A 51,731-nucleotide genomic window follows, 5' to 3' on the forward strand; every position below is an offset into this window, starting at 1 on the left:
GCCTCGCACGAAAAAGGCACAGCGCACGAGTTCACCCCGGAAGAGGCCCGTGAGGCTGGTGCCAAAGGCGGCCGTGTAGCCCATGAACGCGGTACGGCGCACGAGTTCAACTCTGAAGAAGCTCGCGAAGCCGGTGCCAAGGGCGGTCACGCCGCCCATGAAAAGGGCACAGCTCACGAGTTCACGTCCGAAGAAGCCCGTGAAGCCGGTGCCAAGGGTGGCCGGGCGGCCCATGAAAAGGGCACGGCCCATGAGTTCGACTCCGAGGAGGCCCGCAAGGCCGGCGCCAAAGGTGGCAAGGCCACCCAGGACCAGCGACGCTAAGCCTTAGCCAAGCCCCAGTTGGACGCGGCGCACCCACCAGGGCCGCCGCGCCCTGTCCCATCCCTTGTCTATTTCAGGAGCCGTCATGACAACGCGTCAAACAGTGAAAGAGCAACGTCACCTGCAAGAACAGCAGGACCAGAAGGACAAGAACGGGGTCGGCCAGAACGAGCCCGTCACCCATGATAAAAGCCACCCAGGCAGCGATTACCCCACTCCCCCCCTGCCCCAACAACACCTGGAAAAGCCTGGGTGTGAAAGTGATCTGGACCCGGCCCCCCGCTACGAAGCCTCCAGCTACAAGGGCAGCGGCAAGCTGGAAGGAAAAGTAGCCGTGATTACCGGTGGGGACTCGGGCATAGGCCGGGCCGTTGCCGTGCTCTATGCACGAGAAGGTGCCGATGTGGCGATTGTGTATTTGCACGAGGATGAAGATGCCGGACGCACTCGTCTGGCCGTCGAGGCCGAAGGCCGCCAATGCCTGACACTGCGCGGCGATGTGAAAGACCCTGAATTTTGCCAACAAGCGATTGAGCAAGTACTGGACCGCTTCGGTCACCTGAATATTCTGGTCAACAATGCCGGCTTTCAGGAACATGCCCAATCCTTGCTGGACCTGACCCCGGAGCGACTCAATGAAACCTTCCACACCAATATCTATGGCTATATCTACATGGCCCAGGCCTGCCTGCCGCACCTTCACGCAGGCGATGCCATCGTCAATACCAGCTCGGTCACAGCCTTGCGCGGGGCCGCTCATCTGCTGGACTACGCCAGCACCAAGGGCGCCATTATTGCCTTCACGTACTCCCTGGCGGCCAACCTGGCGCCCAAAGGTATACGTGTAAACGCGATCGCTCCCGGACCCGTCTGGACCCCCTTGAACCCCGCCGATTCCCCGGCCGAAAAAATCCCCGAGTTTGGTGCCGATACGGTCTTTGGCCGCCCGGCCCAGCCCGAAGAGCTGGCCCCAGCCTATGTCTATCTGGCCAGCCCGATCACCGCCAGCTACATCACCGGCACCGTGCTCCCCATCACGGGTTACCCAGGAAGCTGATATGAATAATGCTCTGCATTTGGACCAGACTGCCTTGTTTCTGGACCTGGACGGCACGCTGGTCCCCTTGGCTGCGCGGCCTGACCAGGTAGTTCTTCCCCCGTCCACCGCCGGCCTGCTGCTGAATCTGCACGCTGCCTGCGACGGCGCGGTGGCACTGGTTTCAGGCCGCGACTATGACAGCCTGCATATCGCCTGCACCAAGCTTCCGCTTGCCATGATCAGCAGCCACGGCGCAGCCATGTATGACGCCGAGGGTCAGGAATGCTGGAACATCCCGATCAACCCCGCTGAGCACCATAGCCTGTCGCGCTCTGTCGCTGCGCTGATCCACCCCTACTCACTGGTTTGGATGGAGCGCAAATCGCACGGTGTGGCTGTGCACTTTCGGCAACGCCCTGAAGTTGGCGAGGCCTTGGCCACAGAACTGCACGTGCTGTGCTCGGAATATCCCGGCTTTGATCTGATCCGCGGACATTGTGTCATCGAACTGCGCATGAGCGGCTTTGACAAAGGCCAAGCCCTGGCCCGAGCCCAACGCCTGCCCGCCTTCGCCGACCGCAAGCCCGTCATGATTGGCGACGACTTGACCGATGAGGCCGCCTTTGAGTTTGTGAACCAGAAAGGCGGGCTGAGCATACGCATCGGTCCGCAGGAGCCGGCCAGTGCGGCCCAGCTTTCCTTGCCACACCCCTCTGACCTGCTGACACTTTTGCAAACCAGTCTGCTGGAGACGCGCTTTTTCTCCGAGCTGGCACAGCGAACGCCCTCAGGCGCCAAAATGGTTGCGCCATGACTCGCTGACACTGGCCGCACTCTCTTTATTTAAAAGGATGGCCCCATGAGCAAGATACTTACCTCTACGCCCAAGACCTCCTTGCAAATCAGCCTGCCCAGCAAGGGCTGCAACAAGGGCGCGCTCCAAAGTCTGGAGTTCATGGCCAGGGAACTGGCGCAATTCCTGGATCTGCCTCGCATCCGTATTGACTATGAAGACCAGCTAAAGCCCAGTATGGGGGATGCCTACTACCTGCCCCTGCATACGTTGAAACTGGAGCAGGCGCGACAACTGGGTATCGAACAGGCCTCCCAACTGTATGGGGGTGTAGTGCCATATGACTTTCTGGCCCATAAAACCGTCGCCCATCCCCTTCCCCAAGATGATATGGATCGCCCGGAAGGCTGGAACAATGATCTGGGCCTGGCGTTACGGCACACGGTCTTGCCAGGCTACAGCGTCTTTTCAGGAAACGACGCACTACGCACAATGAGCCTTCTGGATGAAGCAGGTCAGACCGGCATACGTGCCAAACTGGCCAGTGCTAATGCAGGCAAAGGGCAAAAGGTGATCTACAGCCGTCAGGAGCTGGAAGAGCTCTTGAACCTGCCTCAGTGGCAAAGTGAGCTGGAACACGGCCTGGTACTGGAAGAGAACCTTCTCGATGGTGAAACCTTCAGTATTGGCCAGACCCAGGTGGGCGAACACCTTTTTTCCTATATCGGCCAGCAGCGGCAGACGAGCAACTGTCAGCAAGAATCCGTATACGGCGGTACCAGTCTGCTAATGGTTCGAGGCGGATTCCTGCAATTGCTGAAACTCTCTGGCATGAAGCGCATTGCGCACCTGGTTGAGATGACCATGAGCTACGAAAAAAACATCAGCCAGGCTTTTCCGCAACTGTATGCCTCACGTCGCAACTATGACCTCATCGTGGGCAAGAATGCGCGTGGCCATTACAAGGCAGGCGTGCTGGAACACTCCTGGCGTTTCGGCGGGGCTTCCATTGCCGAGATTCTGGCCATACGCAAGCTGCAATTGCACCCTGAACTCCAGCACACCCACGCGTGGACACGCGAGCGTTATCTGGACGACGCCAGCTCCATAGAGAACTCCCCTCATCTCTACAGCCTCGACCAAGAAGGCGAGGCTTATCTAGCCCGCTTTGGAGGTCCCCTGCCATCATGAGTACAGAAATCTTCCATACCACGATCAAAGTGCCCCACCAGCAACTGGATGCCCGCCTGCTGGTTCCTCAATCTCCTGTCCCTGGCATTCTATTTGTACATGGCTGGGGCGGCAGCCAGCATTTTGACCTGAAGCGCGCGCATACCATTGCCGGTATGGGCTGCATTTGCCTGACCTTTGATCTGGCCGGGCACAATGCCAATCAGCACGAGCGGGAAAAAGTCACCCGTGAACAGAATTTTCAGGACATTTGTGCGGCCTTCGACACCTTGAGCAGCCACCCTATGGTGGACTCCCAGTCCATCGCTATCGTGGGGCATAGCTATGGTGCCTACCTGGCCTGTCTGTTAAGTGAGTTTCGTTCGGTACGCTGGCTCAGTTTACTGGCCCCTGCCCTGTACCCGGACGACAACTGGCTGGCCCCAAAGGATCAACTCAATCGAGAGTTATTGCAGGACTATCGTCTGCATACTCATACTCCGCAAGAGAACCGGGCCTTGCAAGCCTGTTCCAAATTCACCGGGGACGTTTTGCTGTTCGAGGCGGAATACGACGAGCTGATTCCCCGCCAGACATTGCTGACATATCGACAAGCCTTCAGCCAGGCCCACTCTCTGACACATCGGGTACTGGAAGGCAGCAACCACGCACTGGACGAGAAAGTCGCCCAGCGTGATTACTCCGTGCTGCTCTACCGCTGGATTCAGGAAATGATTATTGGTGCCCGTATCGGACACCTGCCCAGCAACGCCTCTTGATTCACGCGACAGCCGGCCGGTTGGCATAGCCGGAGACGAACTCCTTGGCCTGCCCGGTCTGCGGGTCAAAGACATGACGGCGTACCTTGCCGATATCCGCACCATAAACGTGAATGCTGATGGATACCTGGTCGTCATACACATTGGAGACCTCGTGTATATCACCCACCGTAGGTGACACCACTTCCACCACGCCTGGTTCCAAAGTCTGCGTGTCTTCTTCTGTCATATGTCCGGTATCAGGATCACGGTCAAAAGGCCGGGAGCGTTCGGCACCACGCAACATGCCAATCAAGCCCCACACCGTATGGTCGTGAATGGGCGTTTTCTGGCCGGGGCCCCACACAAAGCTGACCACGGAAAAGCGTTCCTGCGGGCAGCAATACAGCAAGTACTGCTGATAAAACTGGGGATGGGGCTGGGTGTATTCCGGGGCCAGCCAATCGTCCTGGGCCACCAGTTCGCCCAGCAGGACGCGGCCTTCACGCAAGATATCCTCCTCGCCTACAGCGGGGCGGGCGGTCAAATCATTCATCCCTTGGATAAATTGCTCAAAACGGGGGTGCATAAGGGGATGTCTCCATAGTTGACTGGGCCTTGCGGCCCAATTCGTGAATCAGTTCTTATTTGTTCAGATACACCGGGGCACGTTTTTCTTTGAACGCGGTCATCCCTTCCTTGGCATCATAACTATCCTCGATCGCTTTCAGTTGCCGCATGGTGCGCGCCATCTGCTCGGACGGGCCTCGCGTCAGCACTTCATTATTGATAAAGCGCTTCAAGGTTTGCAAAACACGCGGCGACATCTTGGCCAAGTCCTGCGCCATACGCACAGCAGCCTGGACTTGCTCGCCTACCGGCACCACTTCATTGGCAAAACCCAGATCGTAAGCACGGCGGGCTTCCAGCGTGCGGCACAACAAGATCACTTCCATGGCGGCATGATGCGGAATGCGCGAGGCCAGGCCGGAGATAATGCCGCCAGTAAAGCCCAGCTTGGCTTCCGGGTAGGAGAACTTGGCGCTCTCGGACGCTACCAGCAAATCCGTCATCATGGCCATCACCAGGGCTCCACCCACACACCAACCACTAACGGCCGCAATAATGGGCTTGTCGGTTTCAAAGCCTACCGTGGGAATGGCGCGCCACAACTCGGGCCACTCATTAATATCGGCACCCGCGGAAAAAGCGTCATTGCCTGCCCCGGTCAGCACGGCTACGCGGCGTGTGGGGTCTTCGTCAAAGGCCAGAAATGCCTGCTGCAATTCCTTGACCACGGTAGCGCTCAAGGCATTGCGGCGATCCGGACGATTGATCGTGAAGATGGAAACACCGTCATCATGGTTTTCTACAAGAATGCACTGATAATCTGACATGGTTTACTCCTCCTGGGTATTTTTCAAAGAATAGGTTTTGGTTTTATTCGCCTATGGACAGGCGGGCATCGACGGCGTGACAGCGGGTAGCCGCCACGATCAAGGGGTTGATATCCAATTCAAAGTTGGTGTCGCGCAGGTCGTGGGCCAGAAAGCTGACTCGCACAATCGCATCGAGCACACCGTCCCGATCCAGCATGCGTCCCCGGTATCCCTTCAGCAGCTTGTCGATCATCAAGGTAGACAAAAGTCGATCTGCATCAGCCAGGGTTAAAGGGGCCGCGGCAATCACCCGGTCCGACAGCATTTCCACCAGAATGCCACCAGCACCAAACACCACGACCGGGCCAAACTGCGCATCCTGACGGGCGCCGATCAGCAGTTCCACGTCTCCCTTGGCCATGGCCTGTACCAGCACCCCTTCCAGACGGGCATCTGCTTTATAGGCTTTGGCATTGGCGTAAAGCCGGGCAAAATCGCGTCGCAAGCTGGCTTCGTCGGCCACATCCAGCGCCACCCCACCCGCTTCGGTTTTATGGACGATATCGGGGGAAACAATCTTCATCACAACCGGATAGCCAATCTGCTCGGCCTGCACCACAGCCTGTTCCACGTCCTCGCACACCTGGCCCAGATTCACGGGTAGGCCGTAATGCGCCAGCAAGCGTTTGGACTGATCTTCATTCAGAACACCGCGCGGCATGACCGTGGGTGCTTGGCAGGCGCTGGGGCGCAAGGCTGGCTGGCGCGGCACGAACTGACCGTGACGTTTCCAGGCGGACAAGGCCAGCGCTGCTTCCAGACTGGAGCTGGCATACGCATGGCCATGCTGGGCCAGTTTCTGCCGCAAAGGCTCGGATGTTGCGCCCGCATCAAACGCCACCATCACGGGTTTGGCCCAGTGCGGTTCGGGATGGATGATTTTTTCAATCAGGGCCGCCATCCATTCTTGCGGGCACATGGAAGCCGTGATCAATACCGCATCACTTTGCTGATCCTGCATCAAGGCATCCAAAGTAGCGCGAGCCACTTCGGTGGAGTCCTGCGTCAGACGCGCTCCCAGATCGACCGGGTTCTCCGCCTGCCCAGCCGGGTAATGGGCAGCCAGAGCCTGCTTGGTAGTAGCGGAAAAACCGGACAGTTCCACGCCATGCTCTGCCAAGGCATCTGCAGCCAAGGCCCCACCGCCACCCGAAGGCGTGACAATCGCGACTTTGGAAATCCTGTTGCAGGTAAAGCGCACCATGCTGTTTGCCAGCAAGAGCATGGCCCCCATATCGTCCATCAGACTGATGCCTTCATCGCGACAGACACTGGCAAACACATCATGGTCGCCCGCTACGCTGGCGGTATGCGAAAAGGCGGCCGCCTTGCCCGCACTGGAGCGCCCTGCCTTGACGGCCAGCCAGGGCTTGCCCGCAGCCTGAGCCCGACGAGCCGTGCGACGCAAAGCATGAGTATCTTTAATGCCCTCTATATAAGTACAGATCACTTGCGTCTTGGGATCATCAATCAGGAAATCCACAAAATCGCACAGGTCCAGATCCGCCTGATTACCGACCGAAAACCCATAGGTAAAGCCACCGCCCATGGCCCAGGCTCGATCAAAGTAGGTAGTCATCAAGGCACCACTTTGACTGACAAAACCAATAGGCCGCTCCGGCAGACTGTCTCTGTCCAGCACCGGCGAAGAGCACAGCACCAGACTGCGGCTGGGGCTAATCATGCCCAGGCAATTGGGGCCGATCAGTCGCATGCCCGAGTCACGGCAGATACGCAGCAAGGCTTGTTCACGCTCCAGCCCACGCTCGCCTGCATCAGCAAAACCTGCCGAGATCACCAGCAGACCGCGCACCCCCATTTGAGCCGCAATCTGCGCCTGCTCCAGGACGGTATCGGCCCCCACTGTAAACACGGCCAGATCCGGAGCACTGTCCAGTGCAGCCAGACCAGGCACAGCGGGCAAACCAAACAAACTGCTACGGCCGGGATTGATGGGCAGAACCTTGCCGCCATAACCGTGCTTGAGCAGCATACGGAACAGTCGTCCGCCAAACTTGGACTGATCTTCCGAGGCGCCGACCAAAGCTATGGATGCCGGGTCCAGCAAAGCGTCCAGCGTGCTGGCGCAAGTGACGGTTTCCATCACGTTTGTCTCCTGTTGGTGGTTCTGTGAGCGTTTAGTCATCACTCATCTTGATGGTCTTGAGCAGCTCGCTGTAATAAGCCCGGCTCTTTTCCAGATCTTTGGCATACGCATCGCCATCTTTCCAGCTGGCACTGACGCTGATGCGGTGGAAACGCTCCTGGGTCTGCGGCTCGGCCAGGATTTCTTCGGTAGCCTTGGCCAGCTTCTTCATGACATCGTCAGGCGTGCCTGCCGGTACCGCCAGCCCCCAGAACCCTTCAAAGGGCAAGGCCAGATCAAAACCGGCTTCTTTCGGTGTGGGCACATCCGGCAGTTCGGGATGGCGCACGCTGGCATACGTCACCAAGGCTTTGGCCTTGCCGCTTTTCACCAGTTCCAGCCCGACACCATCAATAAAGAAATCGATGTGATTGCCCATCAAGGCCGTCATGGTGTCTGCCGAGCCTTTGAACGGCACGTGCAACAGGTCCAGCTTCTCGGAGTTTTCCAGAATCTCGCCCGCCAAATGGCCGCCAGACGCAATACCTGCAGATCCATAGGTCAGGGTGCCGGGCTCCTTGCGGGCCAGCTCGACAAACTCTTTCAGATTGGAGACGGGCAAATCATTGCGCACCGTCATGATGGGCAGGTAACCGGCCAGACTGCCTACAAAATCAAAGCCCTTGATCGGGTCATAAGGCACGTCGCGTATATAGGGCAGCACGGTAAAGGCGGTGCTGGTGGCCAGCAACAAGGTATAGCCATCGGGTTTGGCACGCCCCACGATAGACGTGCCCAGCGAGGTGGTGCCGCCAGGCCGGTTTTCAATCACGATGGGAACGCCAAGCTTGACGCGCAGACGGTCGGCAAACAGACGCGCCAGATTGTCGCTGTTACCGCCTGGGGGATAGGGAACCACAAAGGTCACTTCACGGCTGGGATAGGTATCGGCCGCGATGGCCGCCGGGGCAGAAAAGCTGCTGACTGCCGCCAGTCCCGAGACCAGCACTGTGCGTAGAAACCCGGTGCGCGAAAAAAAAGAACTGAACATGATCCTTGCCTCCTGTGTGAGAGTTTTCCTCTCTTCGTGTTCCAATATATAGAACGCTGTTCTTGTTTTTGATATTAAAAATGCCGTGAGAACGGCTTGAATACAACAGACAGCAACAACACAAGCAACTTAGGACAACGGTTCAAATAGTGGGATATTTGATTTCAGGTGTCAACTATTAAACCCCTTCGGGATTTCCCCAGTTCGATCATCTGGTCGCATTGGGCTTGACCGCAACGAGCTTCTGGATAAAATGAAAACACTGCTTTTCCATGTCAATTTGAAGAACGCTGTTCCAAATATCAGAACACCAACCCTTAACTGATCGAAGGAATTCACTCATGTTCTCTGCCATCGTCATCGACAAAACCGACGGCCAATACAAAGCCAGCCTGCAATCCCTGGACGAGTCCGCCCTACCCGAAGGCCAGGTTACCGTCCGCATCGACTACTCCACCCTGAATTTCAAAGACGGTCTGGCCATGACGGGCAAATCCCCCGTAGTGCGCCAGTTCCCCATGGTGCCCGGCATCGACTTTGCTGGCACGGTAACCGACAGCAGCGACCCGAATTTCAAGTCCGGCCAGAAAGTGGTGCTTAACGGTTGGGGCTTGGGTGAGGTCCATTGGGGCGGTCTGGCACAGCAAGCACGCGTGAAAGGCGATTGGCTGATTCCCCTGCCCGACGCTTTCTCCACCCAGCAAGCCATGATGATAGGCACCGCCGGCTATACCGCTGCACTGTGCGTGCGTGCCTTGCAGCGCCAAGGCGTCACGCCGGACAAGGGCCCGATTCTGGTGACGGGTGCTGCGGGTGGCGTGGGCAGTGTCAGCGTGGCCCTGCTGCATGCCCTGGGCTATACCGTGATGGCCAGCACGGGCCGGCCTAAGGAAGAAAGCTACCTGAAGGCGCTGGGCGCCAGCGAGATTGTGGATCGCAACACCTTGAGCGAACCGGGCAAGCCGCTGGGCAAGGAGCGCTGGGCCGGAGCCATCGACAGTGTAGGCAGCCATACCCTGGCCAATGTCTGCGCAGGCACGCAATACCTGGGTGCAGTCGCCGCTTGCGGTCTGGCCCAGGGCATGGATTTCCCTGCCTCGGTGGCCCCCTTCATTCTGCGTGGTGTGCAACTGATTGGCATAGATAGCGTGCATTGCCCCAAACCTGAGCGTCTGGCGGCCTGGGATTTGCTGGCCCAGCATTTGTCTATCGAAGCCCTGGAGCGCATCGGCGCCAGTACCATCACGCTTTCCCAAGCCATTGATCAAGCCGGCCAGTTACTGGAAGGCAAGGTACGCGGCCGCATCGTAGTTGATGTGAACGCCTAAGGCCCTGTCGGCCCCCATCTACCTATCACGCTCTGGAGCTGATTCATGGATACGACATTGCCCCTGAACGGGGTTCGGATACTGGAATTTTGCAATGTGGCCGCAGGCCCGTACTGCGGTATGTTGTTGGCCGATATGGGGGCCGACGTCATCAAGATCGAACACCCCAAGGGGGGTGACACCTTGCGTAGCTGGCCGCCCATCAACCAAGGGTATAGCGAGAACTTCGCTTCGCTGAACCGCAACAAACGCTCGGTCACGCTGGACTTGAAGAACACTGAAGATGTGGCCAAGGCACGCCAACTGGTGCTGGATGCCGACGTCTTGCTGGAGAACAACCGGCCCGGCGTCATGCAGCGTTTAGGACTGGACTACGAAAGTCTGAAAGCTATTAACCCCAGACTGCTGTATTGCTCAATTTCCGCCTATGGACAAAGCGGCCCTCGTTCGCAGGAAGGCGGTTTTGACCTGACGATTCAGGCCATGAGCGGCGTGATGAGCGTGACGGGCGAAGCAGGTGGAGCCCCCGTCAAATGCGGTGTTCCACTGGCGGACTTTGCGGCCGGTTTGTATGCCGCTTTTGCCATCAGTGCCGCTTTGCCACAGGCCCGCGCCACCGGCCAGGGTGCACATATCGACGTGCCCATGCTGGGAACCACACTGGCCATCGCTGCGCTGCAAACCTCCGAGTATTTCGGCAGTGGTCGCGACCCGGACAAGCTGGGCTCCGCCCACCCCCGTAATGCCCCCTACCAGGCGTTCCAATGCAAAGGGGGTTACTTCGCCATGGCAGCGGGCAACGACGCACTGTGGCGCTCCGTCTGTCAGGTTGTCGAACGCCCTGATCTGACCGAGGACGAGCGTTTCACCAGCACCACCTTGCGCGCCAAACATCAAGACGCCTTGCGTGAACTGCTGGAAGGCATTTTTGTGCAACACGACTCCGAACACTGGCTGGCGCAATTCCGTGCCCAAGGCGTGCCGTGCAGCCCTATCAACCGCTATTCCGACGTCTTGCGCGACCCGCAAGTCGAGCACATGGAATGGGTGCAAAACATTCGCCTGCCGGGCACAGACACCGAAACCCGCACCTTTGTCTCGCCCCTGCGTATCAATGGGGTGGGCTTGCCCGTCCGTCTGGCACCACCCGCGCTAGGCGAACATAACGACAGCATCTTGCACGGAGTCACCCCATGACAGCGCCGTATTGCAGCAGCAGTCCCAGTCTGAATGTGGACTGCGCGGGCAAAGTCTGGACCCTGACACTGAACCGGCCCGACAAGCGCAATGCCTTGTCGGCCGATCTGGTCGAAGCCTTGATCGCGGCCGTGCAGGCCGCGGAAAAGGCCCAGGCGGATCTGCTGATATTGCGCGGTGAAGGCCGCAATTTCAGTGCTGGTTTTGACTTCAGCGACTACGAGCAAGAAAGCGAGGGGGACCTGGTACTGCGCTTTATCCGCATTGAAACCCTCTTGCAGATGCTGGCCCGTACGCCCTGCGCCACCCTGGCCCTGGCACATGGGCAGAACTTCGGCGCAGGCGTCGACTTGATTGCCGTGTGCCATCAGCGCATCGCCAGTGCCGATGCCAGCTTTCGCATGCCTGGACTGCAATTTGGTCTGGCATTGGGAACGGGCAGACTGGCTGCCCTGATCGGCGGGCAGCAGGCTCATCAACTTCTGGCAGGAAGCCAGATTTTTGATGCTGCCAAAGCGGAGCAACTGGGTTTTATTAACGGCATACAAAAGCCCGATGCATGGCCTGCTGTCATCGAGCAGGCTCAACAGACTGCGGGCTTGCTGGACGCAACCAGTCGCGCCTATCTGCATCAGTTAACGGGCTGCACACAACAAGCTGACCGGGATATGGCAGCCTTGGTACGCTCTGCTTCCGCACCCGGCATCAAGCAAAGAATTGCGGCCTTCCGGCAAGCCGCAAAATCTTGAACTTTCTTTCCTGAATGGAATTGCCCCCAAAAACTGAAGATACATCCAGATCTTGGGGGCAATTTGCATCCGGGCGGCTTCTTGCAGCCCGGACAAGCTGACTGGGGCTGTAGCAGCTTAACGGCCGCTATAGCCCAAACGGCGCGAGATCTGTGCCGCTGCCGTCATCAAGGTTTTACCGGCCTGAACCAGCCGGGCTTCTTCCAGACGTTCCGCAGGCCCGGAAATACCCAAAGCCGCCACCACCATTCCACGACTATCGTAAATAGGCGCAGCCGCCCCCACGACCTGCTCACGCCATTCACCACGGTTAATGGCATAGCCCTGTTCACGCACCTGCTCCAGCTCTCGGCGCAAATCACCAAACTTGACCAGACTGCGAGGCGTATAAGGCTTGAGGCGGTTCTTGACCAGATTCAAGGTATCTTCACTGGCCCAGGCCAGCATGGCCTTGCCGGTAGCCACACATTGCGCAGGCGAGCGACCACCGACCGTGGTGTAGGCGCGCACGGGCTGCGGGCTGTCTATCTTCTCGATATACAGCACCTCGACCCCGTCCAGCAGCGACAAATGCACCGTTTCCTGGGTTTGCTCGGCCAGCTCTTTCATGAAAGACAAGGCTTCCACCCGCACATCCAGACGGTTGGCCAGGCCCGAGCCCAGCTCCCAGAGCTTCATGGTCAGCTCGTAGCGACCCGTATCTTCATTCTTGCGTGCGAAGCCCTGGTGAACCAGGGCCTGCAACAGGCGATGCACATTGCTCTTATTGAGCATCAATTGATTGGCCAGTTCGGTAACACCCGAACCGCGTTCGTGCTTGGCCAGGGCTTCCAGGAGCACCAGGCCCTTAACAAAAGTCTTGTCCAATCGAATATCCCATCAGTCACTAAAAGTGCATGAATTGTCTCATGGAACAGAACCACGCCATAGCCAGACAAGTCCGTATAGCAAAGCAGCAAGCGGCTTTCGCAACAGTTCCATCCGCTTTTCGAGCAGACAGGCTTCAAGACTTGAACCTTAAACAACAAGCCTGCTACCCGCCAAGGTCAAACACCGGCCAGCAGCACAGAGGTTTTTCCGCTTTCCAGCCCAGGCCAAATGCGTGTACAAAGAGCCTTGCCTTCCCTTTCTACTGCCCGGAGCCACACCCCGATGGACACCACTTCCCCGCCTCTTGCCCTTGCGGCCATCGTGCACGCAGGCAAAGGCAGTGCCGACGCCTTGCTACTGGAATTCGTGCAGGAATTGCGCGCGAAGAACTATCGCGTCTGTGGTCTGGTGCAAGGTCCGGAAATTCAGAAGGAAGACCATAGCCTGCGCACGGTGCAGGATCTGGACAAGGGCACGCTGTATCCCATTACCCAGAACCTGGGGGCGGAATCCACCGCCTGTTGCCTGGACATTGGTGCCTTGCTGGAAGCCAGCGAAGTGCTGCGTCGGGCGCTGGAAAGCCCGGCTGATCTGGTGATTGTGAATCGCTTTGGAATTATGGAAGCGGACGGCCAGGGCTTTAACAACGAGATCATGGCCTTGATCGACCAGGGCTACCCGGTGCTGACTGTTGTGGCCCACACCTACCTGCCTGCATGGCGTGAGTTTACGGGTGGCCTGGCTGTGGAACTGGAGCCGGAGCGTCAGGCACTGTGGGACTGGTTCGAGAACAGCCGTCAGTCCGCCTGAAGGCCTCCAACGGGGCTAGCGTGATCCAATTTACGGAGCTGCCAGAATCAATCGGCAGCTCCTTATCAAACTGTCATGGCTGACAGATAGCCCTTCAAAACCCCGGCGAACCAAGCCTAGAACGCCCAGTTCAGCGACACATTCCCCGAGATATCCGCCCGGCTATTGCCCAGCAAACGGGTCCCTGCGGAAATACCCAAACGCAAACGCTCGGAGCTTTGTAGAGTCAAACCAGCCCGCAATGCCAGCGCATGGCTATCGACACGCGCATAGCGGCCATCAAAACCTGTCTGTGGCGAAGCCTCAAACTGTGCGTACTGTGTCTGTTTGCGGCCCAGCAAGGCCTGTTCCCAGGAAGCGGACACCTCGGCCTGCAAACGGCGGCCCTGCTTCAATTCCCAAGCCTGATTGACAGCCAGACCCAGCGACGCTTGCAAGGAATGGGCACGGGTCGAATCCAACTGCAAACGACTCCCCGCATCACCCTCTTCACTTAAACCGGGGCGGCTGTAACGCAGATAATCCAAGGCCAGAACCGGACCTATACTGCCTGCTTCGCCCAAAGGCCAGTTATAGGCAGTCTGAACACCCGCTGCAAAGGTATGGCCAGTCCAGTCAGATTTGGGATTGGCCTGATAGTCAGAAAACGCGATGCGTCGGTTCAGCTTGCCCTGCTCCAAGCCCATACGGACTTGTGCCAGACCTTTCCAGCCCTCACGAGCGTCAGCACGGTACAAGGCATGCACACCGGCACCCAATCCCGTCAACGTGCTTTTCGCCTGATAAGGGGCATCTATATTCAAACTTTGCTCATTAGCAGTCGCATGGGCACCCAAGCTCCAATCACTACCGGCAGCGCGATGTTCAGCACCGAACACGACACCATAAGTCTGACTGCGGTGGTCTACATCATTGCTGCTTAACTGCCAGTGATAACGGCCACCAAAAGGCTGGATAAAAGTCTGCCAGCCGTCCTTGCCCAGGCCAGGGCGTTGACGCAGTTGCTCTGACACCAGTTGCTCTCGACGCACGCTGGCAGCCAATTGAGCACCGTAAGCACCGGCACTTAATTGATTGAGAGCATCACCAATCTCGCTGCCATCCGCGCTGGAGAAGTCCAAAGCCTGGTAGATAGAGGCCAAGGGACGCTGATTGTCAGTGGAGGCCTGCTCCAGACTGCGACCTACTGCACCCGCATTCGGATTAGCGGCATAGGGCGAGTAAGCCGCTGCCTGACGGCTGACCGACCAGCCGCCGTTATTCACATGCACGCTCAGGCTGGGCGAATTCAGGCTGGCTGTCAGCAGATCAAAACCACCCTGGGTCTGTGTGGCCTGAAAGACCGTGCTCTGGCTCAAGGACCAGCCATCGGCATACCAGTCAGGCTGCAATTGCAGCTTCAATTCACCGGCCAACTGGGCCAGTCCTTGAACCTCAATACGATCATGCTGGCGAGTATCCGCCTCGATCAGAATGCGGCCTTCGGGGGCCTGAACAAAATCCCCCTGAATCGTCATCTGACCAAAGGAGTTTCCCGGACTCAAGGTGCCGTGGTTACTGAAATTGCCTTCCGGGTTGATGGCGTAACTGCTATTGCCACTTAAGGTAGCGCCCGTATCCACACGCAGGCCGAGCAGCTGATGCTGGCCATTCAGCGAACTTTCGCCCCCTGCAATCACCACGGCCAAATTGTCCGCGCCCTGAATATTGCCGTCGTAACGCAGACGGAAATCAGAGTCGGCCTGTAGCGTGGCGCGCCCTTGTTCATCTGCTTTTTGCCCGAAATTCACATGGGTGACAAACAGCTCGCCATTGTTTTGACGAGTGGAATAGTCAGACAGGATATCGCCCTGAATCCGGGCTCCCTGCATGATGTTGATATTCTCAACCTGGGCATTCCTGGAGATCTGGATAGCGGCTTTCTTGCCCGACAAAAGACCGGCTAAATGGTAGTCCTTGATCAGTGCGCCCTGCAAAATCTCGGGCACATAGCCAACAGGCTTGTTCTCCAGAGGCGAGAACCATTGCCATGAACCATGGTAGCCATCCTGATTGCCCCTGGCGTTATTGCCAAAATCAAACAAGGCCGCTACCCCGTCCTCGCCCTCCGCACGCACTTCACCCTGTTGCACAATCGTGTGATTACGGCCATAACTGAACTGCAGACCACGCCCAACCCAGCCCTGGGCATGGATACGCGTGGAAGCCGGAATAATCAGTGTGTTTTCACTACCGTCCACCCGCACACCTATACCGCCAGGGCCAGCGCCAAGCAAATCCGCCGCTTGGGTAATCGTATTGCGCTGACCATAAATGTGCAGGCCCAGACCTTGAGTCGCTGTGTTGTACTGCCCCGGCAGATACGCCGTACCCTCGGCATTACGCGCAAAAAAACCATTCTGATTCACCAGGGTGACGTCATCCCCGTAAACCGAATAGCCATAGAAATTGCGCCGGTCGATCTGCAAACCCAGATCCTGCATCACCGCAATTTCAGCTTCCATGAAATTGGTGTAATTGCGGTAGCGTTGATGGCTCATCAAGCTGTTGCGCAACTCGCTGTGGCTCATGTAATCCGTGTCTATGCCAGCAGCAGGATCGTCATGAAAAGTCAGAATGCTGACCGGGACGCCGGGCATGGCATCACCCAGCACCTCCTGCACATGCTGGCCAGTGAAGTAACCCTGATCCTTACGCAGATCGAAGGCCTGCGCATCATAGGGATTACTGCAAGGCGTACACAGAACGATCTGGTCAGGGCGGGCCGGGTTGCCATTATCATCCCGCAAGCCTGCCCCCCACCGACTCAGGAAAGGAAGAAACTGCGGCGTGCCCGTGTTTGGCCCATTCCTGTCGTAAACCAGATTCGCCAAGCCCAGGGCATGCGCCAACTCATGAAAAATGACCCCGTTATAGTCCGTCTGACCCGTCAAGGGTAATTGGCTGGGATTGACCGGGGCCGTATCAAAGGGCATCAGCCCGATATTGATAATCCCATGGGGGCTGTCGTAGTCCTCTGGCGACAAGGGATTGAACAGAGCAGCCTGCAGTATGGAAACCGCCACCGTATCATCCTCCATCAACCAGCGGGCGGCGCTGGCAGAGGCACCGGGTGCCGCGAAAGTGCCCAGATGGACAACGCCGGGACGATAATTCGGCGGCAGAATCAGGATTTCAGCCCAGCGCTCCAGCGCCGCACGAATCTTGCGGCGACCGTTTTCGTCCACATCAAAGGCAGACGGCCCATTGTTGCCATAGGGACCATCCTGAGGGCCAAAGACCCGCAGTTCAAAAGCCGCTTCCCCTTTCTTGTTGTAGATAATTTCAGACTGATAGGCGTGGGCGCTGGCCGAAGCCGCCAGCAAGACACCGGCACTGAACAGGGTTTTCAAGATCGCGGACATGAGCTTGGGCTCCAGGCTTGGGGAATACACAAGACGGTCCGTGTAGTAAACACCCCAGGGACAGCCTCCGAACAAGCACCTTAATGCAAATAGCGCGCAGAAAACGTTTAATTCATGCCGTATGCCGTCCAAGATCCTTGTGGCTACCTGCTCAAGGCGTCACGATGTTGAACCACAAGCCGGGTTCCTCAAACAGGCCTGCAAATTCCTGGAACTTGCGACCCGCCCCTTGCAGCTTGGCACGATCCGTTTTCATGGCCGTTTTCCAGTCCAGCATCTTGCCTTGAATCAGCTTGAAATCCGCCAGGCTAACTGACATGGTGGCCTGAGCCGGCAAACCGGGGCGCGTACTGTAATTGAGTACCGAATTGCCAATGCTGATGGTGTAGGTCGTATCTATATCCACAAAGTGGAACGCAACCGTCAGCTCCTTGTCTTTGACCTTATCATCGTCCAGACGCACGGCCATCAAATCAAACATCATCTCTGGCGTCAGTGCGGCCAGCATATCGGCATTGTTATTCGGGGGCACAGGCAGATCCGGCGCACCATTGCGCAGTTCCAAAGCCCCTTGCAGGTAGATGGAACGCCACGGCCCGGACTCGGCCTGATAACCCAGTTGCTCGTAGCTATTGGCCAGCAATTGGCGCGCTTCCGTATCTTTGGCATTGGCAAAGACCAGATGCTTCACCACCATGGCCACCCAACGGTATTCACCACGATCAAAGTCTTCCCGGGCTTTTTGCAGCAGCCGATCACGCCCTATGTATTCCACATACTTCGCCCCCGCTGCCGTGGGTGGCAAGACATCCAGACTGGACGGATTGCCGTCATACCAGCCCATGTAGTACTGATACACCGCCCGCGCATTGTGCTTGAGCGTGCCGTAATAACCGCGCGTCGCCCAGTCATTCTGCAAGGACTCCGGCAGCTCGATAAGCTCGGCAATTTCTTCGCCGGTATAGCCCTTGTTCATCAGGTTCACACTGCGATCGTGAATGTACTTGTACAGATCGCGCTGCTTGATCAGGTAGTCATGAACCTGCTCCTTGCCCCACACAGGCCAGTGGTGCGCCTGAAACTTTACTTCCGTACTGTCGCCAAACAGATCGATCGTTTCATTGATGTAGTTGGCCCACTCCCTGGCATCTCGCACCTGTGTGCCGCGCAAGGACAGAATATTGTGCATGGTATTGGTGGTGTTCTCGGCCATCCACATGGCTTTGAACTGTGGCAGATAAGTATTCATTTCCACCGGGGCCTCGGTGCCCGGCGTCAGTTGCATGACCATTTCAACACCATCAACCACCAGCTTCTCACCGGACTTGGCCACCGAACGCGTAGGCGCAATCAGGGAGACGGAACCCAGCGGATTGGTCATGCCCAGCCCCGAGCCCACGCTGTGCTCCGGACCACGCGGCAAAAAGGCGCCGTACATATAGGTCGCACGGCGCTTCATGGCATTGCCTGCAATCACCCCTTCGCTAATGGCATGCTCCACAAAACCTTCTGGCGCGATGATCTGCACCTGCCCTGAATCCACCGCAGCCTGATCCACCAGCCCCTTGGCTCCCGCGTAATGGTCTATATGGGAATGGCTGTAAATAATCGCCTTGATGGGCGCTGCCTGCACATGCTTTTGCAGCAAGGCATACGCGGCGGCAGCCGTTTCGGTAGAGGTGCCCACATCGAACACAATCCAGCCCGTTGTGCCGCGCACAAAGGTGATGTTGGACAGGTCATAGCCCCGCACTTGATAAATATTGTCCGTGACCTTGTATACGCCATCGAGCAGGTTCAGCTGCGACATGCGCCACAAGCCTGGATGCACCGTGCTGGGTGCAGCGCTATCGGGCTTGATGAAAGCCTTGTAGGAATCCAGATCCCACACCACGTTGCCGCTCGCACCTTTGATCTGCAAGCTGGGCTCGCGGTAAATCAAACCGCGCTGGGCATTCTTGAAATCCTGGGTGTCATCAAACGGGAGCGTTTTCATCCACTGAGCGTGGCGCTCCTGCGTTGCCTGCGTGGCAGGTGCGGCCTGTGCCTGACCCAAACCCGCGCTGACTACTGCCGCCAGCATGACTGTTCTTATCGCTGCATGTGCCATGACACGCTCCTCCTGATGGGCTTTTTCAACAAGCGTCTCATTCTGGGAGCAAAGCGGGTCCGATAGCCCAATCTGCGGATTTGCCACAGTGGCCCGCTTTAAATGCTTTTTCAACGCCGCTTTTCTACCTTCGGTTTTTCGAGGAGGTATGCATATGCAAAAGACAATATCTGGCCTGTTGGCCACCAGCCTGATCAGCACGGGTGCCCTGGCCCAATCCCAGAACGACGCCAATAACCCGTTAAGCCCCCGGCCCATGGTCAGCCTGCACGACTACTACGTGCCCGAGCTGTACAAGCTCGACAATGCCTGGGCAAACCAGACGGTGCTGCGTGCTGTCCTGCCCAACAAGACCTTTGGTCTGCCGCAGCTGTGGCGTTTGAATGTACCGATTGTGGCCTTGCACCACGATCGTCTGGGCAGCAAATCCGGCCTGGGCGACATCACCTTCATGGATGTGTTCATGAAAAACGCAGGCAGTTTTTCCTATGGCATCGGCCCCTTGCTGGTGATGCCTACGGCATCGAACGATTTGCTGGGACAGGGCAAATGGCAGATTGGCAGTGCAGCGGCCTTGGTTGCCAGCCGGGATTGGGGTCTGGCAGGCGGGCTGCTGACCTTTCAACAATCCTTTGCCGGGGACTCGGACCGCGAGAAGGTCAAGATGGCCACCTTCCAGCCCGCCCTGTTCTATAACCTGCCCAACGGCTTTTACCTGCGCTCCAGCGGGGTGTGGACCTTTGACCTGAAAAACCACACCCATCACATTCCTGTAGGTCTGGGCCTGGGCAAGGTGTTCAAGCCCGGCAAGAGCGTGATCAACGCCTTTATCGAACCACAGTACTCCGTGGACAAGAAAGGCGCAGGAGCACCGGTATGGCAAATTTTTGCGGGTATCAACTTCCAGTTCTAACCGGGCTGGCGCTGGATCCACACACTGCGCGCCGCCAGATCGGGCAGGCGCTCGCGCCGATGCCGGATCCAGCCCTCATAGGCGTACAAGCCGCTGCGCAAGACTTCTTGCTGGGCCTGCGCCCAGCAAACCTGCGCCTGCTGTCTATCCGCACGGATCCAGGCCAGATCCCCCCGCAAGCAGTCAAGCTCCGGCAGATACAGGGTAGAAGCCCGCTCCTGCGCGATCTGGCCAACTTGATCCAGAGCTTGGCTGGCACGTTCAATTTCACCTTGGGCCAGATGGCAACGAGCCACAATGCACAGAAAAGCATCCGTCGCCAAAGGCATGCTGCGAGCAAACTCGGGTAACAGTCCCAGCAAGCGCTCCAACTCCGAGCCAGTTTCTTCACCTCGCAGCAAACGGCAATACAGCACATAGGTTTCAGCCACAGCACACCACACACTGCCGGGCAAGACCGGTTGCAACATACCCAGCAAGGCCTGACTACGGCCTGCCAGCATGTCCAGATTGCCTTGCAGATACAGGATGCGCAGCATCTGGATTTCCGCAATCACCGCCGAAATCCGAGACTGACTTTGACTGGCCAGAAACTGGGCATGGCGAGCATTGGCAATGCCCTGCTCAAAGCGCCCTTGCAGGGCCTGAGCCAAACCCAGCAAGCTGTAGACCAAAGCCGGACAATGGTGCCCCAACGCCGTATCCATGGCCGGAATTGGTTGTTCGTACGCCAGGGCACGCAAGGCCTCATCCAGGGCCAGTTCTGCTTGCTGGACCCGCCCTTTCCAGAACAGATATTGGGCCTCGGCATACAAGCCCCAGCCATACCAGGCGCTTTGTCCCTGACGCCGGGACTGCTCCTGCAACTGCTTGGCGTGAGCCAGGCTCTCGGGCAGCTTGCCTGCGCCGTGCAACATGACCCATTGCCCCCACAGCACTGGCAGCTCCTGCTCACCTCCAGCACTACGGCCGGCCGCCTGCTCATAGGCTTGCGTCACCGGCATGGCTGCCGGTCCTTCCCGGCTGATTTCCAATGCCCCCAAAGTGACATAACTATCGCGCTCATACTCGCGACGCAACTGCACATCACTCATGTACTGCAAACTGCTGAGCACCTGCGACAACTGCTCAGCCGCCTCTACGGTTTCGCCCCTGCGCAGGGACGCATCAATAGCCCTCCGCCACCATACTGCTGCCTGTGAACTATGAGCCTGGGTCAGGCAAGCCGCGATCTCCTTGTCGGCCTGCTGCATCTGAATCAGGCTATGTGCCAGACGGGCATACAAAGTCCTGCTTTCCTCTCTGGCAATCAGGCGACGCAAGGCGCTGCGCATCGGAGACAAACAAAAAACATCTCCCTGGCTATCCTGCTGCAACAAACCTTTATCCAGCAATCTGCGCCAGCACTGGAGCACCACTTCCAAAGACAAATGGCAAGCCTGAGCCAGACCCTGGGCCGTAGCACGCTCCCAAAGCACCGTCATCAGCAGGACACAGCGGCTGTCTGCATCCAGCTGCTCCAGTTCCAGCAGCAAGCGATCTGCCAGACGAGGAAGATAATCCAGCGGCATGCCAAAACGCTGCAAATGCAATATGTCTTTGATCAACATGGGATTGCTGACTTGCTGGGCACGTATCTGCCCACTCAGCTCCGGTGCAAGGCGCTTGCCGCGCGCATAAAACCCCATGGCCTTGCTGACATCCGGGTCGGACAAAGCGCGCAGCGACAAAGGCTGAGCGAAGTCCAGATCAGGCATGGCCTGCCGCGACAAAATCAACAGCAGAACCCCGGCAGGCTGTTTGTGCACGGCCGCCCACATTGCTGCCAGACTGCGCTGATCAGCCGCGTCCAGAGCATCGAGATGGTCCAGCACAAGCAGCACGGGGCGGCTCTGACTGGTAAAAACCTGTACCGCAGCCAGCAAGAGTCGACAGAACTCGGGCACCTCGGAATCTGCAGGGCTTTGCACCCGCTCCAGCACCGCGTCCCACTGTAAAGAAGACAACCCAAACCAGCTATCCAGACACTGAGTCAGGGCCAGCGGCATATCCACAGCTCCGACCCCACCGGCATCCAGCCCCGTCTGCATCAACTCGCTCAGCCCTTCCAGTACATCCTGACGGGAGAAATCCAGCAGCAAGGCTTGACCGCCATCGCGCACGATATAGCTGCGCAAGGCCTGGGCCAGACGAGACTTGCCCGAGCCCAGCTCACCATTAATTCTGAAAGCTGCCTTGCGGGAGTCGCTACGGCATTGCCGCCATTGCTTGACCACTTGCTCGAACTCGGGCTGACACCCATAAAGCGGGTCGTTCATCCACCTGCCATCACCCAAGCTGAAATAGACCCCGTCCTGCCCGCGGTGCTGATTGATTTGCCAATCCGCCATGCGAGCCACCGCCTGAGCACTGAGCAAGATCTCGCCATGCCTGGCTTTCCAGACCAAAGGCATGACCACTTGTCCAAACAGGCTGTGCGCATTGACTTGCTGCTCGTCCACCAAGGCCAGACTGACATGCACCACCTGTCCAATGCTGATACCCGGTGGCGTACGCAAATTGCGGATTACACAGGCCAGATCCACTGCCCGATTGACCGGCTCAGACTGTGCATGTGGCCAACCAAAATGCGCCAGCAAAGTGGACCCACTGGACTGGCTCAGCCAGGCACCATGCTGACGCAAAATATCCACTAACTGCTCGTGCCAGGACTCCAGATAGGCTAGCGCCTGATCCGGCACCAAGTCCCCATCCAGATGTGCCGCCGACCCATCCACAGGTAACCAGGACAGCGCCAGTGCTAAAGTCGCCACCGTGCGATGGACCTGAGCAAACTTGGGGGCAACTCTGGTTTGAACAAGCGGCCATTGCGCATCAGCCAAACGACGGGTTTCAGGATCCGGCCTTACACCCAGGTGCTGGCGCAAAGCCTGCTCGCAATGTGCATAAGCCTGCAAGGCAGCCTGCCGATCTCCTCGCTGCATCAAGGCACTGATTAGCAGCCGGTGGTAAACCTCCTGCTCGGGGGATTGCTGAACCCACTCCTGTGCCACGGCTACCGCCTGATCCAACTGTCGGGCCTGCAGCAACTGCTCTGAAAAACGGGCACGCAGCCGCAACAACTCCAGCGCCATGCGATCTTCCCAGCTTTGTCGCCAGGAAAGAAAGGATTCAGTATCGGGAGATTGAATCGCGTCCAGGAAAGGACCGCCATACTCATTCAGGCGCTGCACAAGACGGCTGTCTTGCGCCGCATCGGACTGCAAGAAATGCAGCACGTCTACTTGCAGGGAGTCGGATCGCAATGCCACGCCCCCTTCAGGATGGGAGAGCAGACAAGTGGCCCGCTCTCCCAAGGCTTTGCGCAGAATATGCAAAGCATGACGCAAGCGCGACAAGGCTTTGTCGCGGCTCAGGTCAGGCCACAGCATTTGGGCCAGGCGGTCACGCTGAACAGCCTTGCCTTGAGCCAGACACAATACCGCTGCCAGCAGCTTGACCTTGTCGTAGCTCAGCAATGCAGTGCGATCAGATTGATCAACCGTGAAACGAAACGGGCCTAACAAACCGAGCACGATCATTGAACGATACTCCGACCAAGAGGGCCAGCCACTGCCTGGTCAATCGTGTCAAATTGACAGAAAATCCGACACTAAGTCATAAGAAGGTCGCAATTAGCTGCCGATTGTACTCAAAGCCTTTCAGCCTTCAATCAAAAACGTATTAATTATGTCTAAAGTTTTCCACCACACTGCTTGGCGCATCCTGCCCTGCCAAACGACAACAACGGCCTGACCACCATGCGTGGCCAGGCCCTTTCGTTGCCGTGAGATCTGGTCTACTCGTCCCAACCCTCCAGCACCAGCTTGCCACGTGCCTTGCCCGACTCCAGCAAGGCATGGGCTTTCTTCAGATTGCTGGCATTGATACTGCCAAAGCGCTCGGTCAAGGTTGTGCGGATCAGACCGGCATCAATCAGGTCGGCGACTTCACTCAACAAGCGATGCTGGGCCAGCATGTCGTCCGTGCCAAACAAGGAGCGGGTAAACATGAACTCCCAATGCAAGGACACGGATTTGCGCTTGAGCTGGCTGACATCCAGACTGGCAGGGTCATCAATCAGGCCAAACTTTCCTTGCGGGGCGATGGCCTGAACAATCTGCTCAAAGTGCTGATCGGTATGTGTCAGGCTGACGACATAGTCCACTTGTGGGTAGCCGATACGCTCCAGCTCGTCAGTCAAGGGCTTGCTGTGATCAATCACATGGTGGGCACCCAATTCACGCACCCAGGCCTGGGTTTCGGGGCGGGAAGCGGTGCCAATCACGGTCAAGGAAGTCAGGCGGGAAGCCAGTTGCGTCATGATGGAGCCCACGCCACCGGACGCCCCTACAATCAGCAGGCTCTTGCCGCTGGGAGCCTTGCCAGGGGCGATCCCCAGTCGGTCAAACAGCATTTCCCAAGCAGTAATGGTGGTCAGGGGCAAAGCGGCTGCTGCGGCAAAATCCAGCGATTTGGGTGCATGCGCCACGATGCGCTCATCGACCAGATGCAGTTGGCTGTTCGTGCCCGGACGTGCAATCGAACCGGCATACCAAACGCGATCACCCGGTTTGAACAAGCGGACCTCGGGGCCAACCGCCTTCACAATGCCGCTGGCATCCCAGCCCAACACCTTGTACTCCTGCCCATCGGCAGGTAAGGCCGATTGCCGAACTTTGGTATCGACCGGGTTGACTGAGACCGCCTGGACTTGCACCAACAGCTCACGGCCTGTGGCCACCGGGTCGGGCAACTCAATATCCATCAGGGACTCGGGCTGCTCTATCGCTTGGGGTGCTCTGTACGCAATCGCTTTCATCTTTTTTCCTTTTTAAAATCAGTGATGTGTCTTAGGCCATGCTCGGATAATCGGTATACCCGTGCGCGCCCCCCCCAAACAAGGTGTGGGGATCGAAGCTTGCCAAGGGAAGCTGATCACGCAAGCGTGCAGGCAAATCCGGATTGGCGATAAAGGGGCGACCAAACGCCACCAGATCAGCCAGACCACTCTTTACAATCTGCTCGGCTCTGTGTGCGTCATATTTGCCCGCAACCATAATTCGACCCGAAAAGTGCGAACGCAAGGCATGGCGAAAATCATCAGGGATCTCAGGGGCATCATCCCAATCAGCCTCTGACAAGTGAATGTAGGCCAGACCCTTGCCGTCCAATCCCTTGGCCAACTGCAAGATCGTTGGAATGATTTCGGGGCAGTTCATGGCTCGCTGCGTAATAAAGGGAGCCAGACGGATACCCGTGCGCTCTGCTCCTATCTCTGCCGCTACTGCTTCGACCACCTCCGTGGCAAAACGAATACGATTCTCCACGCTGCCCCCATAGGCATCTTCACGGTGATTGGATGTGGTACGCAGGAACTGATCAATCAGGTAGCCATTGGCACCATGGATTTCCACGCCATCAAATCCCGCTTGCATGGCCTTGGCGGCCGCCCGGCGGTAGTCCTCAATCACGGCTGCAATCTCTTGCTCGCTCAGGGCGCGCGGCACCGGGCAATCCAGCATCCGCCCCACCCCATCCTCTCCCACCACCCAAACCTGAGCCTGGGGCGACAAGGCGGAAGGGGCCACAGTCTGCCCGTCTGCATGGAAGCTGGCATGAGACATCCGGCCTACATGCCACAGTTGCAAGACAATACGGCCACCGGCCTGATGTACTGCATCAGTTACCAGGCGCCAGCCCTGGACCTGCTGCTGGGTGTAAATACCGGGAGTAAAGCTGTAGCCTTGTCCTTGTCGCGAGATCTGCGTGGCTTCGCTAATTAGCAAGCCTGCACTGGCACGCTGAGCGTAGTACTGGGCCATCAGCGCGTTCGGAATATCACCCGGCTGGTCGGTACGGCTGCGTGTCATGGGAGCCATCACGATACGGTTGGGCAACTGCAAGCTGCCCACTTTTAATGCTGAAAACAAAGTAGATGTCGCTAAACCCATGATTCGTGTGCCTCATCAACAAAATGAAAATGTGGATCACAGTGTGCCTTTTCAGACTCTTTAGAAAAACAGGCCATTGTTTGAAATGATCTTCAAAAATATTTTGAAAATAGCGTCATAATTAATCCTATTAGTTCGCTTTCCAGCATAAAAACTTTGAACCCCGCCCAGCGAGACACGCCATGAAAGCCCTGCAGGATCTGGAAATTTTTGTTCGCACCGCTGACACGGCCAGCCTGTCCGCCACGGCACGGGGTTTGGGCATAACACCGGCAGCGGCCAGCGCGGCACTCAAACGTCTGGAGGCGGAAGTGGGAGTGCTGCTTTTTCTGCGCTCCACCCGCCATTTACGGCTGACTTCTGAGGGCGAAGTGTTCCTGGCTCAATGCCGTCCTGCCCTGTCCGCCTTGCAGCAAGCCAGCCTGCAACTGGCTAGCGGCGGCCCAGGCTCCCGGGGCCAACTGAAGCTGGCCGCACCGTCTGACCTGGGGCGCAATGTGCTCTTGCCTTGGTTAAATGAATTTCAGGATGCCAATCCGGGCGTGGACATACGCCTGCATCTATCCGATCGGCTGGCTAATGTTTACAGCGAACCCATTGATGCAGCCTTTCGCTATGGTCATCCGGCAGACTCCAATTTGGTGGCTCTGCCTTTGGCTCCGACACACCGCCGTGTCCTGTGCGCTGCCCCCTCTTATTTAAGGCATCGCGGCACACCCGCTTCCCCTCTGGAGCTGCAGGAGCACGACTGTCTGTGCTTCATGCTGGGGGATGATGTTCACGACCGCTGGAAGTTTGAACGCAACGGCCAGCCCGCCACCTTTGTTCGTGTCCGGGCCGTGAATGTCTCCAACGACGGAGATGTGGTCAGACGCTGGGCTTTACTGGGTAAGGGCATTGCGTACAAATCCTACTTCGATGTGGCTCAAGACCTTGCCAGTGGCCGCCTGCACGCTATCTGCGAGGACTGGCAAGGGGAAAGCACACCCCTGTATTTGCTGGCAGCCGGGAGGCAGCAAATTACCCCGCTCCTGCGCCAGCTGCATCAGTTCATGGTCGAACGACTGGAGCTCTGGGAGCGTCAACACCATCTGCCGAACCAATACACAGCAACGACGATGAACGTCTAGGATATCGACCCAAGGCCGTCATGCTGCCTTGCTCTAATTCGATCGATCCTTTCTTAACGTCAGCGACAAGGCAATCGAATCATGAGACATGTGCACATGGCCAGCCCCCTTTCTCAAGGGCCCGGCTTTCCCCCTCCTTCTGCAATCCGGTATCTGAACGCGGCCCAAGCTGGCAGCTTGCAGCACCCGCCCCTGGGCCGCGCAGGACGCAGCAAAACAGGCCTGATCAAGGCCCTGGCAATAGCAAGCCTGTCTGCCGCTCTGGCCGCTTGTGGTGGCTCTGAAACCAGCTCGGGCCCGGCCACCGACCCCGAAACACCCACCAATCCGGAAAAGCCTGATACACCCAGCACTCGTCACGCCCTGATCATTGATCTGGACGGGGCCACCTACCGCGCTGTACAGCAAGGCATGGCAGCGGGCAGCCTCCCCAATCTGACCAAGCTGAACGTCCAGCTGGCCTATAGCGGCGGTGTGGTGGGCACCCCCAGCCAACAAGCCAATCTGGACATGCCGGGCTGGGCCAGCCTGCTGACCGGCACCTGGGCCAATCGTCACGGTGTGGTATCTACCGCGCCGGATCAGGTCTTGCGTCAAAACAGCCTGTTTCACTCTGCCCAGCCTGGCCAGAATGCTGCTGCCGTTGCATCCAGCGGACTGGCCCATTTGCTCAAGGCTGACCATGATGCCGAGCGTCTGCACGAGCTGGCCGACTGCTCTGCACAAGCCGTGACCCTGTCCTGTGTCTCCACCCAGGCACTGAAGATGATTGAAGGGAACTACCGCAAGGTTCTGGTTCAGTACCGTTCGGCCAAAGATGCGGCCTTGGATTTTGGTGTCGAGTCGCCTGACTACCTTGCCACCCTGAGCAAGCTGGACAAGGAGATCGGTGCCTTGATGGCTGCCACGGCCAAGCAGCAGGATCGCGAATGGTTGATTGTCGTGACAGGCAACCACGGTTTGAGCGAGCATGGTCAAGACAACGGCCTGCCCTTGCTGTCCCAGTCCGCTACCTTCCTGGCCTTCAACCAAAGCGTCAACACAGGGGAACAAGGCATAGGAGCCAGCCTGCCCCAGACACTGGCCGAGCTGTATCAGTACAACAGCCTGGTTGATGTCGCGCCCACTATCATGCGTTATCTGGACACGCTGCCCCCTGCGGCAGAATACAAGCTCGATGGCAGCAGCCTGCTGGGCCCACAAGCCGTGTCCCATCTGAATGCCACCGTCGTGGACAACAATTCTTCGTCCGTGGCCATCACGCTGGACTGGAAAGCTCCGGCCGACGCCCCCATCGATATCCTGCGCGATGGCCAGGTCATCGCGTCACGTCTGCCCGCAGGGACACAAAGCTATACCGACAACCAGCTGACGGCCGACCTGAGCAGCAAAGGCACGTATCAGTTTGACTACACCGTGCAGGCAGGCTCGGGCGAGCAGGCCGCCTGGCGCAACCTGATCAGCCCGCCCATCTCCTACTTGCCGCCTGTGCCATTGGCCACCACCTTGCGCAACGGTCTGCTTTCTTACTACCCCTTCAGTGCGACCCTGCCGCCTGTTGATGCACAAGGCAACAGCAGCATGGCCCCCGCCTCTGCCGATCTGCCTTCTGCCGCAGGGGTAGTGGTGCCCGGCCCCTTTAGCGGCACGCATGGCCTGCTGGTCGATACCAACCATGTCACCGTTGAAGGGCTGGAAGGCTACCGCATGACGCCGACACAAGGCTTTGATATTTCCACCGGCAGCAACCCCCAGTTCACCATCGGCTTCTGGTATCAAGTGCCCCAGTGCATTGACCGCAACAACGTCACCATTCTGTCCAACAAGAACTATGTCAGCGGTGGCAATGCCGGTGTCGCAATTGGCCTGTTCAGCAGCTCCACCAAGAATCAGTGTGGCGTGGCCTTCAATATTGGTTCAGGCGGTGTTCGTGCCGACGGCCCCACCAATCCCTACACGCAAATTCCGGTAGGCCGCTGGGTCTACATTGCCTTTGCAGTGGACGGAGTTGCCAAGAAGATGAACATGCAGATCTTCGACCCGGTCATCGGTCAGACAACGCAGGTTGCAGCTGGCAAATCCACTGGCGCTGTTGATCTGTCCAAGCTCTCTGCCTATCCACAATGGGGCATTGGCGATGATGGCACCGGCAAGTTTCTGATGAACAAGTGCAATGGCTCGGTTACGCCGCCCTACACCGTGGGCAAATGCGCGGTTGCTCCGCCAACCCAGCAAATGTTCGGTGATCTGGCCATGTGGAATCGTGTGCTTAGCGACGAAGAGCTGCAGTCGATCTACTGGTCCAACAAGCCACTGTCCAGCTTGTCCACCCACTAAGCGAGCACGCCATGAACTCTTTGACTCTTCTGGCACGCTTGATGCGAACCCTGGCCCTGACGAGCGTTACGGCTCTGCTGTTGAGTGCTTGCAGCGATGGCAGCAGCGGCAACCCTTCCCCAGCAAGCGATACGAGCTCGGGCAGTGAACAGGTGCCCATCGTCACGCCCCCGGCCAGCGGCTCGCTGGGCGAACAGGGCACGGACAAGCCCGCCACCCCCAACTCGCAACTGGACTGCGCTCCCTGACACAGCGCCCCGGCCGGGCTGTGGCCACTGTCACGCCTGGCCCTCTTGCTACCTTCTATCGACAAGGCTTTCCCATGACTTACCTTAATCGTCGCAATTTTCTGCGGCTGGCCGCCAGCGCCGCTGCCTTGGGGCCCTTTCCCCCCGCCATTCAGAAAGCGCTGGCCATCCCCGCCAACAATGCCACCGGCACCCTCAATGATGTGGAGCACGTCATTATCCTGATGCAGGAAAACCGCTCGTTTGACCACTACTACGGCACCATGCCGGGTGTACGGGGCTTCAGTGACCGCTTCACCATCCCCATGGCCTCGGGCGAATCGGTCTGGCGTCAGCAAGGCAGCAGCGGCGTAGTGCAGCCCTATTATCTGGACGCGACCAAAGGCAATGCCCTGCGCGTGGGCGGTGCACACGACTGGAATGACCAGCAGGAGGCCTGGGACGGCGGCCGCATGGCCTTTTGGCCCAAAGCCAAATACACCAATGTGGCCATGGGCTATCTGAAGGAATCGGACCTGTCCTTTCACTGGTCACTGGCCAATGCCTTTACTGTCTGTGATGCCTATCACACCTCCATCAACACCGGCACCTTCACCAACCGCATGTTCCTGTGGAGCGGCACCAACGGGGCCAATGTCACGGGGCGTGCCTGCGTGACCAACTCCAACTGGGGGGGCCTGGGCCCATCCGAAGACGGGCTGGACTGGACCAGCTACCCGGAGCGTCTGCAGGAAGCAGGCGTGCGCTGGAAGGTCTACAACCGTCCCGGCAACAACAGCAACAACAATCAGTTGGTGGCGTTTGCGTCCTACCGCAAGGTCAATGAAGATCTGGCCTCGATGGGCTCGCCCTCGGCCACGTATTCACCACAAATGGAAGCGCTGTCTCCCTTGTACAAGGGCTTTGGCAATACCATGCCCGACGGCGGCTTTCTGCAAGCCATTGCCGACGATATCGAGATGGGTGCCCTGCCACAGGTCAGCTGGATTGTGGCCCCTGGCCCTTACAGCGAACACCCCAGCATGGGCGTTCCCGGACAGGGCGCCTGGTATCTGGAGCGTTTGCTGAACATCCTGACGGCCAATCCCGAGGTCTGGAGCAAAACCGTTCTGATCGTGAACTATGACGAAAACGACTGCTTCTTTGACCACATGCCCCCACCAGCCCCGCCATGGCGTCACCGCGACGGCACTCTGGCCGGCAAGTCCACCGTGGATGTCTCGAACGAGTACTACACCATGCCCGCCCCGGACGGAGACTCGCGCAAGCTGCCCCCCGATGGCCGCCCCTTTGGCGCCGGCCCCCGTTTGCCAACCCTGATCATTTCTCCCTGGAGCGTGGGCGGCTGGGTGAACTCCCAGCAGTTTGACCACACCTCCGTGCTGCGCTTTCTGGAGCAGCGCTTCGGTGTGCAGGAGCCCAATATCAGCCCCTGGCGTCGTGCCGTATTCGGCGACATGCGCTCCTGCTTTGACTTCAAGTCCCCCAATGCCAACAAGCCTGCCCTGGTGTCAGCCCCCACCCGCGATCAGGCCGATGCCACACTGGCGCAGCAAGTACAGGCGGGCAAGGTTCCCATGCCGCCCGTGGGTTCCGAGCCCATGCCCACACAGGATCTGATGCTACGCCCCTCCCGTGCCCTGCCTTATCAATTGCATACCAGCGCCAATGTGGATCTGGACAAGGACAAGGTCTGGCTGACCTTCAGCAATACCGGCACCCAAGGCACCGTGTTCCATGTGTACGACGAGCTGCATCTGTCCGAGTACCCACGTCGCTTTACCGTAGAAGCCGACAAGATGATTTCGGACTCCTGGACCGTGGGCGCAGACCAGAACGGCGACTACAGCTTGTGGGTGCTGGGCCCCAACGGCTACCACCGCCATTTCAAGGGCAATCTGCACGCCCTGCGCCAGGGCCCCAAACCCGAAGTCCGCGTCTGCTACGAACCCAAAGCCAACACCGTCTCCCTGACCATCATGAACATGGGTAGCGAAGCGGCTACCGTCACGGTCACCGCCAATGCGTATCGGGAAGATGGCCCATGGGTGTACACCGTGGACCCCGGCATGCAGATTGACGCGCGCTGGTCGCTGGAAGGCTCGGCCAACTGGTATGACTTCACCGCCACCATGGGCGAGCATTTCGAGCGCCGCTTTGCTGGCCGTCTGGAAAATGGCCGCGACGGGATCAGTGATCCGGCCATGGGTGTCGCACGCTAGTCATACTGATCGGTCAAGATAAGACAGCCAGTCCCGGAAAAAACAGTTAGAGAAACACGATGACGCTCAACCAGATTCGGGCCTTCGTCATGGTGGCCCAGCACGGTGGCTTTACCGCCGCCGCGCGGGCCCTGAACATGAGCCACACCACGCTCAGTTCACAAATACAGATGATTGAACGCGAATACGGAGCCGAGCTGTTTCATCGCCGGGGCCGGCGTGTCGAACTGTCCACCCTGGGGCTGGAAATGCTGCCCATGGCGCGGCGCATGATCTCGCTGGAATCCGACATGCGCCAAATGCTGGATGGCACGGGCAAGCTGCACTACGGCACCCTCAAACTGGGTGCCGTCAGCCCATACCACGTCACCGAACTGATCGAGTCCTTCCACGCGGTGTACCCGCGCATCAAGCTGTCCGTCAAACTGGGCAACTCCGAGCTGGTTCTGGACGACCTGGACAAGTACGTCTGCGATGTCGGCGTCGTGGCCAGTTGCCAGCCCCAGCGCCGCTACTACATGCAACCCTATGCCCGTTATCCGGTCATTGCCTTTGTGCGCCATGACCACCCCTTTGCCAAGCGCGATGCCATTGCCCTGGACGAACTGGCTGGCGAGCCTTTGCTGATGCGTGAAGAGGGCTCCACCACTCGCAAGGCCCTGGAAGATGCCTTGCATGAACACAAGATCAAGGTAGATATCGCCATGGAAATCGGCAGCCGGGAGGCCTTGCGCGAATCCGTGGCTCGTGGCCTGGGAGTGGGTACGGTCTCCGAGTCCGAATACGTGCCAGACCCACGCCTGCGCGTGGTGCGTATCCAGAATGAGCCGGTCTGGACACAAATCCATGTCTGCTGTCTGCACGAGCGACGTGAGTCGCGCCTGGTGGCCGCCTTCTTCGAAGCGATTGCTCAACATCAAAGCGCCCTGTCCAGCGCCTGCAGGCTACGTGCCTAGTCGCCTCGCGGCGCAATACCTGAAGCACGCCCGGCCACATTGATACCAGGCATAAAAAAAGCGGGGCATAAAGCCCCGCCCTTCCCTTCACGCCTGATTCAATGCCCCCACGAAATCAGGGGGTTTCGCCTTGTGCCAGACGCGCCTGGATCGCCTGAACAATGGCTGGGAAGTCCGCAATGGTTTCAATCACGTAGTGCGCGCCGGACTGGCTCAAACGCTCGCTGGCTCGCTCGACTCGTGCTTTTACTTCAACTGGGTCTGCAGTCTCCAGTTCAGCCAGAGACAAGCCCACTTCGTTACCCGACAGGCTCAAGCCCACCGTCCACATTCCCGCACGGCGGCCTTCTTCGATACCGGGCACGGTATCGTCCACTTTGATGCAACGACGCACATCACCTACGCCCAGAGCCAGAACATTGGCCAAGGCCATGAAAGGACCGGGACGGCCACCTGCAGGCAACTCATCACCAGCGATAACGCAATCAGGAGCCAGGCCCTGGCTGGCTGCAGCAGGTAACAACACATCAAGCACCTGACGAGGGTAGCCCGAGCAGGAACCCACTTTGATGCCCTTGGCACGCAACTGCTCCAGAACAGCTGCCGCCCCTTCAATCGGAGCCGAGTACTCGGCTACCTTTTCGATCTGCATGGGCATGAAACGCTCATAGATGGCATCAATATCAGCATCTGTGGAAGCACGCTCGAACTGGGCCACCCATTGGTCCTGAATCGATTCAGTCGCCAGCAAGGTACGGATATGATCGCGCTTGGACAAGCCCATGGGACCACGTGCCTGCTCCAGGCTGATCTGAATCCCGAAGGAGGCAAAGGCATCCACAAAAATCTGTGTCGGTGCCAGAGAGCTGAAATCGACCAGCGTGCCAGCCCAGTCAAAAATAACGGCCTCCACCTTGTCCGACAGAAGCGTATCCAGAGCCTTGAAATTCTGAGTCATTATTGAAAAACCTTCAGTTTTGAAAACAAACCGGATCAATAGCCGGGCTTATACCTGCACAGCATCCAGAGTCTGTGCACCAATGAAATTACGTCCTCGCGGGCCTTCCAGAGCCTGGGCAATTCGTTCTTGCCACTGCTCGGGAGCCAGACCGTACGCGGCCGGGTCTGTACTGACACCCAGCCCCTCCAGAAAACGGGCCATAGCCGTCACCGCCTGCTGGCCGTTCTGCGCATCAAAAATGGACAGCAGCAAGCGGTCAAGATCGGCATCCTGCCCCAGTGCCATTTGCATCACATGCGGCAAACTGAAGGAGCAGGCGATGCCATGCGGCAACCCTTGTTCCAGAGTCAGCTCGTAAGACAGAGAGTGAGCCAGGGCCGTCTTGGTATTGGAGAACGCCAGCCCTGCCATGACGGCCGCAACCGCCAGTTGGCCGCGCAGCTCCAGGTTGGACAATTCCTGCATCAGCAGTGGCAGGCTGTCCATGATCTGACGTGCTGCCGAGACCGCCAGACTGGCCGACACCGGATTGCGGTTGACGTTCCACAAAGACTCCAGAGCGTGCGACAAGGCGTCCAGGCCGCTGGCCAAGGTCGCCGCGGCAGGCAGGCTGCGCATCAAGCCCGGATCAATAATGGCGGCCTGAGGCCAGGTCCAGGGCAGATGCAGGGAGTACTTGCGCCCCTGTCCCTTGTCCCAAATCGTTGCCCAGGGGGTAACCTCGCTCCCGGTGCCTGCCGTGGTGGGCACGGCAATCAGGCTGCGCACCCGCCCTGGAGGCTGGCTCAGGCTGGTCTTGCCGGACAGGCAGTCCAGCAGTTCGGAAAACGTGCCCGAAGGCGTGCTGCTCAGCATGGCTTTGGCACAATCGATCACACTGCCACCACCCAGAGCAATGATGCACTCCACATCGGGATGATCACGCCACAGGCGCTCATACAGCGGGGCCAGCCAGGACACATCCGGATTGGGCTGTATATCGGTTTCGATCGCCACCAGTTGATCGCCCAGCAAAGCTTGCAAACGATCGCACTGGCCCAGTTCACGCGCTTCGGGAAAGGCAATCAGAATGGCTCGCCGTGTTCCCAGATGTTCGGGCACACGCTCAAAAGCCCCGTGCCCTGCATCGATCTGAACTGGATTGAAAAAATGCCACATAACAATCTCAAAAGAAAAACTGCAATCAATCGCGCCCGTTGTGGCGAATCGCTTCGCGCAGGCGGTTGGAGATAAGGTCGGCCACCACCACCATCACGGTAATGACCACAATGCAGGTCGCTGTTTCCTGGTACTTGAACAGTTTCAGGCTGCTGACCAGTTCAAAGCCCAGGCCACCGGCCCCCACCATGCCCAGCACCGTGGCCGAACGCAGGTTGACCTCGAAGCGATACAGAATCACGGCAATCCAGGCGGTAATAACCTGCGGCAAGACACCGAACACAATCACCTGCAAAGGCCGAGCGCCGGTAGCACGCAGGGCATCCAATGGCCCCTGGTCAATTTCCTCAATGCTTTCGGCAAAGAACTTGCCCAGCATTCCCACTCCATGTACGGCCAGGGCCAACACTCCGGGAAAGGGGCCCAGGCCCACGGCAGCCACAAACACCAGGGCCAGAATCAGTTCATTGATACTACGGATGATGTTCAGGCTTTGGCGGGTAAAACCGTACAAGTAGCGGTTGACCTTCAGGTTGCGGGCAGCCAGAAAAGACACGGGCACTGCGCCGAACACGCCCAACACCGTGCCCCAGATCGCAATCTGAATGGTCTCGATGGCCGGAGCGAGCAAATTGCCCAAAATGCTCCAGTCCGGTGGAAAGGTGCGGCTCAGAAAGTCGGCAATTTGTGGCAGGCCGGCCGCAAACTCGGCGGCGCTTAACTGCGCCCCCTCTGCGCTCCACTGCAATCCCACCATAATGGCAGCCACCATCAGGGCGGTCAGAACCCAGCCCTTGGCACTGGTCGGGGTAGACATGACCCAGGAGTACTTGCTGTCCATCATCACGCTCCCTTGGTAGCAATGCTTAGCGGTTCGGCCAGAAAAGAAGCGGCATCACCCGTACTGCCCGACACATCGCTGTGCCCGGGCTCGGGGCCGGGGTAAATGCGGGCCAGATCATCCTCAGTCATCTGCTCCGGGGCACCGTCATACACCACACGGCCATGAGCCAGACCCACAATGCGATCCGCAAATTCGCGTGCGTAATCAACCTGGTGCAGGTTGCAGACCACGGTAATGCCCAGTTCCCGGCTGGCATCGTGCAGATAACGCATCACCAGACGGGCCGTTTTAGGGTCCAGGCTGGCAACCGGCTCGTCGGCCAGAATGATGCGCGGACGCTGAGCCAGCGCACGGGCAATCCCCACCCGTTGACGCTGACCACCGGACAGGGAATCGGTACGGGCCTGGGCCTTGTGCGCCAGCCCGACCCGTTGCAGACAGTCCTGGGCCAGAGCGATATCAGCCCGGCTGAACAGCTGCAAAATGGAACTCCACACGGGCACCGCCCCCAAGCGCCCAGTCAACACATTGCGCAGCACCGACAAGCGCGGCACCACGTCGTGATGCTGGAAAATCATGGCAACCTGGCGCCGCAAAGCCCGCGTATCCTGGGCGGACATGGCGTCGATACCAGCCACGGACAACTCGCCCGTATCCGCTTGGGCCAGCCGGTTCATGCAGCGCAGCAGGGTGGACTTGCCCGCCCCGGACTGGCCTAGTACCACCAGGAACTCGCCAGCCTCTGCATCCATGTCCACACCACACAGCACCTTATTGCTGCCGTAGCACTTGTTCAGGCCACGCACACGGATCATTTCATGCTCCGCAGATCCAGATCCAGCACCTTGGCGGTATCGCGCACTACGTTGTAAGCCGCGTCAGTGGTAGGCTGGAAGCCATTGAGCATGCCTTGATCGCCCCAAGGAACATCCTTGATATTGGCCAGAGCCTTGGCAACTTTCTCTTTCACGCTTGGGTCCAGATCCTTGCGCCAGACCATGGGCGACTCGGGAATATCGCTGGACGACCAGACAACTTTCAAATCGCCTTCGGCCAACTGGCCCTTGGCAATGGCGCTGGCATAAATACGGTCTGCAACAGCGGCAGCGTCAACTTTCCTGTTGGCCACGGCCAGCAGGCTGGCATCGTGCGAACCGGAGAACACCACACGGGAAAACAGCGCCTCGGGCTTGTAGCCGTCGTTCTCCAGGCCCGCTTTAGGAAACAGGTGGCCGGAGGTGGAGCTGGGGTCAACAAAGGCAAAGGTGCGATCTTTCAACTGCTCCACATTTTCAATGCCACTGTCTGCGCGCACCACGATCAGGCTCTTGTAAGCGCTTTTGCCCGTCTTCTTGGTCACAGCCACAGCAAAAGCTTCTACATCGGCCACCGAATTGGCCAGCACATAAGAGAATGGGCCCAGATAAGCCACGTCCAGCTTCTTGGCACGCAGGGCTTCGATGATGCCGTTGTAGTCCGTGGCGACAAAGGGCTCGACCTTCATGCCCGACTCTCGCTCCAGCTGTTCAATCACCTGCTTGCTGGATTCGATCATGGCTTGGGAATCCTCGGCAGGGATCAAGCCAATGGTCAGCGTGTCCTGTGCGGCCTGAGCCGCTGTACCGAACACCGAAAAAATAGCTGTAGCGGCCGTTGCCGCGATGAAAGAGCGGCGGGCAGTCTGAAATACGTTCTTGTTCACGGCAGTCGTCCTTAAGGTTTGCAGGAGGAATGCCGACATCTTAGGAAGGTCACATTGCCTTCATGTTATCGATTTAGGATTGAAAACATCAGTTATCTATAGATGGAGTCTATATGTCCGCCGCACGCCTACGTGCCTTTCTGGCTGTTGCCCGCCACGGCAGCTTCAGCGCCGGGGCCCGTGCCCTGGGACTGGCCCAACCCACCGTTACCAAACAGGTTCAGGGCCTGGAACAACAACATGATGTCGAGCTTTTTCATCGCCGGGGGCGCGGGATTCAGCTAACCCAGGTCGGGCTGGCCCTGCTGCCCGTGGCACAGCAACTGGGGGCTCTGGAAATAGATGCCTTCAACCTCCTGCATGACAGTGGCAAGCTGCACGTGGGGCGCTTGCGCATTGGGGCCGTGGGGCCTTTTCATGTGATCGAAATGGTAGAGGCCTACCACAAGCTGTTTCCAGGGCTGGATATCTCCATTCATATGGGGAACTCGGCCGAGGTGCTGGCAGATCTGGCGAACTACGCCACCGATATCGCCGTGCTGGCGGGCGCCTGCGACGACAAGACCTTCCACACCGAGCATTACGCCAGTCATGCCGTCATCCTGTTTGCCCCCGTGTCTCACCCTCTGGCCCGTTATGACAGCGTACCCTTGAGTGCCTTGCAAGATGCTCCCTTGCTGCAAAGGGAGTCGGGCTCAACCACCCGCGCATGCCTGGAAGCAGCCCTGGAGAAAGAGAATATAAGGCCACGCGCAGTCATGGAAATTGGCAGCCGAGAAGCCCTGCGAGAAGCCGTGGCGCGCGGCCTGGGCATAGGCTCGGTATCCGAAGCAGAGTTCATCCCCGACCATCGTTTCAAGGCTGTTCGCATTGACGGCGATCCGGTCCGTACCGACACCTATCTGTACTGTCTGGCCGAACGTCGAGAGAGCCGAATGATCACACAGTTTTTTACGGAAGCCTTGGCATTGCGCAAGCAAACATAAACGACTGCGTAGACGTATTTGTGAGTTTCAGGCTACTGTTCCTGAAGAGGCCATGACAGTCAGTGGTGTAAATTCATCCATCTGCTGCTCCCAATCCCCATGTTGTAGGGCCCGTCAGTTCTGTTTGATTTACTCCCAGGGAGGACGAAGACCATGCTTGGCATGATGATGAATACCCCACTGCTAGTATCATCCATACTGCGTCACGCAGCGAACTATCACGCAGACCGAGAGATCGTCTCGCAAACCGTTGAAGGCCACATTCACCGGTACACCTATACCGAGCTATCCAAACGCAGCCAGCAACTGGCCAATGCGCTGAAAAAAATGGGCCTGCAACAGGGCGACCGCGTCGGAACCCTGGCCTGGAACGGCTATCGTCACCTGGAGCTGTATTACGGCGTTTCGGGCTCGGGCCTGGTGTGTCACACCATCAACCCGCGTCTGTTTCAGGATCAAATCGGCTACATCATTGAACACGCGGACGATAGCGTGCTGTTTGCCGACCTGAACTTCATGCCGATTCTGGAAGCCCTGGCCGACCAGCTCTCCAAGCTGAAAGCCGTGGTCATCATGACTGACGAAGCACACATGCCCAAGTCGGACCTGCTGCCCAACCTGCAGTGCTATGAAACCCTGATTTCGTCTGAATCCGATCATTTCGACTGGCCGGTGTTTGATGAGAACACGGCCTCCGGCCTGTGCTACACCTCCGGCACCACGGGCAAGCCCAAAGGCGTGCTCTACAGCCATCGCTCCACGATCTTGCATGCCTTTGCCTTGAGCATGCCCGATGCCCTGTGCCTGTCTGCCTCCGACACCATCACCCCCATTGTGCCCATGTTCCACGTCAATGCCTGGGGCCTGCCCTATGCGGCCTTGATGGTGGGCGCCAAACTGGTCTTGCCCGGCCCGAAACTGGACGGCGCCAGCCTGCATACCTTGTTTGAAAACGAAGGCGTCACCATGACAGCCGGTGTGCCTACCGTCTGGCTAGGCCTGCTCGATTGGATGCAAGCCAATGGCAAAACCTTCAGCAGCCTGCAACGCCTGGTGATTGGCGGCTCGTCTGCGCCTCCGGTCATGATTACCCGCTTCCAGAAACTGGGCGTCAAGGTACGCCACGCCTGGGGCATGACGGAAACCAGCCCGGTCGGTCTGGCGGCTGCCTTGCTGCCCAAGCACGAGTCCTTGCCGGACAAGGAGAAACTCAAGCTGCTTGCCAAGCAAGGTCGTCCGCTCTTCGGGGTCGAGTTCCGGGTAGATGGCGACGATGGTCAACCCATTGCCCGCGACGGCAAGATGTTTGGAGCCATGATGGTGCGCGGTCCCTGGATTGCGGCTTCTTACTTCAATAGCAATGACAGCTCTGCCCATACAGAGGATGGCTGGTTCAATACGGGCGACGTGGTGACCATCGATCAGGATGGCTTTATCCAGATCGTGGACCGAACCAAGGATGTGGTGAAATCCGGTGGCGAATGGATCAGCTCCATCGAGCTGGAAAACATTGCCCAGGCTCATCCGGCGATCAAGGAAGCGGCGGTCGTAGCCAAGCCCGACGAGCGTTGGGGCGAGCGTCCGGTTCTGGTGGTGCAATTACAGGACGACGCCACCTTCACCAAGCAGGACATGATTGATCTGTTTACAGAACAAGTCTCCAAATGGAGCATTCCTGACGAACTGATCGTGGTGGATGAACTACCTCACACAGCAACCGGCAAGCTCTTGAAAACCGCTATTCGCAAGCTGATTCAGGAGGATCTGGACAAGCTGGCTGCACAGAACAAGGCGGGTTAACCAAGCTGCATCCAGCCAGATGCCTGACAGCAAAATCAAGGGGCCAGGCTCGGCTTTCTTGACGCGCAATCGCAAACAGCCCCCCGACAGTTATCCAACTGTCGGGGGGCTGTTTTTTGCCTTTGCCATTGGCTTTTTTTAAGGACCAGAATCAAGGCCAGTATCTATGGCTGATCGCCCCTATCAACAGCATGCCCCCTTCAAGGATGCACGGGCGTAGGAATATCCCAGATATTGAGATCCGCATTCTGGCGCTCCCAGGCCCGCACAGAGAACCTGGCACGATTGAACAGACCCAGATAGTTTTCATAGCGAATCTTGTTGCCTATGGCCACTGGCAACTCGTCCAGAAACTCCCTCATCTTGGACAAGTCCGCATGGTACTGAGCCGGCTCCATCAAACCGCCCGGCGTCACTGACGTGGGAGGGTCCGACTCAAAGCGATTACGCGTAAAGATCACCACATCTGAACCCCACAGAATCCGGTTCTGGTATTCATTGAAGAAATTCAGCCAATCCTGGCGACTGGGCATGCCCGGCTCGGGATTCAGCATATAGTCCTGCACCAGATCCCAGGAAATATCGGTAGACCAGCTGGGGCAGGCGTCCAGCACTTTTTTCACGCGCGTAATGTGGTCGCTGGTGGGTTTCACAAAACGCCCCAGGCCCGTATGCGCCCACACCACCTTGGCTTTGGGCGCATGTCCGCACACATGCTTCAAGCCGTCCACATAGTCCTGATCGGGATAGGAATGCTCCAGCTCACCCTGGTAATTGACCTCTACCCGGTACATATCATTGTGCAAGATCGCGACCAGACCAATCTCTTCAATGGTCTTGAACAAATACTCCAGCGACTCGGAATACAGCGATACCTTACTGCCATCGCCCGCATCAGGCGGTAGCGGCACAGAGGGAGCCTTGGTTTGTTCTACCGTTTCACCCGCCAGCTTGCTGGACACCAGCTCCTTGTGAATGGTGAACTCTCCCACCCCGGCAAACACGCCTGGAAAACTGAGCACCGCACGCTTGATATGTTGCGAGGCATATACGTCCATGGGATTGAAGGCCGTAATCATGACATCCAGCTTTTCCTGATACTGGGGCGGCAAGCGTTCGTACTCGCGTGCAAACATGGCATCCACAAAAGAGTAGTAATACAAATCTGCTTTGGGGCCTATGTAGTAGTTCGGGCCATACATCTGATCGCCAGACTGTGCCTGGTACTGTTCAAACCCGTCCCAGCGTTGCTGCAAAGGAATCGGCATGATGGTGGAGCGCACAATCTGCTGGCGATTGGCGCTCATATAGCGCTCTGCATATTCCTTTAAAGAAATACCTTGCATGGCGTAATTGGAAGCGTGGAAATGCACGTCTGCATACAGCTGGCTGGTATCCAGCCGGGGCTCCGGGCTTTGAGCCATAGCACTGCTCTGAACCGCTGCGAATAAAGCCAGGCCAGACGCAGCCAGCGCTTTTGCGTTTATATGATGGCAAGTCATTCTTGTCTCCCTCTCTACAAGTAGTGTGCGAAACCTGAAACGGCAACGTATCAACCATACCCAGAGCGCCGTCAATAAATAACAGAAGATAACAGATATTCTTTTAAATAATTTAATTCACATTCTTTTCCATACTTTTATATTTTTATTATTAATAGCCATACAAATATAATTCAAAACCATATTAAAAATAAAATACCCAATTAAATTCTGAATTTAATTCAAACCAATTTATTAATCACTTCAATAATCAGGCAGTACGAATCGCCTGTGCACAGCACCTGCTCCCTCATGGCCGCCCTAAGACACCGAGTTGGCAAATAGCAGCGAAGCGCCCAAGCTGAACAAGGCCACGCCTATCGCCCTGTCCAGCAATCTTTGTCGGGCTAGCATGGCTGCCCGCAAGCGCTTGTTTGAGAACACCAGCGCCACAATGCTGAACCAGACCCAATGGGCAAAAGACATAAAAAATCCATAAGCGAAATTCAGCCAGAACGATGCATCCGGCTGCACCAGCTGCGTAAAGGTGGCCACCACAAACAACATGGTTTTGGGATTCAAGGCATTGGTCAAAAACCCCATGCCAAAAGCTTGCCAGGCGCTGGGCATATTTCCCGCCTCACCGTCCGTATTCAAAACAGTGCGATTACAGAAAGACTGATAGCCCAGGTACATCAAGTACGCTGCCCCCACCACTTTCATCACCAGAAACAAGGTAGGAGACTGAGTAATCAGAATCGCAACGCCCAGCACCGTGTAGACCACGTGCACCTGCACCCCGGCAGCAATACCCAGAGCCGAAATCAGGCCAATCTTGCGGCCAAAGGAATAGCCATTACGAGTGACCATGGCAAAGTCGGGGCCTGGGCTGATCACGGCCAGGATAGTGATAGTGGCAACGGCCAACAGTTCATGCATTTTTAACAAGCCTAAGTTTGATGAAATCGGTGTGACCAGCCAGGTCAAAGGCAGCCAAACCGCAGAGCCAGTCCTACACTTTAGAAATGAGTTCATTCCTTCGCGAACGGCCTGCCAGTCTGCAAAGACAGCGCCAGTCAGAATTCGAAAACCCTTCCTGGCGAGCTATGTATTCATCCAATTTATATAGTTTTTGCTATTCTCAACGGGATCAATCCAGATTTTCAAAACCCAAGAAAAACCCTCCAAACTACTATCGTTTTCTTGTTTGAACATTCGCTCTCAGGATTTCATTATTGATAATCCTGTGCTAATTTAAAAACGATAAATCCTGTGCTATTTCTGTGAGTTTTCATCGATCATGCAAATCCCTAATCTCACGGCCTTCCGCTACTTCGACACGGCCGCCAAGGCAGGCAGCTTTGTGCAGGCAGCCCAGCTGCTGCATGTCACTCACGGCGCGGTCAGTCGCCAGATTCGGGCGCTGGAAGAATCTTTGGGGGTAGAACTGTTTGAACGGCGCAATCGAGCTGTATTTCTGACACAGGCAGGCCGCCAGCTTTTGCATGTGACCGCGCCCATGTTCGAGCGCTTGGAAGACGTGGTGTATCAGTTGCAGCAGACACAGCGTGAACATGCGCTGGTCGTTTCCTGCGAGCCCACCATTGCGATGAAATGGTTGATACCCCGACTGGGGGATTTTCATACTCTGCACCCCAATATCACCGTGCATCTGATTACAGCCGGAGGGCCAGTGAATTTTGCTCAAATGGGAGTGGATCTGGCCATACGCCGTGACGACTTTCATTGGGCAGACTCGGTCTGCGGCCTGAAGTTGTGCGAAGAAATGATAGGCCCGGTCTGCCAGCCCCACTATCCTCACACCCAGGACACGGCCAAACAGGTGCTGATACAAAGCAGCTCCCGTCCGCAAGCTTGGGCCACCTGGGCGCGACTTAGCGGCCAAGTTATACGCTCTGCCAACAAGCTGGAACTAGAGCATTTTTATTTATGTATCCAGGCCGCCCTGTCCGGACAGGGCATGAGCATTGTGTCGCGCCTGATGGTGCAAGATGAACTGCAAAGCGGGCAGCTCATTGCCCCGCAAGGATTCATTGCGGACGGCTCGGCGTACTACCTGCTCTCTGCCCAGGCTCTGGATCAAAACCCGCGTGCGGAAATATTTGCCGACTGGTTAAGTGAGCAGTTGGCGGCTTAAGCCTTTTACTGGCGGCAAACAGCAAAATGGGCCATACGCGCTATACCAGAACATCATCGTGACTTTGTCTTTCAAATAGATGGGCAGTCTGCAAAAGTACCGTGCTTGGAAATCAAGAGTTTATTCAACAATTCTTGAATTGTTGTATTATTCCCCCATGGAAGAATCTCAAGTTATCCGCTCCCTGGCCGCCCTGGCCCACGAAGCCCGCCTACGGGTTTTCCGCGCACTGGTTGTTGCCGGCCCCCCCGGACTGACACCCGGCTCTCTGGCCGAGCAGCTAGGCATTGCCCCCAACGCCCTGTCCTTTCATTTGAAAGAGCTGAGCAATGCCGGGCTGATCCACGCCGAGCGGCAAGGTCGCAATCTGCTCTACAGCGCCACCTTTCCCGCCATGAACGATCTGCTTACTTATCTGACCGAGAATTGCTGTCAGGGTCAAACCTGCCTCCCCACGCAAGACCTGTGTCAGAACTGCTAGAGCGCCGGACACTTGATATCCGCGTCCTGCAAAAACCACTCGGAACTTCACTGCCTTGCTGGCTATCCCCCTGATCAGAGCACTCCGTCATGCTTCTTGCTGTACTCATTTTCATCGCTACCTTAACCCTGGTGATCTGGCAGCCCAAAGGTTTGGGCATTGGTTGGAGTGCCTCTTTAGGCGCAGTTGCTGCCTTGCTGTCTGGCGTCGTGCACTGGACTGACCTGGCCCTGGTCTGGAATATCGTCTGGAACGCCACCGCCACATTTGTCGCCATTATCATCATCAGCCTGATCTTGGACGAGGCAGGTTTTTTTGAATGGGCCGCCCTGCATGTCGCCCGTTGGGGAGCCGGTAACGGGCGCAAGCTCTTTGCCTTTATCGTGATTCTGGGCGCGGCAGTCTCTGCCCTGTTTGCCAATGACGGGGCCGCACTGATTCTGACGCCGATTGTCATGGCCATGTTGCTGGCCTTGGGCTTTTCACCAGCAGCAACTCTGGCTTTTGTCATGGCAGCCGGTTTTATTGCGGACACAGCCAGCTTGCCGCTGGTCGTATCCAATTTGGTGAACATCGTCTCTGCCGACTACTTCAAACTGGGCTTCACGGACTACGCTGCCATCATGGCACCGGTCAACATCGTGTCTGTACTGGCCAGCCTGGTCGTTCTGATGCTGTACTTCCGTCGCGACATTCCCGCCCACTATCGCCTTGAACAATTAAGAGCGCCTGCTGAGGCTATCAAGGACAGGGCCAGTTTCAAGGCTGGCTGGATTGTGCTGGCGTTATTGCTGACAGGCTTTTTTGCACTGGAACCCCTGGGTGTCCCCGTCAGTGCGGTTGCCGCAACAGGCGCCATCATTTTGCTGGCGGTTGCCGCCCGTGGCACAGTCATCAGTACGCGAAAAGTGCTGCGTGGCGCCCCCTGGCAAATCGTCGTGTTCTCGCTGGGCATGTATCTGGTGGTTTACGGCCTGCGCAATGCCGGGCTAACCGATTACCTGGGCTTATTGCTGGATCAGTTCGCCCAAGCTGGCGTGTGGGCGGCGGCCATGGGTACCGGCGTCCTGTCTGCGCTGCTGTCCTCGGTGATGAACAATATGCCCACGGTCCTTGTCACCGCCCTGTCCATTGACGCTTCCAGCGCCGAGGGCATCGTCAAGGAAGCCATGATTTACGCCAACGTCATTGGCAGCGATCTGGGCCCGAAATTCACACCTATAGGCAGTCTGGCCACCTTGCTGTGGCTGCATGTCCTGGCCCAGAAAGGCACAAAAATCAGCTGGGGCTACTACTTCAAAGTGGGAGCCATCCTGACCACACCCGTCTTGCTGATCACCCTGGCAGCCTTGGCGCTGCGACTGGGTATCGACCACTAAACCCTGATATCAAGATCGCGCCATGACAGACATCATCATCTATCACAACCCCGCCTGCGGCACTTCGCGCAACACCTTGGGCCTGATCCGCAATAGCGGACAAGAACCCACCATCATCGAGTATCTGCAAACACCGCCGGACCGCAGCACGCTGACTAAGTTGATCGCAAACTGTGGCCTGAGCGTGCGTGAAGTCCTGCGACAAAAAGGTACGCCCTATGAAGAACTCCGGCTCGGCGACCCGAAATGGAGCGATGAACAGCTGATTGATTTCATGTTGCAGCACCCGATTCTGATCAACCGCCCTATTGTTGTCACACCATTGGGAACGCGCTTGTGTCGCCCCTCGGAACAGGTGCTGGAGATACTTCCCCAAGCACAACAAGGTGCCTTCCGGAAAGAAGACGGCCACGCCGTTATTGATGAAAAAGGACAAAGAATTGAGCAAGCCTGATTTACCCAATCTGGACGAGCACGCATTTAACACTCCAGATATGGCAGAACTGCTGCCTCCAGCACGCGCCACAAACCCACCTCGAATTCTGCTTTTATATGGTTCCCTGAGAGAACGCTCCTACAGCCGCTTTCTGACGCAAGAAGCAGCACGGCTGCTGGAAGCAATGGGCGCAGAAACCAGAATTTTCGACCCGCAAGGCCTGCCCCTGCCCGATAGTGCAACAGAAGACCACCCGAAAGTGCAGGAGTTGCGCCAACTCGTGCAGTGGGCCGAAGGCATGGTCTGGACATCGCCCGAGCGCCACGGTGCCATGAGCAGCGTTCTGAAAGCACAAATTGACTGGATACCTTTAAGCATCGGTGCTATACGCCCAACACAAGGCAAAACACTGGCCGTGATGCAAGTGTCAGGCGGCTCGCAATCCTTTAACGCCTTGAACCAGATGCGGGTTCTGGGCCGCTGGATGCGCCTGATCACTATCCCCAACCAGTCTTCGGTTGCCAAAGCCTTTCTGGAATTTGACGAAGAAGGCCGCATGAAACCTTCGTCCTACTACGAGTGCGTGGTGGATGTGATGGAGGAACTGATGAAGTTCACCTTGCTGACGCGTGACTGTGCGCAGTATCTGGTGGATCGATATAGCGAGCGCAAGGAGACGGCGCAGGAGCTGTCTGCACGGGTACAACAGCGCAGCATCTAGCGCGCCAATCAGAACGGAAAACACCTCGCTGCGCTTTTCAAAAACACACAGTCGCTATACAAACAAGGTAGGGGCTTGCCCCTGCTTTACCTCATACCCCGCAGCAACATCAGTTTCCCTTCATCTTTCCCTGCCAGGCTTTGCACATGCGTATTCTCTTAATCGAAGATGATCCTTCGCTGGGCAGTTCCCTGCAGTCCTGGCTGCATCTGGACGGCTATGCTGTGGACTGGTTACAACGCGGCGACCAAGTGGCCACGGCCTTGGCAACTCATACCTATCAATGCATCTTGCTGGATCGGGGCTTGCCTGGTCTGGATGGCGACGCGGTCTTACGCAGCCTGCGAGGGGCCAATGGATCTCACGCACAGGTGCCCGTCATTGTGATCACTGCCCGCGATACCTTGGCTGACCGGGTGCAGGGCCTGGATCTGGGCGCGGACGACTATCTGGTCAAACCGTTTGATCTTGAAGAGCTGTCCGCGCGAGTACGTGCGGCCTTGCGCCGCAGTGCCGCCCAAGCCTCTCCCCAATGGCGTCACGGTCCCGTCGCCATTGACCCGACAGCCAAGCGCGTCACCTTGAACGACAAACCTGTGGCCGTAACAGCGCGCGAATTCGCTGTTCTGCAAGCCTTGATGCACCATCCCACCCATATTCTGAGTCGTGCCCAGCTTGAAGAAGCCCTTTATGGCTGGAGCGAAGAAGTGGAGAGCAACGCTATCGAAGTACACATCTACAATCTGCGCAAAAAACTGGGCAGTGACTTCATCGTCACTGTGCGTAATCAAGGCTACGTTCTGGCACCCGCATGAAAAGCCTGCTTCAGAAACTGACGAGTATCCGCTCTACCGCCAAGTCCCCGGTGTCACGCCCGAAAGGCTGGTCCTTACGACGTCGCCTGCTGCTTACCGTCATGGGCACCAGTATTGGGCTATGGCTGGTCAGTCTGGCCATCGTAGTCGGAGTGGCCTGGCACGCAACCGGCGATGTGCTTGATGATGCCCTTGAAGAAGGGGCGCGTCTGGTACTGATGCTGGACCCGCAAGAGGCGCAGGCTTCTGCCAATACTACAGACACAAGACTGAACCGTAACGCGGCTCTCAAGCTGCGCATGTATTACCAGCTCGTGTCCGCCGACGGCCGCGTACTGCTGCGCGGCGACGACACCCCAAAAACGGCTTTTATCCCCCAGGCGAAACGCAAGCAAATCACCACTGTCTGGGTTGATGACGAACTCTGGCGGGTTTACGTCCGCCCCGGAACGAGAGGGGTCACAGCCCAGGTCGGCCAGCCTATGGAAGAACGCCTGGAGCTGCTTGAAGACATGGCCGAGAACCTGGTTTGGCCCGCAGTAGGACTACTGGCGCTGCTGGGCCTGTCCAGCTGGTTCCTGATCCGACGCCTGATGCGTCCTTTGGAGGACACGGCTAAACGCATCAATTCCAAATCGCCCGATGACCTCACTCCTGTAGAAGGCGGAAATCCCCCACGCGAGCTGCAACCCATGCTGAATGCATTGAATGCGCTCATGGCACGCTTGTCTTCAGCACTGGAAAGTGAACGGCGCTTTACGTCCGATGCCGCACACGAACTGCGTACGCCCTTGGCCGGACTGCGCATGCGCGTTCAACTGATTGAGCGCGAGCTGCACCTGCCTGAAGCCCATCTGCAGCAATTGCGTGCAGACCTGGACCGTTGTACCGCCCTGGTAGAAAGCCTGCTCGCCCTGACGCGACTGGAGCCGCAGGCCGAACCCTTGAAGCGTGAAACCGTAGACCTGAATCAGGTCCTGGACAGTCTGATTCCATCCCTGCCCTCGGCATCCATAAACATGGAAAGAGCCCTGGCCGTCACAAGCGTACAGGCTGCGCCGGTGCTGTTAAGCAGCGCTTTACGTAACCTGATTGGCAATGCCATTCGCTACGGCGGCGCAGGCGTCCGAGTACGGATCGAAACAACACGCAGACACGATGGCGGTGTACGACTTGCGGTCCGAGACAACGGACCTGGCGTTCCCCCCGAACAACGGCCCAGACTGGGAGAACGCTTCTTTCGCGTATTGGGCACCGGCCAAACAGGGAACGGACTGGGCTTGTCCATCGTGGCTCGCATCGCGGCCTTGCACGAGGCCAGGCTATCCTTTGAAGATGGGCTGGACGGCCAGGGTCTGAGTGTCGTGCTGGATTTCCCACCCACTTAAGTATCTTAAGATTGCCTTCAGGTTCGGGGGGTCTAATAAAACCATTCCGCAATCGGCGGAACATTGACCCGATAACCCGATACAGGAAACCCAATCATGCGATTCACTTTACCCACTCTTGCCGCCGTACTTGCTCTGAGCGCCACCACTGCCCTCGCGCAACCAGCCAACTACACAGGCCCAAGCAATGCCCCTCAAGCCGCCACGGCTGCCGGCTCCTACTCCGGCCCTAACAATGTGCCGCTCATGACCGTCAAGCAGCTCCTGGAAACCGGCCGCGACGATCAAATCGCGCGTTTGCAAGGCCGTCTGGTGTCGTTTGAAGGTGATGAACGCTATATTTTTGAAGATGCCACCGGCCGTATCACGGTAGAGATCGACAACAAGGACTTTCCGGCTGGTCAAACCATCAGCGCCGAACAGAAAGTGGAGCTGACGGGCGAATTCGACAAAGGCCTGCGCAAAACCGAATTTGAAGTCGACCGCCTGAGCCTGATTCCTTGATCCTGCCTGGTCTAATGCCCCAATGAAACGGGTGCCGGGCAAGCTAAAATCAATTGGCTTATCCGGTACCAGGCTCCCGGTCAGCCATCACCCGCATAAGCCACCAAAAGCGAGGCCGTCAATCCGGCGGTCGCTCAAGGTGGCAAAATCAATCGGCAAGCTCAGCAACAGAGCCATCAAGCTGATAACAAGATACCGAAACCATTGCCTGGAGCGTCGCCCGCTATCTGACAACACCAGCGCATGGAAAGTCAGTACGACAGAAAACAATAACGTCAAAAACATCTGTCCCCCTCATTCCAGCGTCTCAAGCAAGGAGCACCTCTGCAAACTCTCATGCTCCTGGCCCAGAGAAATCCGTAGTGCCCAATCAATATCCTGCTGCAAATCGCCAAGCGACTCCAAGCCCACAGACAAGCGCACGAGATTGTCCCCAATCCCACAGTGCATGCGATCCTCCGGCGACCAGCGTCCATGTGTCGTTGATGCCGGGTGCGTGACCATGCTGCGTGTATCTCCAATATTGGTGGCAATTGAAATCAGCTGCAAAGCGTCCATGAAAGCCCAAGCCTCTTTTTGGCTCGTGCCCACTTCAAAGCTGACCACCCCTCCAAAGCCGGCCTGTTGCGCGCAAGCGATTTCATGGCAGGGATGCGACTCCAGGCCCGAATAGAACACTGCGCCTACATTCGGATGCTGATCCAGCCAACGCGCTATCGACAGTGTGGTGGCACTGATGTGCTGCATACGCAGCTCAAGCGTCTCAAGACTCTTGAGCAGTAACCAGGCATTCATGGGACTCAGGCAGGCTCCTTGCGACCGTAACACCGCCCGCAGAGGCTGCATCAATGCCTCGGCCCCACCTACCACGCCAGCAATGCACCGACCTTGGCCATCCATATACTTACCGGCAGAATGCAATACCAGATCCGCACCTTGCCTTAATGGCCGCTGCAAAACAGGCGTCAGCATGGTGCTGTCTACCAGAAGCAATGCCCCATGGGCATGAGCCATGCGTGACAGCCGGGCAATATCGGCGACATGCTGCATTGGGTTTGCTGGAGTTTCAACAATAAGCAGGCAGGTAGCGCTATCGATCGCCTTTTCCCAAGCGTCGTAATCCAACATGCCAACGACGCGCACCTCCACTCCATAAGGGGAAAAATGCTGACGCAACATCGTCAGAGTCGTGCCAAACACATCACGTGCGCACACGATATTGCGACCACTCGCGGCAAACGCCATCACCACCGCTGACAATGCGGCCATGCCGGATGCAAACGCTACCGCCGCTTCAGCCTCCTCCAGAAAAGCAACCCGCTGCTCGAACGTCTTGACTGTTGGATTGGTAAATCGACTATAGACATTACCCGGCTCCGTCCCGCCAAAACGAGCGGCTGCCTCACTGGCTGAACTGAAGCAATAGGCAGAGGTCAGTGCAAGCGGCTCGCAAAAGCTGTCAGAGACATCGATACCCTGTCCAATCCTGAGCATTTGAGTAGCACCTTGGTCATTGAACATCATGGAGATCTCAGTTGAATTCAGATTGAGTCCGTCGAAACGCAACAGACGACAGAAAGAGTGAAGAAACACCGGCAATCGCGGTCAGCATGGCCAAGACCATGACTGTGGCCTGATAGCTACCCAAACGGTCATAGCCGTAAGCACCTAATTGGGCAGACCCAAAAGCGCCGATCTGGTGAACCAGAAAAAGCATGCCAAATACCTGTCCCTTGACGGCGCCTCCATAGCGATCCAGGCAGATCGCTGAGGTCAAAATGACCGTTCCGAGATAACTGGCCCCAAATACGGCAGCAAATACATAAGTCGTCACTATCCCGGAGGGAGCCAATAACAAGCTCATGGCCAGACAGCGTAGTACGTAGAATGCCGCCAGCAGCCGATGCTGGGAGAAGCGCAGCGCCAACCAGCCAGCCGGCGTCTGTCAAGGCAGTTGGAACCTGATTCATGCGGCCTCTAATACTGGATC

At 57.4% G+C, this 51,731-nt stretch carries 44 protein-coding genes (1 of these 44 cut by a window edge); 25 read left to right on the top strand and 19 right to left on the bottom strand.

Annotated features, from left to right (window positions below; translation table 11 throughout):
• From U2949_RS16100 to U2949_RS16120, 5 genes are all read left to right on the top strand, one after another.
• Positions 1-324: the 3' portion of a KGG domain-containing protein gene (locus U2949_RS16100; protein ID WP_321288802.1), read on the top strand. Its footprint begins 99 nt before the window's first position; 324 of the gene's 423 nt are visible here — the last part of the coding sequence; the start codon falls outside the window, past its left edge; the stop codon is at positions 322-324.
• An 85-nt stretch (positions 325-409) separates the two neighbouring features.
• Positions 410-1,381 carry an SDR family oxidoreductase gene (locus U2949_RS16105; protein WP_321288804.1) on the top strand — a complete coding sequence of 324 codons (972 nt, stop codon included), beginning with the start codon at positions 410-412 and terminating at the stop codon, positions 1,379-1,381.
• Position 1,382: 1 nt separating this feature from the next.
• Entirely contained in the window at positions 1,383-2,177 is a 795-nt protein-coding gene (gene otsB / locus U2949_RS16110; protein WP_257723665.1) for a trehalose-phosphatase, read from the top strand.
• Between the two features lie 45 nt (positions 2,178-2,222).
• Positions 2,223-3,347: a DUF3182 family protein gene (locus U2949_RS16115; RefSeq protein WP_321288806.1), complete on the top strand. Its 1,125-nt coding sequence runs from the start codon at positions 2,223-2,225 to the stop codon at positions 3,345-3,347.
• Positions 3,344-4,105, top strand: a complete 762-nt coding sequence (locus U2949_RS16120) for an alpha/beta hydrolase family protein (RefSeq protein ID WP_045929737.1) — start codon at positions 3,344-3,346, stop codon at positions 4,103-4,105. The genes U2949_RS16115 and U2949_RS16120 overlap by 4 nt, the downstream gene beginning before the upstream one ends.
• A gap of 1 nt (position 4,106) precedes the next feature.
• Here U2949_RS16120 and U2949_RS16125 read toward each other — a convergent pair whose 3' ends face one another.
• From U2949_RS16125 to U2949_RS16140, 4 genes are read right to left on the bottom strand one after another with little or no spacing between them, the layout of a single operon-like run.
• Positions 4,107-4,673, bottom strand: coding sequence for a cysteine dioxygenase family protein (locus U2949_RS16125; protein ID WP_407654196.1), 567 nt, complete (start codon positions 4,671-4,673; stop codon positions 4,107-4,109).
• A 55-nt stretch (positions 4,674-4,728) separates the two neighbouring features.
• Positions 4,729-5,481 (bottom strand): enoyl-CoA hydratase/isomerase family protein, encoded by a 753-nt coding sequence (locus U2949_RS16130; protein WP_026485373.1) that lies wholly within the window; start codon positions 5,479-5,481, stop codon positions 4,729-4,731.
• Between the two features lie 43 nt (positions 5,482-5,524).
• Complete coding sequence (locus tag U2949_RS16135; RefSeq protein ID WP_257723668.1) at positions 5,525-7,627, bottom strand: acetate--CoA ligase family protein; 2,103 nt, start codon at positions 7,625-7,627, stop codon at positions 5,525-5,527.
• A gap of 34 nt (positions 7,628-7,661) precedes the next feature.
• On the bottom strand, positions 7,662-8,660 hold the full coding sequence (locus tag U2949_RS16140; RefSeq protein WP_321288811.1) for a Bug family tripartite tricarboxylate transporter substrate binding protein: 999 nt from the start codon (positions 8,658-8,660) through the stop codon (positions 7,662-7,664).
• 341 nt (positions 8,661-9,001) lie between these two features.
• Between U2949_RS16140 and acuI the strand changes: the two genes are divergently transcribed.
• The 3 genes from acuI to U2949_RS16155 are packed head-to-tail and all read left to right on the top strand — an operon-like array spanning position 9,002 to position 11,934.
• Positions 9,002-9,988 (top strand): acrylyl-CoA reductase (NADPH), encoded by a 987-nt coding sequence (acuI, locus tag U2949_RS16145; protein WP_257723670.1) that lies wholly within the window; start codon positions 9,002-9,004, stop codon positions 9,986-9,988.
• A 45-nt stretch (positions 9,989-10,033) separates the two neighbouring features.
• Positions 10,034-11,185 carry a CaiB/BaiF CoA transferase family protein gene (locus U2949_RS16150; protein WP_321288813.1) on the top strand — a complete coding sequence of 384 codons (1,152 nt, stop codon included), beginning with the start codon at positions 10,034-10,036 and terminating at the stop codon, positions 11,183-11,185.
• Positions 11,182-11,934 carry an enoyl-CoA hydratase/isomerase family protein gene (locus U2949_RS16155; RefSeq protein ID WP_321288815.1) on the top strand — a complete coding sequence of 251 codons (753 nt, stop codon included), beginning with the start codon at positions 11,182-11,184 and terminating at the stop codon, positions 11,932-11,934. The genes U2949_RS16150 and U2949_RS16155 overlap by 4 nt, the downstream gene beginning before the upstream one ends.
• A 117-nt stretch (positions 11,935-12,051) precedes the next feature.
• Here the strand turns inward: U2949_RS16155 and U2949_RS16160 are convergent, their stop codons facing one another.
• The gene (locus U2949_RS16160; RefSeq protein WP_250756086.1) at positions 12,052-12,801 is read right to left on the bottom strand and encodes an IclR family transcriptional regulator; all 750 of its coding nucleotides are present in this window, start codon (positions 12,799-12,801) and stop codon (positions 12,052-12,054) included.
• Between the two features lie 285 nt (positions 12,802-13,086).
• On the opposite strand from U2949_RS16160, the gene U2949_RS16165 reads away from it, so the two are divergent.
• Positions 13,087-13,614 carry a DUF2478 domain-containing protein gene (locus U2949_RS16165; RefSeq protein WP_321288819.1) on the top strand — a complete coding sequence of 176 codons (528 nt, stop codon included), beginning with the start codon at positions 13,087-13,089 and terminating at the stop codon, positions 13,612-13,614.
• A gap of 116 nt (positions 13,615-13,730) precedes the next feature.
• On the opposite strand, the gene U2949_RS16170 is transcribed toward U2949_RS16165, so the two are convergent.
• Complete coding sequence (locus U2949_RS16170) at positions 13,731-17,018, bottom strand: autotransporter outer membrane beta-barrel domain-containing protein (protein ID WP_321288821.1); 3,288 nt, start codon at positions 17,016-17,018, stop codon at positions 13,731-13,733.
• Between the two features lie 151 nt (positions 17,019-17,169).
• A complete protein-coding gene (locus U2949_RS16175; RefSeq protein WP_321288823.1) occupies positions 17,170-19,128 on the bottom strand; it encodes an alkyl/aryl-sulfatase in 1,959 nt (652 codons plus the stop codon).
• 154 nt (positions 19,129-19,282) lie between these two features.
• On the opposite strand from U2949_RS16175, the gene U2949_RS16180 reads away from it, so the two are divergent.
• On the top strand, positions 19,283-20,041 hold the full coding sequence (locus tag U2949_RS16180) for a hypothetical protein (RefSeq protein ID WP_239054650.1): 759 nt from the start codon (positions 19,283-19,285) through the stop codon (positions 20,039-20,041).
• On the opposite strand, the gene U2949_RS16185 is transcribed toward U2949_RS16180, so the two are convergent.
• The 3 genes from U2949_RS16185 to U2949_RS16195 form a co-directional block, all read right to left on the bottom strand.
• Complete coding sequence (locus U2949_RS16185) at positions 20,038-23,622, bottom strand: BTAD domain-containing putative transcriptional regulator (RefSeq protein WP_321288826.1); 3,585 nt, start codon at positions 23,620-23,622, stop codon at positions 20,038-20,040. The two genes, U2949_RS16180 and U2949_RS16185, sit on opposite strands and share 4 nt — an antisense overlap.
• 257 nt (positions 23,623-23,879) lie before the next feature.
• Positions 23,880-24,902, bottom strand: a complete 1,023-nt coding sequence (locus tag U2949_RS16190) for a zinc-binding alcohol dehydrogenase family protein (protein ID WP_257723678.1) — start codon at positions 24,900-24,902, stop codon at positions 23,880-23,882.
• Positions 24,903-24,933: 31 nt separating this feature from the next.
• Complete coding sequence (locus U2949_RS16195) at positions 24,934-26,034, bottom strand: alkene reductase (RefSeq protein WP_321288828.1); 1,101 nt, start codon at positions 26,032-26,034, stop codon at positions 24,934-24,936.
• A gap of 182 nt (positions 26,035-26,216) precedes the next feature.
• Here U2949_RS16195 and U2949_RS16200 point away from each other — a divergent pair, with 182 nt between their 5' ends.
• From U2949_RS16200 to U2949_RS16220, 5 genes are all read left to right on the top strand, one after another.
• On the top strand, positions 26,217-27,164 hold the full coding sequence (locus U2949_RS16200) for a LysR family transcriptional regulator (protein WP_051316465.1): 948 nt from the start codon (positions 26,217-26,219) through the stop codon (positions 27,162-27,164).
• An 81-nt stretch (positions 27,165-27,245) separates the two neighbouring features.
• Positions 27,246-29,501, top strand: coding sequence for a hypothetical protein (locus U2949_RS16205; RefSeq protein ID WP_321288831.1), 2,256 nt, complete (start codon positions 27,246-27,248; stop codon positions 29,499-29,501).
• 11 nt (positions 29,502-29,512) lie between these two features.
• Positions 29,513-29,749 carry a hypothetical protein gene (locus U2949_RS16210; RefSeq protein WP_026485359.1) on the top strand — a complete coding sequence of 79 codons (237 nt, stop codon included), beginning with the start codon at positions 29,513-29,515 and terminating at the stop codon, positions 29,747-29,749.
• A 74-nt stretch (positions 29,750-29,823) separates the two neighbouring features.
• A complete protein-coding gene (locus tag U2949_RS16215) occupies positions 29,824-31,971 on the top strand; it encodes a phosphocholine-specific phospholipase C (protein ID WP_321288834.1) in 2,148 nt (715 codons plus the stop codon).
• A 59-nt stretch (positions 31,972-32,030) separates the two neighbouring features.
• Positions 32,031-32,927, top strand: coding sequence for a LysR substrate-binding domain-containing protein (locus U2949_RS16220; RefSeq protein WP_051316463.1), 897 nt, complete (start codon positions 32,031-32,033; stop codon positions 32,925-32,927).
• 115 nt (positions 32,928-33,042) lie between these two features.
• Here U2949_RS16220 and phnX read toward each other — a convergent pair whose 3' ends face one another.
• Genes phnX through phnD form a run of 5 tightly spaced genes read right to left on the bottom strand, consistent with a single transcriptional unit; the run spans position 33,043 to position 37,553 of the window.
• A complete protein-coding gene (phnX, locus tag U2949_RS16225; protein WP_321288837.1) occupies positions 33,043-33,885 on the bottom strand; it encodes a phosphonoacetaldehyde hydrolase in 843 nt (280 codons plus the stop codon).
• A 48-nt stretch (positions 33,886-33,933) separates the two neighbouring features.
• Positions 33,934-35,046, bottom strand: a complete 1,113-nt coding sequence (gene psrA, locus U2949_RS16230) for an iron-containing alcohol dehydrogenase PsrA (RefSeq protein WP_257723684.1) — start codon at positions 35,044-35,046, stop codon at positions 33,934-33,936.
• A gap of 25 nt (positions 35,047-35,071) precedes the next feature.
• A complete protein-coding gene (gene phnE / locus U2949_RS16235) occupies positions 35,072-35,887 on the bottom strand; it encodes a phosphonate ABC transporter, permease protein PhnE (RefSeq protein ID WP_321288858.1) in 816 nt (271 codons plus the stop codon).
• Positions 35,888-35,889: 2 nt separating this feature from the next.
• Positions 35,890-36,705 carry a phosphonate ABC transporter ATP-binding protein gene (gene phnC, locus U2949_RS16240; RefSeq protein ID WP_321288840.1) on the bottom strand — a complete coding sequence of 272 codons (816 nt, stop codon included), beginning with the start codon at positions 36,703-36,705 and terminating at the stop codon, positions 35,890-35,892.
• Complete coding sequence (gene phnD / locus U2949_RS16245; RefSeq protein WP_257723750.1) at positions 36,702-37,553, bottom strand: phosphonate ABC transporter substrate-binding protein; 852 nt, start codon at positions 37,551-37,553, stop codon at positions 36,702-36,704. Before phnD ends, phnC begins: the two co-directional genes overlap by 4 nt.
• A gap of 152 nt (positions 37,554-37,705) precedes the next feature.
• Between phnD and U2949_RS16250 the strand changes: the two genes are divergently transcribed.
• On the top strand, positions 37,706-38,578 hold the full coding sequence (locus U2949_RS16250) for a LysR substrate-binding domain-containing protein (protein ID WP_257723685.1): 873 nt from the start codon (positions 37,706-37,708) through the stop codon (positions 38,576-38,578).
• A 153-nt stretch (positions 38,579-38,731) separates the two neighbouring features.
• A complete protein-coding gene (locus tag U2949_RS16255; protein WP_321288841.1) occupies positions 38,732-40,378 on the top strand; it encodes a long-chain-fatty-acid--CoA ligase in 1,647 nt (548 codons plus the stop codon).
• A 200-nt stretch (positions 40,379-40,578) separates the two neighbouring features.
• On the opposite strand, the gene U2949_RS16260 is transcribed toward U2949_RS16255, so the two are convergent.
• Together U2949_RS16260 and U2949_RS16265 are read right to left on the bottom strand one after the other, a co-directional pair.
• On the bottom strand, positions 40,579-41,802 hold the full coding sequence (locus tag U2949_RS16260) for a hypothetical protein (RefSeq protein ID WP_321288842.1): 1,224 nt from the start codon (positions 41,800-41,802) through the stop codon (positions 40,579-40,581).
• Between the two features lie 378 nt (positions 41,803-42,180).
• Entirely contained in the window at positions 42,181-42,798 is a 618-nt protein-coding gene (locus U2949_RS16265) for a LysE family translocator (RefSeq protein WP_026485349.1), read from the bottom strand.
• A 361-nt stretch (positions 42,799-43,159) separates the two neighbouring features.
• Between U2949_RS16265 and U2949_RS16270 the strand changes: the two genes are divergently transcribed.
• The 8 genes from U2949_RS16270 to U2949_RS16305 all read left to right on the top strand — a co-directional run bounded on the left by U2949_RS16270 (position 43,160) and on the right by U2949_RS16305 (position 49,741).
• Positions 43,160-44,017: a LysR substrate-binding domain-containing protein gene (locus tag U2949_RS16270; RefSeq protein WP_026485348.1), complete on the top strand. Its 858-nt coding sequence runs from the start codon at positions 43,160-43,162 to the stop codon at positions 44,015-44,017.
• Between the two features lie 157 nt (positions 44,018-44,174).
• A complete protein-coding gene (locus tag U2949_RS16275; RefSeq protein WP_026485347.1) occupies positions 44,175-44,498 on the top strand; it encodes an ArsR/SmtB family transcription factor in 324 nt (107 codons plus the stop codon).
• An 89-nt stretch (positions 44,499-44,587) separates the two neighbouring features.
• Entirely contained in the window at positions 44,588-45,877 is a 1,290-nt protein-coding gene (locus U2949_RS16280; protein ID WP_026485346.1) for an arsenic transporter, read from the top strand.
• Between the two features lie 22 nt (positions 45,878-45,899).
• Entirely contained in the window at positions 45,900-46,331 is a 432-nt protein-coding gene (gene arsC / locus U2949_RS16285; protein ID WP_026485345.1) for an arsenate reductase (glutaredoxin), read from the top strand.
• On the top strand, positions 46,300-47,034 hold the full coding sequence (arsH, locus tag U2949_RS16290; RefSeq protein WP_407654198.1) for an arsenical resistance protein ArsH: 735 nt from the start codon (positions 46,300-46,302) through the stop codon (positions 47,032-47,034). Before arsC ends, arsH begins: the two co-directional genes overlap by 32 nt.
• Before the next feature lie 146 nt (positions 47,035-47,180).
• Entirely contained in the window at positions 47,181-47,849 is a 669-nt protein-coding gene (locus U2949_RS16295; protein WP_026485343.1) for a response regulator transcription factor, read from the top strand.
• Positions 47,846-49,237, top strand: a complete 1,392-nt coding sequence (locus tag U2949_RS16300; RefSeq protein WP_051316461.1) for an ATP-binding protein — start codon at positions 47,846-47,848, stop codon at positions 49,235-49,237. Before U2949_RS16295 ends, U2949_RS16300 begins: the two co-directional genes overlap by 4 nt.
• 96 nt (positions 49,238-49,333) lie before the next feature.
• Complete coding sequence (locus U2949_RS16305; protein WP_026485341.1) at positions 49,334-49,741, top strand: YgiW/YdeI family stress tolerance OB fold protein; 408 nt, start codon at positions 49,334-49,336, stop codon at positions 49,739-49,741.
• A gap of 294 nt (positions 49,742-50,035) precedes the next feature.
• On the opposite strand, the gene U2949_RS16310 is transcribed toward U2949_RS16305, so the two are convergent.
• Positions 50,036-51,265 (bottom strand): aminotransferase class I/II-fold pyridoxal phosphate-dependent enzyme, encoded by a 1,230-nt coding sequence (locus U2949_RS16310; protein WP_035275640.1) that lies wholly within the window; start codon positions 51,263-51,265, stop codon positions 50,036-50,038.
• A gap of 7 nt (positions 51,266-51,272) precedes the next feature.
• The gene (locus tag U2949_RS16315; protein ID WP_321288848.1) at positions 51,273-51,668 is read right to left on the bottom strand and encodes an MFS transporter; all 396 of its coding nucleotides are present in this window, start codon (positions 51,666-51,668) and stop codon (positions 51,273-51,275) included.
• Between the last annotated feature and the right edge of the window lie 63 nt (positions 51,669-51,731).

This window comes from Alcaligenes phenolicus (genome assembly GCF_032063905.1).
GTDB classification, from domain to species: domain Bacteria; phylum Pseudomonadota; class Gammaproteobacteria; order Burkholderiales; family Burkholderiaceae_B; genus Alcaligenes; species Alcaligenes phenolicus.

Excerpts from the sequence above, each read along its gene's own strand:
- U2949_RS16210 (WP_026485359.1), top strand. The coding sequence starts at position 29,513 with ATGAACTCTTTGACTCTTCTGGCACGCTTGATGCGAACCCTGGCCCTG.
- U2949_RS16295 (WP_026485343.1), top strand. The coding sequence starts at position 47,181 with ATGCGTATTCTCTTAATCGAAGATGATCCTTCGCTGGGCAGTTCCCTG.
- U2949_RS16125 (WP_407654196.1), bottom strand. The coding sequence starts at position 4,673 with ATGCACCCCCGTTTTGAGCAATTTATCCAAGGGATGAATGATTTGACC.
- U2949_RS16265 (WP_026485349.1), bottom strand. The coding sequence starts at position 42,798 with ATGCATGAACTGTTGGCCGTTGCCACTATCACTATCCTGGCCGTGATC.
- phnE (WP_321288858.1), bottom strand. The coding sequence starts at position 35,887 with ATGGACAGCAAGTACTCCTGGGTCATGTCTACCCCGACCAGTGCCAAG.
- U2949_RS16175 (WP_321288823.1), bottom strand. The coding sequence starts at position 19,128 with ATGGCACATGCAGCGATAAGAACAGTCATGCTGGCGGCAGTAGTCAGC.
- U2949_RS16255 (WP_321288841.1), top strand. The coding sequence starts at position 38,732 with ATGCTTGGCATGATGATGAATACCCCACTGCTAGTATCATCCATACTG.
- U2949_RS16130 (WP_026485373.1), bottom strand. The coding sequence starts at position 5,481 with ATGTCAGATTATCAGTGCATTCTTGTAGAAAACCATGATGACGGTGTT.
- U2949_RS16155 (WP_321288815.1), top strand. The coding sequence starts at position 11,182 with ATGACAGCGCCGTATTGCAGCAGCAGTCCCAGTCTGAATGTGGACTGC.
- U2949_RS16250 (WP_257723685.1), top strand. The coding sequence starts at position 37,706 with ATGTCCGCCGCACGCCTACGTGCCTTTCTGGCTGTTGCCCGCCACGGC.
- U2949_RS16170 (WP_321288821.1), bottom strand. The coding sequence starts at position 17,018 with ATGTCCGCGATCTTGAAAACCCTGTTCAGTGCCGGTGTCTTGCTGGCG.
- U2949_RS16150 (WP_321288813.1), top strand. The coding sequence starts at position 10,034 with ATGGATACGACATTGCCCCTGAACGGGGTTCGGATACTGGAATTTTGC.
- U2949_RS16105 (WP_321288804.1), top strand. The coding sequence starts at position 410 with ATGACAACGCGTCAAACAGTGAAAGAGCAACGTCACCTGCAAGAACAG.
- phnX (WP_321288837.1), bottom strand. The coding sequence starts at position 33,885 with ATGACTCAGAATTTCAAGGCTCTGGATACGCTTCTGTCGGACAAGGTG.
- U2949_RS16205 (WP_321288831.1), top strand. The coding sequence starts at position 27,246 with ATGAGACATGTGCACATGGCCAGCCCCCTTTCTCAAGGGCCCGGCTTT.
- U2949_RS16310 (WP_035275640.1), bottom strand. The coding sequence starts at position 51,265 with ATGATGTTCAATGACCAAGGTGCTACTCAAATGCTCAGGATTGGACAG.
- U2949_RS16115 (WP_321288806.1), top strand. The coding sequence starts at position 2,223 with ATGAGCAAGATACTTACCTCTACGCCCAAGACCTCCTTGCAAATCAGC.
- U2949_RS16220 (WP_051316463.1), top strand. The coding sequence starts at position 32,031 with ATGACGCTCAACCAGATTCGGGCCTTCGTCATGGTGGCCCAGCACGGT.
- U2949_RS16270 (WP_026485348.1), top strand. The coding sequence starts at position 43,160 with ATGCAAATCCCTAATCTCACGGCCTTCCGCTACTTCGACACGGCCGCC.
- U2949_RS16215 (WP_321288834.1), top strand. The coding sequence starts at position 29,824 with ATGACTTACCTTAATCGTCGCAATTTTCTGCGGCTGGCCGCCAGCGCC.
- arsC (WP_026485345.1), top strand. The coding sequence starts at position 45,900 with ATGACAGACATCATCATCTATCACAACCCCGCCTGCGGCACTTCGCGC.
- otsB (WP_257723665.1), top strand. The coding sequence starts at position 1,383 with ATGAATAATGCTCTGCATTTGGACCAGACTGCCTTGTTTCTGGACCTG.
- U2949_RS16190 (WP_257723678.1), bottom strand. The coding sequence starts at position 24,902 with ATGAAAGCGATTGCGTACAGAGCACCCCAAGCGATAGAGCAGCCCGAG.
- U2949_RS16260 (WP_321288842.1), bottom strand. The coding sequence starts at position 41,802 with ATGGCTCAAAGCCCGGAGCCCCGGCTGGATACCAGCCAGCTGTATGCA.
- U2949_RS16135 (WP_257723668.1), bottom strand. The coding sequence starts at position 7,627 with ATGGAAACCGTCACTTGCGCCAGCACGCTGGACGCTTTGCTGGACCCG.
- U2949_RS16120 (WP_045929737.1), top strand. The coding sequence starts at position 3,344 with ATGAGTACAGAAATCTTCCATACCACGATCAAAGTGCCCCACCAGCAA.
- U2949_RS16275 (WP_026485347.1), top strand. The coding sequence starts at position 44,175 with ATGGAAGAATCTCAAGTTATCCGCTCCCTGGCCGCCCTGGCCCACGAA.
- U2949_RS16200 (WP_051316465.1), top strand. The coding sequence starts at position 26,217 with ATGAAAGCCCTGCAGGATCTGGAAATTTTTGTTCGCACCGCTGACACG.
- psrA (WP_257723684.1), bottom strand. The coding sequence starts at position 35,046 with ATGTGGCATTTTTTCAATCCAGTTCAGATCGATGCAGGGCACGGGGCT.
- arsH (WP_407654198.1), top strand. The coding sequence starts at position 46,300 with ATGAAAAAGGACAAAGAATTGAGCAAGCCTGATTTACCCAATCTGGAC.
- U2949_RS16180 (WP_239054650.1), top strand. The coding sequence starts at position 19,283 with ATGCAAAAGACAATATCTGGCCTGTTGGCCACCAGCCTGATCAGCACG.
- U2949_RS16280 (WP_026485346.1), top strand. The coding sequence starts at position 44,588 with ATGCTTCTTGCTGTACTCATTTTCATCGCTACCTTAACCCTGGTGATC.
- U2949_RS16195 (WP_321288828.1), bottom strand. The coding sequence starts at position 26,034 with ATGGGTTTAGCGACATCTACTTTGTTTTCAGCATTAAAAGTGGGCAGC.
- acuI (WP_257723670.1), top strand. The coding sequence starts at position 9,002 with ATGTTCTCTGCCATCGTCATCGACAAAACCGACGGCCAATACAAAGCC.
- U2949_RS16305 (WP_026485341.1), top strand. The coding sequence starts at position 49,334 with ATGCGATTCACTTTACCCACTCTTGCCGCCGTACTTGCTCTGAGCGCC.
- U2949_RS16140 (WP_321288811.1), bottom strand. The coding sequence starts at position 8,660 with ATGTTCAGTTCTTTTTTTTCGCGCACCGGGTTTCTACGCACAGTGCTG.
- U2949_RS16185 (WP_321288826.1), bottom strand. The coding sequence starts at position 23,622 with ATGATCGTGCTCGGTTTGTTAGGCCCGTTTCGTTTCACGGTTGATCAA.
- U2949_RS16165 (WP_321288819.1), top strand. The coding sequence starts at position 13,087 with ATGGACACCACTTCCCCGCCTCTTGCCCTTGCGGCCATCGTGCACGCA.
- U2949_RS16300 (WP_051316461.1), top strand. The coding sequence starts at position 47,846 with ATGAAAAGCCTGCTTCAGAAACTGACGAGTATCCGCTCTACCGCCAAG.
- phnC (WP_321288840.1), bottom strand. The coding sequence starts at position 36,705 with ATGATCCGTGTGCGTGGCCTGAACAAGTGCTACGGCAGCAATAAGGTG.